This is a genomic window from Micromonospora sp. NPDC048871 (assembly GCF_043198155.1).
Taxonomy (GTDB): Bacteria; Actinomycetota; Actinomycetes; order Mycobacteriales; family Micromonosporaceae; genus Micromonospora.
In genome coordinates this window covers 1-57,017 of the sequence record NZ_JBICUM010000003.1, presented here as the reverse complement: position 1 = coordinate 57,017, position 57,017 = coordinate 1, and the positions used below count along the sequence as shown (strand labels likewise).

The 57,017-nt window shown below is 69.9% G+C and carries 52 protein-coding genes, 1 pseudogene and 1 riboswitch (1 of these 54 running past the window's edge); of the genes and pseudogenes, 41 read left to right on the top strand and 12 right to left on the bottom strand.

Annotation, left to right across the window (positions count from 1 at the left end):
- Together mqnP and ACGFIK_RS09135 are read left to right on the top strand one after the other, a co-directional pair.
- Nucleotides 1-929 carry the 3' portion of a menaquinone biosynthesis prenyltransferase MqnP gene (mqnP, locus tag ACGFIK_RS09140; protein ID WP_327023267.1) on the top strand. The gene continues 73 nt to the left of window position 1, outside the view, so only the last 929 of its 1,002 coding nucleotides appear in the window; its start codon lies beyond the left edge, outside the window; it ends in the stop codon at nucleotides 927-929.
- A gap of 72 nt (nucleotides 930-1,001) precedes the next feature.
- Entirely contained in the window at nucleotides 1,002-1,631 is a 630-nt protein-coding gene (locus ACGFIK_RS09135; protein WP_327023266.1) for a UbiX family flavin prenyltransferase, read from the top strand.
- 29 nt (nucleotides 1,632-1,660) lie between these two features.
- Here ACGFIK_RS09135 and ACGFIK_RS09130 read toward each other — a convergent pair whose 3' ends face one another.
- Nucleotides 1,661-1,927, bottom strand: coding sequence for a BldC family transcriptional regulator (locus ACGFIK_RS09130; RefSeq protein ID WP_327023265.1), 267 nt, complete (start codon nucleotides 1,925-1,927; stop codon nucleotides 1,661-1,663).
- A 268-nt stretch (nucleotides 1,928-2,195) separates the two neighbouring features.
- On the opposite strand from ACGFIK_RS09130, the gene ACGFIK_RS09125 reads away from it, so the two are divergent.
- Together ACGFIK_RS09125 and ACGFIK_RS09120 are read left to right on the top strand one after the other, a co-directional pair.
- On the top strand, nucleotides 2,196-2,651 hold the full coding sequence (locus ACGFIK_RS09125; protein WP_327023264.1) for an Lrp/AsnC family transcriptional regulator: 456 nt from the start codon (nucleotides 2,196-2,198) through the stop codon (nucleotides 2,649-2,651).
- 37 nt (nucleotides 2,652-2,688) lie between these two features.
- Nucleotides 2,689-3,780 (top strand): PLP-dependent cysteine synthase family protein, encoded by a 1,092-nt coding sequence (locus ACGFIK_RS09120; RefSeq protein WP_327023263.1) that lies wholly within the window; start codon nucleotides 2,689-2,691, stop codon nucleotides 3,778-3,780.
- Between the two features lie 10 nt (nucleotides 3,781-3,790).
- Here ACGFIK_RS09120 and ACGFIK_RS09115 read toward each other — a convergent pair whose 3' ends face one another.
- From ACGFIK_RS09115 to ACGFIK_RS09100, 4 genes are all read right to left on the bottom strand, one after another.
- The gene (locus ACGFIK_RS09115) at nucleotides 3,791-4,414 is read right to left on the bottom strand and encodes a putative glycolipid-binding domain-containing protein (RefSeq protein ID WP_327023262.1); all 624 of its coding nucleotides are present in this window, start codon (nucleotides 4,412-4,414) and stop codon (nucleotides 3,791-3,793) included.
- Nucleotides 4,415-4,599: 185 nt separating this feature from the next.
- On the bottom strand, nucleotides 4,600-6,297 hold the full coding sequence (locus tag ACGFIK_RS09110) for a DEAD/DEAH box helicase (RefSeq protein ID WP_393338618.1): 1,698 nt from the start codon (nucleotides 6,295-6,297) through the stop codon (nucleotides 4,600-4,602).
- A 200-nt stretch (nucleotides 6,298-6,497) separates the two neighbouring features.
- A complete protein-coding gene (locus tag ACGFIK_RS09105) occupies nucleotides 6,498-7,136 on the bottom strand; it encodes a hypothetical protein (RefSeq protein ID WP_327023261.1) in 639 nt (212 codons plus the stop codon).
- A gap of 901 nt (nucleotides 7,137-8,037) precedes the next feature.
- The gene (locus ACGFIK_RS09100; RefSeq protein WP_327023260.1) at nucleotides 8,038-9,621 is read right to left on the bottom strand and encodes an NlpC/P60 family protein; all 1,584 of its coding nucleotides are present in this window, start codon (nucleotides 9,619-9,621) and stop codon (nucleotides 8,038-8,040) included.
- Between the two features lie 264 nt (nucleotides 9,622-9,885).
- Between ACGFIK_RS09100 and mqnE the strand changes: the two genes are divergently transcribed.
- From mqnE to ACGFIK_RS09065, 7 genes are all read left to right on the top strand, one after another.
- Nucleotides 9,886-11,055 carry an aminofutalosine synthase MqnE gene (mqnE, locus tag ACGFIK_RS09095; RefSeq protein ID WP_327023259.1) on the top strand — a complete coding sequence of 390 codons (1,170 nt, stop codon included), beginning with the start codon at nucleotides 9,886-9,888 and terminating at the stop codon, nucleotides 11,053-11,055.
- Between the two features lie 86 nt (nucleotides 11,056-11,141).
- Nucleotides 11,142-11,564 (top strand): hypothetical protein, encoded by a 423-nt coding sequence (locus ACGFIK_RS09090; protein WP_327023258.1) that lies wholly within the window; start codon nucleotides 11,142-11,144, stop codon nucleotides 11,562-11,564.
- Between the two features lie 76 nt (nucleotides 11,565-11,640).
- Entirely contained in the window at nucleotides 11,641-11,961 is a 321-nt protein-coding gene (locus tag ACGFIK_RS09085; protein WP_327023257.1) for a DUF4229 domain-containing protein, read from the top strand.
- A 151-nt stretch (nucleotides 11,962-12,112) separates the two neighbouring features.
- Nucleotides 12,113-13,993 (top strand): M14 family zinc carboxypeptidase, encoded by a 1,881-nt coding sequence (locus ACGFIK_RS09080; protein ID WP_327023256.1) that lies wholly within the window; start codon nucleotides 12,113-12,115, stop codon nucleotides 13,991-13,993.
- Nucleotides 13,994-14,154: 161 nt separating this feature from the next.
- Nucleotides 14,155-14,217, top strand: a riboswitch (cobalamin riboswitch).
- Between the two features lie 112 nt (nucleotides 14,218-14,329).
- Nucleotides 14,330-15,265, top strand: coding sequence for an ABC transporter substrate-binding protein (locus tag ACGFIK_RS09075; RefSeq protein WP_327023255.1), 936 nt, complete (start codon nucleotides 14,330-14,332; stop codon nucleotides 15,263-15,265).
- A 32-nt stretch (nucleotides 15,266-15,297) separates the two neighbouring features.
- Entirely contained in the window at nucleotides 15,298-16,386 is a 1,089-nt protein-coding gene (locus ACGFIK_RS09070; protein ID WP_327023254.1) for an iron ABC transporter permease, read from the top strand.
- Nucleotides 16,383-17,216 (top strand): ABC transporter ATP-binding protein, encoded by an 834-nt coding sequence (locus ACGFIK_RS09065; protein WP_393338613.1) that lies wholly within the window; start codon nucleotides 16,383-16,385, stop codon nucleotides 17,214-17,216. Before ACGFIK_RS09070 ends, ACGFIK_RS09065 begins: the two co-directional genes overlap by 4 nt.
- Nucleotides 17,217-17,318: 102 nt before the next feature.
- Here the strand turns inward: ACGFIK_RS09065 and ACGFIK_RS09060 are convergent, their stop codons facing one another.
- From ACGFIK_RS09060 to ACGFIK_RS09045, 4 genes are all read right to left on the bottom strand, one after another.
- Nucleotides 17,319-18,089, bottom strand: a complete 771-nt coding sequence (locus ACGFIK_RS09060; RefSeq protein ID WP_327023252.1) for a VOC family protein — start codon at nucleotides 18,087-18,089, stop codon at nucleotides 17,319-17,321.
- Between the two features lie 101 nt (nucleotides 18,090-18,190).
- Entirely contained in the window at nucleotides 18,191-18,928 is a 738-nt protein-coding gene (locus ACGFIK_RS09055; protein WP_327023251.1) for an ABC transporter permease, read from the bottom strand.
- Between the two features lie 12 nt (nucleotides 18,929-18,940).
- Entirely contained in the window at nucleotides 18,941-19,846 is a 906-nt protein-coding gene (locus tag ACGFIK_RS09050) for an ABC transporter ATP-binding protein (RefSeq protein ID WP_327023250.1), read from the bottom strand.
- A gap of 33 nt (nucleotides 19,847-19,879) precedes the next feature.
- Nucleotides 19,880-21,994, bottom strand: a complete 2,115-nt coding sequence (locus ACGFIK_RS09045; protein ID WP_327023249.1) for an AAA family ATPase — start codon at nucleotides 21,992-21,994, stop codon at nucleotides 19,880-19,882.
- Between the two features lie 182 nt (nucleotides 21,995-22,176).
- Between ACGFIK_RS09045 and ACGFIK_RS09040 the strand changes: the two genes are divergently transcribed.
- The 3 genes from ACGFIK_RS09040 to ACGFIK_RS09030 are packed head-to-tail and all read left to right on the top strand — an operon-like array spanning nucleotide 22,177 to nucleotide 24,980.
- Nucleotides 22,177-22,758, top strand: a complete 582-nt coding sequence (locus ACGFIK_RS09040; RefSeq protein ID WP_327023248.1) for a helix-turn-helix domain-containing protein — start codon at nucleotides 22,177-22,179, stop codon at nucleotides 22,756-22,758.
- 41 nt (nucleotides 22,759-22,799) lie between these two features.
- Nucleotides 22,800-24,095: an MFS transporter gene (locus tag ACGFIK_RS09035; RefSeq protein ID WP_327023247.1), complete on the top strand. Its 1,296-nt coding sequence runs from the start codon at nucleotides 22,800-22,802 to the stop codon at nucleotides 24,093-24,095.
- Between the two features lie 33 nt (nucleotides 24,096-24,128).
- A complete protein-coding gene (locus ACGFIK_RS09030) occupies nucleotides 24,129-24,980 on the top strand; it encodes a menaquinone biosynthesis protein (RefSeq protein WP_327023246.1) in 852 nt (283 codons plus the stop codon).
- A 155-nt stretch (nucleotides 24,981-25,135) separates the two neighbouring features.
- On the opposite strand, the gene ACGFIK_RS09025 is transcribed toward ACGFIK_RS09030, so the two are convergent.
- Both ACGFIK_RS09025 and ACGFIK_RS09020 read right to left on the bottom strand, forming a co-directional pair.
- Nucleotides 25,136-26,080 carry a hypothetical protein gene (locus ACGFIK_RS09025; protein WP_327023245.1) on the bottom strand — a complete coding sequence of 315 codons (945 nt, stop codon included), beginning with the start codon at nucleotides 26,078-26,080 and terminating at the stop codon, nucleotides 25,136-25,138.
- The gene (locus ACGFIK_RS09020; protein WP_327023244.1) at nucleotides 26,080-27,057 is read right to left on the bottom strand and encodes a hypothetical protein; all 978 of its coding nucleotides are present in this window, start codon (nucleotides 27,055-27,057) and stop codon (nucleotides 26,080-26,082) included. Before ACGFIK_RS09020 ends, ACGFIK_RS09025 begins: the two co-directional genes overlap by 1 nt.
- A gap of 366 nt (nucleotides 27,058-27,423) precedes the next feature.
- Between ACGFIK_RS09020 and paaA the strand changes: the two genes are divergently transcribed.
- The 27 genes from paaA to nuoN all read left to right on the top strand — a co-directional run bounded on the left by paaA (nucleotide 27,424) and on the right by nuoN (nucleotide 56,126).
- On the top strand, nucleotides 27,424-28,479 hold the full coding sequence (paaA, locus tag ACGFIK_RS09015; protein ID WP_393338605.1) for a 1,2-phenylacetyl-CoA epoxidase subunit PaaA: 1,056 nt from the start codon (nucleotides 27,424-27,426) through the stop codon (nucleotides 28,477-28,479).
- Complete coding sequence (gene paaB, locus ACGFIK_RS09010) at nucleotides 28,476-28,763, top strand: 1,2-phenylacetyl-CoA epoxidase subunit PaaB (RefSeq protein WP_327023242.1); 288 nt, start codon at nucleotides 28,476-28,478, stop codon at nucleotides 28,761-28,763. The genes paaA and paaB overlap by 4 nt, the downstream gene beginning before the upstream one ends.
- A 56-nt stretch (nucleotides 28,764-28,819) precedes the next feature.
- Nucleotides 28,820-29,545 (top strand): 1,2-phenylacetyl-CoA epoxidase subunit PaaC, encoded by a 726-nt coding sequence (gene paaC, locus ACGFIK_RS09005; protein WP_327023241.1) that lies wholly within the window; start codon nucleotides 28,820-28,822, stop codon nucleotides 29,543-29,545.
- 25 nt (nucleotides 29,546-29,570) lie between these two features.
- Nucleotides 29,571-30,047, top strand: coding sequence for a 1,2-phenylacetyl-CoA epoxidase subunit PaaD (paaD, locus tag ACGFIK_RS09000; RefSeq protein ID WP_327023240.1), 477 nt, complete (start codon nucleotides 29,571-29,573; stop codon nucleotides 30,045-30,047).
- Nucleotides 30,044-31,156, top strand: a complete 1,113-nt coding sequence (gene paaE / locus ACGFIK_RS08995; protein ID WP_393338600.1) for a 1,2-phenylacetyl-CoA epoxidase subunit PaaE — start codon at nucleotides 30,044-30,046, stop codon at nucleotides 31,154-31,156. The genes paaD and paaE overlap by 4 nt, the downstream gene beginning before the upstream one ends.
- Before the next feature lie 290 nt (nucleotides 31,157-31,446).
- Nucleotides 31,447-32,781, top strand: coding sequence for a hypothetical protein (locus ACGFIK_RS08990; RefSeq protein WP_327023238.1), 1,335 nt, complete (start codon nucleotides 31,447-31,449; stop codon nucleotides 32,779-32,781).
- Complete coding sequence (locus ACGFIK_RS08985) at nucleotides 32,769-33,539, top strand: endonuclease/exonuclease/phosphatase family protein (RefSeq protein ID WP_327023237.1); 771 nt, start codon at nucleotides 32,769-32,771, stop codon at nucleotides 33,537-33,539. Before ACGFIK_RS08990 ends, ACGFIK_RS08985 begins: the two co-directional genes overlap by 13 nt.
- A 3-nt stretch (nucleotides 33,540-33,542) precedes the next feature.
- Entirely contained in the window at nucleotides 33,543-34,283 is a 741-nt protein-coding gene (locus ACGFIK_RS08980) for a hypothetical protein (RefSeq protein ID WP_327023236.1), read from the top strand.
- 136 nt (nucleotides 34,284-34,419) lie between these two features.
- Nucleotides 34,420-35,610: a cyclic dehypoxanthinyl futalosine synthase gene (mqnC, locus tag ACGFIK_RS08975; protein WP_327023235.1), complete on the top strand. Its 1,191-nt coding sequence runs from the start codon at nucleotides 34,420-34,422 to the stop codon at nucleotides 35,608-35,610.
- A gap of 295 nt (nucleotides 35,611-35,905) precedes the next feature.
- On the top strand, nucleotides 35,906-37,087 hold the full coding sequence (locus ACGFIK_RS08970; protein ID WP_393338595.1) for a hypothetical protein: 1,182 nt from the start codon (nucleotides 35,906-35,908) through the stop codon (nucleotides 37,085-37,087).
- A gap of 198 nt (nucleotides 37,088-37,285) precedes the next feature.
- Nucleotides 37,286-37,996, top strand: a complete 711-nt coding sequence (locus ACGFIK_RS08965) for a demethylmenaquinone methyltransferase (RefSeq protein ID WP_327023233.1) — start codon at nucleotides 37,286-37,288, stop codon at nucleotides 37,994-37,996.
- Nucleotides 37,997-38,046: 50 nt separating this feature from the next.
- Nucleotides 38,047-38,274 carry a hypothetical protein gene (locus ACGFIK_RS08960; protein WP_327023232.1) on the top strand — a complete coding sequence of 76 codons (228 nt, stop codon included), beginning with the start codon at nucleotides 38,047-38,049 and terminating at the stop codon, nucleotides 38,272-38,274.
- A gap of 170 nt (nucleotides 38,275-38,444) precedes the next feature.
- Entirely contained in the window at nucleotides 38,445-39,719 is a 1,275-nt protein-coding gene (locus ACGFIK_RS08955) for a geranylgeranyl reductase family protein (RefSeq protein WP_327023231.1), read from the top strand.
- A 97-nt stretch (nucleotides 39,720-39,816) separates the two neighbouring features.
- The gene (locus ACGFIK_RS08950) at nucleotides 39,817-40,182 is read left to right on the top strand and encodes an NADH-quinone oxidoreductase subunit A (protein ID WP_327023230.1); all 366 of its coding nucleotides are present in this window, start codon (nucleotides 39,817-39,819) and stop codon (nucleotides 40,180-40,182) included.
- A gap of 13 nt (nucleotides 40,183-40,195) precedes the next feature.
- Entirely contained in the window at nucleotides 40,196-40,873 is a 678-nt protein-coding gene (locus ACGFIK_RS08945) for an NADH-quinone oxidoreductase subunit B family protein (RefSeq protein ID WP_013731019.1), read from the top strand.
- Entirely contained in the window at nucleotides 40,870-41,601 is a 732-nt protein-coding gene (locus tag ACGFIK_RS08940; protein WP_327023229.1) for an NADH-quinone oxidoreductase subunit C, read from the top strand. Before ACGFIK_RS08945 ends, ACGFIK_RS08940 begins: the two co-directional genes overlap by 4 nt.
- Nucleotides 41,598-42,923 (top strand): NADH-quinone oxidoreductase subunit D, encoded by a 1,326-nt coding sequence (locus ACGFIK_RS08935; protein ID WP_393338589.1) that lies wholly within the window; start codon nucleotides 41,598-41,600, stop codon nucleotides 42,921-42,923. The genes ACGFIK_RS08940 and ACGFIK_RS08935 overlap by 4 nt, the downstream gene beginning before the upstream one ends.
- Nucleotides 42,920-43,957: an NADH-quinone oxidoreductase subunit NuoE gene (gene nuoE, locus ACGFIK_RS08930; protein ID WP_393338586.1), complete on the top strand. Its 1,038-nt coding sequence runs from the start codon at nucleotides 42,920-42,922 to the stop codon at nucleotides 43,955-43,957. The genes ACGFIK_RS08935 and nuoE overlap by 4 nt, the downstream gene beginning before the upstream one ends.
- Entirely contained in the window at nucleotides 43,954-45,270 is a 1,317-nt protein-coding gene (gene nuoF, locus ACGFIK_RS08925) for an NADH-quinone oxidoreductase subunit NuoF (protein WP_393338583.1), read from the top strand. The genes nuoE and nuoF overlap by 4 nt, the downstream gene beginning before the upstream one ends.
- A complete protein-coding gene (locus ACGFIK_RS08920) occupies nucleotides 45,270-47,765 on the top strand; it encodes an NADH-quinone oxidoreductase subunit G (RefSeq protein WP_393338581.1) in 2,496 nt (831 codons plus the stop codon). The genes nuoF and ACGFIK_RS08920 overlap by 1 nt, the downstream gene beginning before the upstream one ends.
- The gene (gene nuoH, locus ACGFIK_RS08915; protein WP_327023224.1) at nucleotides 47,762-49,108 is read left to right on the top strand and encodes an NADH-quinone oxidoreductase subunit NuoH; all 1,347 of its coding nucleotides are present in this window, start codon (nucleotides 47,762-47,764) and stop codon (nucleotides 49,106-49,108) included. The genes ACGFIK_RS08920 and nuoH overlap by 4 nt, the downstream gene beginning before the upstream one ends.
- 16 nt (nucleotides 49,109-49,124) lie before the next feature.
- Nucleotides 49,125-49,748, top strand: a complete 624-nt coding sequence (nuoI, locus tag ACGFIK_RS08910) for an NADH-quinone oxidoreductase subunit NuoI (RefSeq protein WP_327027315.1) — start codon at nucleotides 49,125-49,127, stop codon at nucleotides 49,746-49,748.
- Nucleotides 49,745-50,515: an NADH-quinone oxidoreductase subunit J gene (locus ACGFIK_RS08905; protein ID WP_327023223.1), complete on the top strand. Its 771-nt coding sequence runs from the start codon at nucleotides 49,745-49,747 to the stop codon at nucleotides 50,513-50,515. Before nuoI ends, ACGFIK_RS08905 begins: the two co-directional genes overlap by 4 nt.
- Nucleotides 50,512-50,829: an NADH-quinone oxidoreductase subunit NuoK gene (nuoK, locus tag ACGFIK_RS08900; protein WP_131307288.1), complete on the top strand. Its 318-nt coding sequence runs from the start codon at nucleotides 50,512-50,514 to the stop codon at nucleotides 50,827-50,829. The genes ACGFIK_RS08905 and nuoK overlap by 4 nt, the downstream gene beginning before the upstream one ends.
- 12 nt (nucleotides 50,830-50,841) lie before the next feature.
- Nucleotides 50,842-52,800 carry an NADH-quinone oxidoreductase subunit L gene (gene nuoL / locus ACGFIK_RS08895; protein ID WP_393338576.1) on the top strand — a complete coding sequence of 653 codons (1,959 nt, stop codon included), beginning with the start codon at nucleotides 50,842-50,844 and terminating at the stop codon, nucleotides 52,798-52,800.
- Between the two features lie 100 nt (nucleotides 52,801-52,900).
- Nucleotides 52,901-54,433, top strand: a complete 1,533-nt coding sequence (locus tag ACGFIK_RS08890; RefSeq protein ID WP_357529361.1) for an NADH-quinone oxidoreductase subunit M — start codon at nucleotides 52,901-52,903, stop codon at nucleotides 54,431-54,433.
- A 142-nt stretch (nucleotides 54,434-54,575) separates the two neighbouring features.
- Nucleotides 54,576-56,126, top strand: coding sequence for an NADH-quinone oxidoreductase subunit NuoN (gene nuoN, locus ACGFIK_RS08885; RefSeq protein WP_327023220.1), 1,551 nt, complete (start codon nucleotides 54,576-54,578; stop codon nucleotides 56,124-56,126).
- Nucleotides 56,127-56,255: 129 nt separating this feature from the next.
- On the opposite strand, the pseudogene ACGFIK_RS08880 reads toward nuoN, so the two are convergent.
- Nucleotides 56,256-57,017: pseudogene (locus ACGFIK_RS08880) on the bottom strand (hypothetical protein); the annotation flags it as partial.

Genomic DNA, 57,017 nt, shown 5'->3' with positions numbered 1-57,017 from the left:
ATTCGTCCGCTTCGGCCGGGTCTGTCCCGACGGAAAGTGCAAGATCGCGGGGGCGGGTGAAGGCGTTTCTGCGGCTTGTGGCGATCGAGCACTCGGTGTTCGCCTTGCCGTTCGCTTACCTGTCGGCGTTGACCGCTATGTCGGTTAACGGGGGGCGGGTGCGGTGGCTCGACCTTGGGTTGATCACTGTGGCCATGGTGGGGGCGCGGACCTTCGCCATGGCGGCCAACCGGATCCTGGATCGGCGGATCGACGCCCGGAATCCGCGTACCGCCAATCGGGAGCTGGTGACCGGGGCGGTCAGCCTGCGGACGGCCTGGACCGGGGCGGGCGTCGCCCTGGCGGTCTTCCTGGCCGCAGCCGCCCTGCTCAACCCCCTCTGCCTGGTGCTGGCCCCGCTGGCGGTGGTGCCGCTGATCGTCTACCCGTACGGCAAGCGGTTCACCAACTGGCCGCACGCCATCCTGGGCCTGGCCCAGATGGTCGGCCCGGTCGGCGCCTGGCTGGCGGTCACCGGCACCTTCGCCGGCTCCGGCCCGGCCTGGCTGCTCGGCGCCGCCGTCGGTTTGTGGATCGGCGGCTTCGACCTGATCTACGCCTGCCAGGACGCCGAGGTGGACCGGGAGATCGGGGTGCACAGCGTCCCGGCCCGGTACGGGCTGCGGTTCGCCCTGCACGCCTCCACGGTGTCGCACGTGGTGACATTCGTGCTGTTCGGCTGGTTCGGGGTGCTTGTCGGCTTCGGCTGGCTCTGGTGGATCGGGCTGGCGCTGACCGCGGTCGCCTTCGGCTACCAGCATCTGGTGGTCAAGCCGACCGACCTGAGCCGGGTCAACCGGGCATTCTTCACCGCCAACGGCTTCGTCGGCATCGCCCTGTTCCTCTTCGCCCTGCTCGACCTGGTGATCCGCCTGGGCCTGCGGCCCTGACCCCGGCCGGTTCCCTCCCCGTTCGGCGGGGTGCCGACCCGACGGCGGTGGCGACCAGGCAGGCTTGGGAACATGCGCGAACCATGGGTGATCGGGGTGTCCGGGGCGTCAGGTACGCCGTACGCGGCTGCGGTCCTTCGCGGACTGCTGGACGCCGGGCAGTCGGTGGACCTGATCGTCTCCCGGGCGGCCCGGTTGACCGTTCTGGACGAGACCGGGCGTCCGTTCCGCGACGCCCACTGGGCCGCGGACCTGGCCGCCTGGCTAGGTCGTGATCTCGACGACGCGGATGTGCGGCACTGGCCGGCCGGCGACCTGGCGGCCGGTCCCAGCAGCGGGTCCTATCCGGTACGCGGAATGGCCGTGGTGCCCGCGAGCACGGCGGCCTGTGCCGGTATCGCGATCGGGTTGTCCAAGGACCTGTTGCAGCGCTCCGCCGAGGTGAACCTCAAGGAACGCCGGCCGGTGGTCGTGGTGCCCCGGGAGACCCCGGTGACCCGCAGCCACCTGGAACACCTGATCGCCCTGCACGACGCCGGGGCGGTGGTGCTGCCCGCCAGCCCCGGTTTCTACGGTGCCGGAGCTGCCGCCTCCGCCGCCCAACTGGTGGATTTCGTGGCCGGCAAGGTGCTCGACGCCCTGGGGGTGCCGCACACCCTGTTCCGCAGATGGGCCGGAAAGGTGAACGCGGACCGGACCTGAGAGCCGGTCCGCGTTCGATCCGCACCACTTCAGTACATGCCGGCGTTGGCCGGGCCCGGTCCGGTCGGGGCGGCTGGGCCCGTACTGCGCGGTCTGCCCATGTCATCCGCCTCTTCCAGCATGCCCTCCCCTTCAAGCAGGGCCCGCACCTCGGATTCCCGAAACCGGCGATGCCCTCCTGGAGTCCGGATACTGCCGATCCGGCCCGCCGCCGCCCAGCGCGTCACGGTCTTCGGGTCAACCCGAAACAACGCGGCGACCTCACCCGGTGTCAGCAGGCGATCTCCAGTGTCCACAGCCCCCTCCTCGCGTCGACGAAGCCCCCGGCTGAACACACTGCCCCCGGCCGGTGCGAGCCCAGAGCCGTCATGAGGGACGTATGGCAATTACAGCACCGCCGACCTGGCGTGTCCGTCAAACGCGAAAAATGCACTGAGTGGGAAGTTAGTAATGGTACCGGCGCCCCGCCCTCAGGACCTTTGGTATGCGAACTGTAGCGCTAGGTAATTCACCCCGGATGCCGACGTCCTGGTGCCACCCGGCGACGACTAGGGTCTACAGTCCGTGGACGCCATCGACCTCGCCCTCGTGGATCTGCTGCGCGGCAACGCCCGCCTCTCGTACGCCGAACTCGCCCGCCAGGTCGGGCTCTCCGCGCCCGCAGTGCACGAACGCGTCGGCAAGCTGGAGGCCGGTGGGGTGATCCGCGCCTACCGTGCCGAAGTCGAGCCGGAGACCATCGGGCTGGCCGTGACCGCTCTGATCAGCATCGTCGAGGACTCCAACGCGGACACCGACGACGTGCTGGAGGCCTTCCGGGCCATCCCCGAGATCGAGTCCTGCTACTTCATGGCCGGGGTCGAGTCCTTCCTGCTCAAGGCTCGGGTGAGCACCATCGCCGAGCTGGAGCAGTTGATCGTGCGGCTGAACCGTACCCCCGGGGTGGCCTCGACCCGGACCAGCATCGCGCTGTCGACCAAGTGGGAGAACCGTCCACAGCCGGTCGGGCCCTCCTCCTGAAGGCCCAGCGCTCAGGCGCGCTTGCTAGGTTCCGAAGGTGACTCAACTCGACCGGTGTGACGAGGCGAGCCGACGGTGGGTGACCGAGGCGATCGCCGCTGTCGAAGCCGACGCGAACCGGTCCGCCGACACCCACCTGCTGCCGTTTCCGCTGCCCCGACAGTGGGGCATCGATCTCTACCTCAAGGACGAGTCGGTCCACCCGACCGGGTCGCTGAAGCATCGCCTGGCCCGTTCGCTGTTCCTCTACGGGCTCTGCAACGGCTGGATCGGCCCGGACACCACCATCGTGGAGGCATCCTCCGGCTCCACGGCCGTCTCCGAGGCGTACTTCGCCCGGATGCTGGGCCTGCCCTTCATCGCGGTGATGCCGGCCTCCACCTCGCCGGAGAAGATCGCCCAGATCGAGTTCCAGGGCGGTCGGTGTCACCTGGTCGAGGACCCGGCGAAGGTGGTCATCGAGGCCCGCTGGCTGGCCGAGGACTCCGGCGGGCACTACATGGACCAGTTCACCTACGCCGAGCGGGCCACCGACTGGCGGGGCAACAACAACATCGCCGAGTCGATCTACGCGCAGCTGGCCCTGGAGCGTCACCCCGTACCCGCCTGGGTGGTGGTCGGTGCCGGCACCGGCGGCACCAGCGCGACCATCGGCCGCTACGTCCGCTACCGGCGACTGCCCACCAAGCTCTGCGTGGTCGACCCGGAGAACTCCGCCTTCTATCCCGCCTGGCAGGCGGCGAACTGGTCGGTGTGCACCGGGCGAGGCTCCCGGATCGAGGGCATCGGCCGACCCACCGTCGAGGCCTCCTTCCTGCCCTCGGTGGTGGACCGGATGGTGCAGGTGCCCGACGCCGCCTCGCTGGCCGCCATGCGTTCCGGCTCGGCGGTGCTGGGCCGGCGGGTGGGAGGCTCTACCGGCACCAACCTGTGGGGGGCCTTCGGACTCATCGCCGAGATGCTGGCCGCCGGCCGGACCGGCTCGGTGGTCACCCTGATCTGCGACGCCGGTGACCGGTACGCCGACACCTACTACGCCGACGAGTGGGTGGCGGCGCAGGGCCTGGACCTGGCCCCGCACCTGGCCACGATCGAACGCTTCCTGACCGACGGCAGTTGGCCGGCCTGAGGACGCCGAGTCACCTGCCCCGGCGGGCCAGACCCGGGTAGTGCAGGACGAAGCCGTCGGGGTCCATGTCGATCTCGGCGCTGAAGCTGCCACTGGCGTACCGGAACCGGTCGCCGCCCAGCGCGGTGTAGACCTGCTCGGCGGGCAGCACCGTCAGGCTGGGCACCAGCACCCAGGCCACCCTGATCGGGAAGTTGGTGCCGGCGGGCTGATCGGCCAGCCGGAGCCGGCGCACCGGCAGGGTGTTGAACAGCGGCGAGCCGCCCAGATCGACATCCAGGGCGTCGGCCAGCCGGTCCGGATCCTCCACCCCCGGCAGCCCGGCCGGGGCGTGGCCGGTGGCGGTCAGGGCAGCGTCCAGATCACCCTGCTCGGCGGCCGTCACCCGCCATCGGTCGCTGGCCCGTTCCAGGCGTACGCTCCGCCGCCAGCCCGCTCCCTCGACCTCGACCTCCAGCCGAAGACTCACCCACTGGGGGTCGGTCAGCAGTTGATAACGACAGGTGTACGGGATCGGATCCGCAGCCACCTGTGTGCCGTGCGCCGCCAGTCCGTGGCTGTCGTCGGCCAGGGCGTGTTCGGCCCCGGCGGTGTCGATCCGGGTCCACAGCAACGACTTCGGCATGGTCGGCATGAACCGGACGTTACGCCACCCGGCCCTCGCCCGGCAGCGCCTTGCCCCGAAGGCCCGGTCGTACGAGGGGCCCGTCACCCCGAAAGCATGATCGCGCTCGATGTGGGATCGAGTGGCCAAGGCGAACCTTCAGACCACTCGATCCCTGATCGAGCGCGATCTTCTATCTCAGACAGGGACTCAGGTCAGTGGGTACGCACCCGGGGGCGCCCACCCGACCCACGCCACTCCTCGCGCGGCCGGTCCTGCGGGCCCCGAGCGTCCGAGCGGGGTCGGTCGCCGTACCGGCGCTCGCCACGACCCTGACCGCCGTAACCCCGCTCACTGCGGATCGGGTCGCGGTAACCGCCCTCGCCCCGGCTGTCGGTCCGGTAGCCACCCTCGCCCCGGCTGTCGGTGCCGTAACGGCGCTCGCCCCGGCTGTCGCTCCCGTAGCCGCGCTCGCTCCGGCTGTCGGTGCCGTAGCGGGCCGTGCTGCGGGTGTCGTCGCTGTAGCGGCGCTCGGTGGGCCGGTCACGGTAACGGCGCTCCGCGGTGGGTCCGTCGCCGAAGCGGCGCGGGCCACCCGGGCGGCTGCTGCGACGCGGGCCCTCCGGCTCCTCGCGTACGGGCACCCCACTCGGCTCCCGCGCCCCGGTCAGCTCGGTCAGCGCCGGGTCCCCGGCCCGTACCCGGGTCTCCGCCGGCTGCACCCCGGCCTTCTCCATCATCGCCAGGGTGGTGCGTCGCTGCTTGGGCAGCACCAGAGTGGCCACCGCACCGGTCTCCCCGGCGCGGGCGGTGCGGCCGGCCCGGTGCAGGTAGTCCTTGGGATCCTTCGGCGGGTCGACATGCAGCACCAGGGAGACCCCGTCGACGTGGATGCCCCGGGCCGCCACGTCCGTGGCGACCAGCACGGTGGTCCGTCCCTCGCGGAACTCGGCCAGGGTGCGGGTACGCATCCGCTGGGTCTTGCCGCCGTGCAGCCCGCCGGCCCGGACACCGACCGCCGCGAGTTGGCTGACGAGTCGGTCCACACCTAGCTGGGTGCGGGCGAAGACGATGGTCCGACCGGCCCGCGCCGCGATCGAGGCGGTCACCGGGAACTTGTCGCTCGGCGGGATCAGCAGCATGTGGTGATCCATGGTGGACACCGCAGCGGTGGCCGGGGCGGTCGAGTGGGTGACCGGGTCGGTCATGAAGCGCCGCACCAGCGAGTCCACATCATTGTCCAGAGTGGCCGAGAAGAGCAGCCGCTGGGCGTGCGCCGGAGTCTTCGACAGCAGTTCGGTGACATCGGGCAGGAAGCCCATGTCGGCCATCTGGTCCGCCTCGTCGAGCACGGTGATCTCGACGTCGTCGAGCTGGCAGACGCCACGCTCGATCAGGTCGCCGAGCCGACCGGGGGTGGCCACCATGACCTCCACGCCGCGCCGCAGGGCGTCGATCTGGCGGTCGTAGGGCACCCCGCCGACGGCGGTCTTGACGAACACCCCGACCGCGCGGCCCAGCGGCAGCAGGGCGTCGCTGACCTGCATGGCCAGCTCCCGGGTGGGCACCAGGACGAGGGCCCGGGGGCGCAACGGCCGGGCCCGGTGCCCATCGCCGATCCGGGCCAGCAGCGGCAGCCCGAAGGCCAGGGTCTTGCCGGAGCCGGTCTGACCCCGGCCGAGCACGTCCCGCCCGGCGAGGGCGTCGGGCACGGTGGCGCGCTGGATCTCGAACGGTTGGGTGATGCCCTGGCGGGAGAGCGTCCGAACCAGCGGCTCGGGTAGGCCCAGGGCCTCGAAGCTGACCGCCTCGGCGGAGGCGGCGGGCGAGGCGGTGCCGATGTCGGTCGGCTGGGCGGCCGGGTCGGCGTCGGGGGCGGACAGGGGCGTGCCGGAGACAGCAGAGGTGGTCAAGAAATGCCTTTCGAGCGGGGCGCACGTTTGCGATGTCCCGCTGCGGCACGACGCCGCCGGATCTTCACGAGAACGCCCAGGGGCGCGCACGGTAGCGCGCCGGGTCAGTGATCACCTACAAGTGTACGGCGGCGGACGTTCCGCCACCCGGGTAGGCGTGGGGTAGTGGGCGGATTCACCCGCCGATCCACCGACAGCCGTCACTCCAGCAGGCTGCTGAGGGCATTGTTAGCCACCAGTACGACCAGCACACTGATCGCCACCAGCAGGACCAGGGCTACCGCCATCACGATCAGCACCCGGGTGGTGCTGCTGGAGCGTTCCGTGGCGGTGTCCGCCCAGCCCTGAGCCAGGATGTGCCCGGTCAGCGATCCGGAGTTCTCCGCCTCTGCGGCCGGGAAGGCGATCGTGGCGGAACTCGTACCACCGGTGTAGTAGGCGCTCAGATCACCGTCACCGGTACGCGGCGCGGCCGGCGTGACGCCGGCTCCCGGGGACGCGGCTTCCGGTGCGGGAGCCGGTGGGGCGGTACCCGCTGCGGTTGCCGATCCGGCGGCTGCCAGCAGACCCGGGCGGGTCGACTGGCGGGGCGCCGCACCGGACGAGCCGGGGGCAGCCTCGTCCCGGCGCCCGGTGGCACTGACCGGTGGTGGCCAGGTCGGCAGCGCCGGGGCCGGTACGACCGGCGGGGCCCCGGCAGGTTCAGTCCCGGTGGTGCCGCCAGCCCGGTTCGTCGTTCCCGGCGCCGTGCCGACCACCCACCCGGCGGGCGGCGCAGCGGGCCTGGAGGCCGGGGCCATGCTGGTGGCGGGTGGGGGCGGGAAGGGCGGGGCGGGCATCGGGCCCGGCGGAGGCGGTGGTGCCGGTATCGGCGGGCCCGGCATCGGGGTCGGCGGACCCGGCAACGGCGGGGCAGGCCTGGGGGCGGGCGGCGGCGCGGGCACCGGCCCCGGCGGATAGGGCACCGGCGGGCCCGGAACCGGCGGTGCAGGTGCAGGTGACGGCGGTGCAGGCGCCGGTGGCGGTGGCGCCGGTACAGGCGCGGGTGGTGCCGGCGGCTGCGGCGCGGGTTCCGGTTCCGGCGTCGGAGGCGTCGGCGGTTGGGCCGGCTCCGGCGGCTGCGCGGGCTCCGGCGGCTCGGGGCTGACCGGAGTCGACCGGTACACCCCGGCGGCCCTGCTACCGGCCCCGGCGGCCTGCGCCTCGTCCACGCTCACCCGGCTCATCCCCGGCACCCGGACACTGGCGCGCACCGACCCCCCTGATCCGGTCGCGGCCGGTGCGGCTGTCGGCGCGGTTTCCCTGCCGTCCGACCCGGCGGACCCGGTCGGCTCATGCGACCCGGTGGGCCGCTGCGGCCCTGCCAGCCCCTGCGGCCCAGTGGGCCCGTGCAGCGCGCTGGACCCGTACGGTGCGGTCGGGCGGGGAACGCCCGCTCGCCCCACGGCCGGCTGGCTGGTCTGGGTGGCTGAACCGGTCGCGGCCTTCGGCGTGCCCGGGGCGGGCTCGGTGCTGGGGGCGGGAGTCGATCCAGGGTCGGCCGTCGCCGGAACCTTGTGCTCGGTCATCCTCGCCTCCGCGCCACGCTTGCACCCGGATCCTCAACGCGACCGGGCGTGCCCTGAGTGACACCGTGCCACATTCCGGCGGTACGGCACAGCCGGAGTGCCCACACTGTTCCGAGTGCGGCCGTACGGTGCCGGCCGGGTGGTCTGTTCAGTCAGGCGCGGCTCGCCCTCCTCAGCGGCCACCGGCCGCTGAGGGGGTGGTGGCCGCCGAGGGGGTGGCCGAGACGCTCTCCTGGGGAGCGAGGCTGCTCGCCGCCGTGGTCGGGCTGTTGTCGCCCTCGTCGTTCTCGGGCGGAGGCGTCGTAGTCCGGGTCGGGCTCGGCGTCGTGGTGCCCGGTGGGGTGACCGACGGAGGCGGGGTCTCCGAGGGGGTGGGCGCCGGGGTCGGCGAGGGGGTCGTCGGCGTCGGCTTCGGAGTGGTCGGGTCCGGCTTCGGGGTGGTCGGGTCGGGCTTCGGGGTGGTGGGCTTCGGCGCCGGGGTGGTCGGCGTCGGCTTCGAAGGGGTCGGCGTCGGCTTCGGGGCCGGCGGGGTGGGGGTGACCGCCGGGGCGGGCACCGCGCCGACCACCCGGGTCGCCGCGTACAGGCGGGACCAGCGCACCGTGGAGATCTTCACCACGTCACCGCTGGTCGGGGCGTGGATCATCTTGCCGTTGCCGACGTACATCCCCATGTGGTGGATGGTCCGCCAACTGCTGCCGCTGGCGAAGAAGACCAGGTCGCCGGGGAGCAGGGCGGACCGGGAGACCGTCCGGGACCTGGTCGCGTAGTACTGGTCCCGGGCGACCCGGGGCAGCTTGTAGTAGCCCGCCGACCGGTACGCCGACCAGACCAGCCCGGAGCAGTCGAAGGAGTTCGGACCGGTGGCCCCCCAGACGTAGGGGTCGCCCAGTTGCCGCCGCGCGTACGCCAGGGCCGCCAGGGCGGTGGGGTGCGCGACCAGCCCGTCCGCCGACTGGGTGGGGTAGTCGGCACCCAGTTGCTGCTCGGCGCGTTCCTGCTGGCGGGCCAGCTCGACCAACTGGGTGGCGTTCTGCTCGCGCAGCTTGACCAGCTTGGCCTCTTCGTCGCGCAGCGCCTTCTGGGTGGCGGTGTGCTGGTCCCGGACCCCGCGCAACCGGGACTCGGCCGCGGTGTGCGCCTGGGTGGCCACCTGTTCGTCGGACTGGGCGCGGCTCAGCTCACCGGCCGCCGGGGCGGTGTCGTGCTCGGCCCGCTCGCCGAGGTTGGCCCGCCGGAGCAGGTCCAGATCGAGCAGATCGGTGACGAAGCCGGCGGGTGGCAGGGCCGCGTGCAGCTTGATCGCCTGGGCGGCGGCCTGGTCGGCGCGCTGCTGTGCCTGTTGCAGCGCGGCCGTGGCGAACTCCAGATCACGCGCGGCGCTGGCCTGTTGGGTCTCGGCCTCGGTGAGCTGCTGTTGCAGATCGAGTAGTTGGGTGCCCAGCTCGCCGATCCGGGCCTCGGCGGCGTTGATCTGTTGCTCGAGGGCGCTGCCGCCGGGCGAGATGGTCGTGGGAATCACACCGGGGGCGGTGGTCGCCGGGGCTCCGCCGGGCAGATTCAGCGGGCCGGTGAGCACCGGGCGGGAACCGGTGTCGGGCACGGTCACCGGCACCCCTGGCTCGGCGTACGCCGGTGCCGAGAGGACCGCGGTGGCGACGGCGCTGAGCAGCGCGGACCAGAGCATCGGTCGTAGCACCGGCGAGACCACCGGATGTTGCCGCTGCCGCCGTCGCCCGTGCTCGCTGCCGACCATTGTGCTCCTCGTCCGGTGGTGCTGCTCCGCGTCGTGATGGGAACGCGGTGGGTCGGGGACGGTACCAGGGTGTGTCGTCCCCCACCCTGTCTTACCTCACCGGCACCACAGTGTCGATGTCCGAACGGGTCACAGAAGGCTGAGAGTCCGGTTTGCCGGGGATGGTCCGACGGAGGGCGCTGTGAGCTGCCCCGGTCTCCGACGTAGGCTCTGAGATTGTGGCCAGGCACGGTCGCGACCGCAGTAGGAGGGGACGGGCTTTCGATGGACGCCGGACTCAAGCGTGAGCTCGAAGCGAAGGTGTACGCGGGGGAGCGGCTGACCCGGGAGGACGGCATCGCCCTCTACGCCAGCGACGACCTGACCTGGCTGGGCCGGCTGGCCCACCACAAGCGCACCGAGCTCAACGGTGACCGGGTCATGTTCAACGTCAACCGGCACCTCAACCTGACCAACGTGTGCAGCGCCAGCTGTGCGTACTGCTCGTTCCAGCGCAAGCCGGGCGAGAAGGACGCGTACACGATGCGTATCGACGAGGCGGTCCGCAAGGCCAAGGAGATGGAGGACGAGCAGCTCACCGAGCTGCACATCGTCAACGGCCTGCACCCGACCCTGCCCTGGCGCTACTACCCCAAGGTGCTGCGTGAGCTGAAGGCGGCGCTGCCGAAGGTCAACCTCAAGGCCTTCACCGCCACCGAGGTGCAGTGGTTCGAGAAGATCAGCGGCCTGAGCGCCGACGAGATCCTGGACGAGCTGATGGACGCCGGCCTGGAGTCGCTGACCGGCGGTGGCGCGGAGATCTTCGACTGGGAGATCCGGCAGCACATCGTCGACCACGCCTGCCACTGGGAGGACTGGTCGCGGATCCACCGGCTGGCCCACAGCAAGGGCATGAAGACCCCCTCGACGATGCTCTACGGCCACATCGAGGAGCCTCGGCACCGGGTAGACCACGTGCTGCGGCTGCGCGAGTTGCAGGACGAGACCGGGGGCTTCCAGGTCTTCATCCCGCTGCGCTACCAGCACGATTTCGTGGACTCGGCGGACGGCAAGATCCGTAACCGGATCCAGGCCCGCACCACGATGGCCTCACCGGCCGAATCGTTGAAGACCTTCGCGGTCTCCCGGCTGCTGTTCGACAACGTCCCGCACGTCAAGTGCTTCTGGGTGATGCACGGGCTCTCGGTGGCCCAGCTGTCGCTCAACTTCGGGGTGGACGACCTGGACGGCTCCGTCGTGGAATACAAGATCACCCACGACGCGGACTCCTACGGCACGCCGAACACCATGCACCGCGACGACCTGCTGCACCTGATCTGGGACGCCGGCTTCCGCCCGATGGAGCGCAACACCCGCTACGAGGTGGTCCGCGAGTACGACCCCGCGCCGAGCCTGGCGCAGCGTCGCGCCGAGCCGCAGCAGGTCTGGGCCTAAGGACTCGATCCCTCGGACGCGCTGGCCGCCGTGGTGCTGGCCAGCGCGAAGAGGGCCGAGTGGCCTCGCGTACCCTCGTCAGGGAGATGAGCGAGCAACAGAGCGGCTTTCCACGGCGCGACGCCGAGGGACGCATTCAGACCCTGGGCGACCTGCTGGGCGTGGCGCTGGCCGGTGCGGTCATCGGGATGCTGGTGCTGGTGCTCTTCGACGCGGCCTTCGCCTGGTTCGGTGCCGGTGACTTCGGTCAGGCCAACGGCTGGCTCGCGGTGATCCTGCCCGCCTGGCTGTTCTGGGAGGACTTCCGGGCCTGGGAGTTCGGCGCCCCCCGGGTGGTGGCCGCGCTGGTGGCCGTCGCGGTGGCGGTGGTGTCCGGGCTGCTGGTGGCCGGGATCGCTACCGGTCTGCCGCCGCTGGCCTCCGGCGGGTTGGCCGCCGCGACCTTCACGGTGGTGTACGCGCTGGTCTGGTTCCCGGGCGTGCGCTGGCTGGCCAACCGGACGAGCTGACCTCGGGTACGCGGATCGGGCGCAGCGCCCGGTCGCAGAACACACATGGCGACGTGAACGAGCGGAGTGGATCAACGTGAGTGCGGCGGTCAAGTACACCCTCGGCCGGGTCGGGCTGTTCGCGGCCGTGGTGGCGGCCCTCTGGCCGGTCAACATCGACATCTTCCTGAAGCTGATCGTGGCGTTGCTGTTCTCCGCCGCCCTGTCCTTCTTCCTGCTCAAGGGCTGGCGGGACGAGATGGCCGAGGAGATGGCCGTCGCCGCCGAGCGGCGCCGTACCGAGAAGGAGCAGTTGCGCTCCGCCCTGGCCGGTGACGACAAGGCCGACACCGACGGCGATGCCCCCTCCGCCGAGCAGCCGGGCGGCTCCGATTCCCGGCCCGGCCCCTCGGCCTGAGCTGGGCACCCGACCCCCTCGCGGTCCATGCCGCCGACGTAGGGATCAGGTTGGGATGGAGTAAACAGCGAGCGATATTGATATGACCATGTGACCGGTGGTGGGCTGGCCGCTACCGAGCGGGAAACCCCGCGCCTCCAGGAGGTTGTCCATGGCCTTCCGATCCATCCCTGTCCGCCGGGCACTGGCGCTGATCATGGCTGCTGGTCTCGGGCTACTAGCCCTCTCCGCACCACCGGTCTCCGCCCGCCCCGCACCGGATCGGGACGAGCAGCCGGCTGCCGCCCCCTACCGGGTGCTGGGTCCGAGGACGGTGGCCGACCGCACCGCGGTCGCCCGTACCGGTGCCTCGATCGACTACTCCGAACACGGGGTGCTGCACATCTCGGCCACCCGTACGGAGGCCGCCGCCATCACCCGGCTCGGCTTCCAGTTGGAGCCGATCGCCGCGGCGCCGACCGACCGGGGTCATGACCACGGGGACATCGGCGTCACGGCCTTCCCGCCGGCCGACGCCAACTACCACGACTACGCCGAGATGGTCGCCGTGGTCAACCGGGTCGTCGCGGACCACCCGGCGATCGCCCGCAAGATCAGCATCGGCACCTCGTACGAGGGTCGGGACCTGGTGGCGATCAAGATCTCCGACAATGTCGCCACGGACGAGAACGAGCCGGAGATCCTGTTCAACTCACAGCAGCACGCCCGTGAGCACCTGACCGTCGAGATGGCCATCTACCTGATGAACCTCTTCACGGACAGCTACGGATCGGACTCCCGGATCACCAACCTGGTCAACAACCGGGAGATCTGGATCGTGCCCTCGGTCAACCCGGACGGCAGCGAGTACGACATCGCCACCGGCTCTTACCGGTCGTGGCGCAAGAACCGCCAACCCAACAGCGGATCGTCGAACGTCGGCACGGACCTCAACCGCAACTGGAGCTACAACTGGGGCTGCTGCGGCGGTTCCTCCGGCTCGACCTCCTCGGACACCTACCGGGGCCCCTCGGCCTTCTCCGCCCCGGAGACCCAGGCCCTGCGCAACTTCGTCAACAGCCGGGTGGTCGGTGGAGTCCAGCAGATCAAGGCCAACATCGACTTCCACACCTACTCCGAGCTGGTGCTCTGGCCGTACGGCTACACCTACAACGACACCGCCACCGGGATGAACGCCGACCAGTACAACACCTTCGCCACCATCGGTCGGCAGATGGCCGCGACCAACAACTTCACCCCCCAGCAGTCCAGTGACCTGTACATCACCGACGGCAGCAGCATCGACTGGATGTGGGCGGTGCACGGCATCTGGGCGTACACCTTCGAGCTTTACCCGCGCTCGGCCTCCGGCGGCGGCTTCTACCCGCCCGACGAGGTGATCCCGCAGCAGACCACGCGCAACCGTGAGGCCGTGCTCATCCTCGCCGAGTACGCCGACTGCCCGTACCGGGCGATCAACAAGCAGGCCCAGTACTGCGGCGGTGGCAGCGGCGGTACGACGGTCTGGTCGGACACCTTCGAGACCAACACCGGCTGGACGATCAACCCCAACGGTACGGACACCGCGACCTCGGGCCAGTGGGAGCGGGGTGCCGCCCAGGCCACCAACTCCAGCGGTGCCAAGCAGTTGACCCCGTACGCCGGCAGCAACGACCTGGTCACCGGCCGGCTGGCCGGATCCGGGGCTGGTGACTACGACCTGGACGGCGGGGTTACCAGCGCCCGCTCCCCGGCGATCACCCTGCCGTCCAGCGGCACCCTGACCCTGTCGTTGGCCTGGTACCTGGCCCACGGCTCGAACTCCTCCTCGGCCGACTACCTCCGGGTCAGCGTGGTGCACAACGGCGGCACCACGACCCTGCTCAGCCAGGCCGGGGCGGCCAGCAACCGCAACGGCGCCTGGACCACCTCCAACCTCAACCTCACCCCGTACGCCGGGCAGTCGATCCGGATTCTGGTGGAGGCCGCGGACGCCTCGACGGCCAGCCTGGTCGAGGCGGCTGTGGACAACGTCACCATCACCGCCTCCTGATCCGACGGGGCCCCGTCACACCCCCTCGCGCGGGGCCCCGTCTCCAGGAAGCGGCTGATCGGCCCGGCGCTGCCAGCGCCGGGCCGATCAGCGTGGTCACCCCGGTGCGGCGGGGTGCCGGCGGGGCGTGCGCTACGGTTCTACCGACCCGCCACAGCGAAGCCGGTGTGAAACCGGCGCTGTCCCGCAACTGTGATGCCCCCTTCCGTGGGGGACGAGCCAGGTCGCCTGTGGCGCGGGTCGCGAACCGCGCTCTCGAGGAAGGGCGCCTCGCCCACGGGTGCCCTCGGCTCCCTGTCGGCGAAGCACCGATCTCCTCGACCGACAGGAGGACCGATGTCCAGACGTACCCCCCGGCTGCTCGCCGCCACCCTGGCGCTGGCCGCGCTGACCCTCGGTGCCTGCGCCGAGAAGACCACCGAGACCCCGGCCGCCGGTGGCAGCCCGACCAGCGGTGCCTTTCCGGTCACCGTAGGGTCGCTGACCCTCCAGCAGCGCCCGGAGAAGATCGTCTCGCTGGCGCCGACGGCCACCGAGATGCTCTTCGCGGTCGGTGCCGGGCCGCAGGTCGTCGCCGTCGACGACCAGTCCAACTACCCGCCCGAGGCACCGAAGTCGGACCTGTCCGGCTACCAGCCCAACGCCGAGGCGATCGCCGCGAAGAACCCCGACCTGGTGGTGCTCAGCGACGACCGCAACAAGATCGTCGACCAGTTGGCCACGCTGAAGATCCCGGTCTACCAGACCTCGGCGGCGCAGACCCTCGACGACACCTACCGGCAGCTCACCGAGCTCGGCATCCTCACCGGCAACGCCGACACCGGGGCGGAGGTGGTGCGACGGATGAAGGAGGACATCGAGAAACTCGTCGCCCAGGTGCCGGACCGGATCCAGGCCCCCACCTACTTCCACGAGCTGGGACCGGAGCTGTACACCGCCACCAGCAAGACCTTCATCGGCACGATCTACGCCCTGGCCGGTCTGGAGAACATCGCCGACCCCTCCGACGCCGACGGCAGGAGCGCCGGGTACCCGCAGCTCTCCCAGGAGGTGATCGTCGCGGCCAATCCGGACTTCATCTTCCTGTCCGACGTCACCTGCTGCCAGCAGAGCGCCGCGACGGTCAAGGCGCGCAGCGGCTGGGCCGACATCAACGCCGTACGCAACGACCAGATCGTGGAACTCGACGACGACATCGCCTCCCGCTGGGGCCCTCGGGTGGTGGACCTGCTGCGCACCATCGTGGACGCCACCACCAAGGCCGCCGAGTGACGAACGGCAGAAGTTAACAAGGGGCCCTTCCTATGCTCCACACGGTAAAAAGGGGCCCTTCCTTAGCTGGATCCCGGCCGGCGGGCCTGCGGAAACGCTGGCTCGCCGCCGGTATCGGCGCGGTGCTGGTCGCCCTGGTGGCCGGGGTCTCCCTCGGCCCGGTCAGCCTGCCCCCGGGCAGTGTCGCCCTGGAACTGCTCAACCTGCTGCCCGGGGTGCAGTTCGACAGTGGACTGACCGAACGGGAAGTCGCCATCGTCACCGAGCTGCGGCTGCCCCGGGTGGTGCTGGGGCTGCTGGTCGGCGGGCTGCTGGCCCTGGCCGGCGGGGCCTACCAGGGGGTGTTCCGCAACCCGCTGGCCGATCCCTACCTGCTAGGGGTGGCCGCGGGGGCCGGGCTGGCGGTCACCCTGGTGCTGACGGTCGGTGGGGTCGGTGCGGGCGGGGCCCTGAGCGGGCTGCCGGTGACCATCCCCCTGGCCGCCTTCGTCGGCTCGCTCGGCGCGGTGATCATGACCTATCTGCTCGGTGCGGCCGGCGGACGCAGCCGCTCCCCGGCCGTGCTGATCCTGGCCGGGGTGGCCGTCTCCGCGTTCCTGTCCGCCGGGCAGACCTACCTGCTGCAACGGGACGCGGAGAGCATCCAGTCCGTCTACTCCTGGCTGCTGGGGCGGCTGGCCACGGCCGGTTGGCAGGACGTCCGGTTGGTGCTGCCGTACTTCCTGATCACCAGTGTGATCGTCCTGCTGCACCGGCGGGAACTGGACGTGCTCTCGGTCGGTGACGACGAGGCGGCCAGTCTCGGCCTGCATCCGCAACGGTCGCGGTACCTGCTGATCGCGGCCGCCTCGCTGGGCACCGCCGCTGCGGTCTCCGCCTCCGGCCTGATCGGCTTCGTCGGCATCATCGTGCCGCACACCGTACGGATGCTGGCCGGGTCCAGCTACCGGGTCATCCTTCCGCTGTCCCTGCTGTTCGGCGGGGCCTTCCTGGCCCTGACCGACGTGGTGGCCCGGACCGCCGCCGCGCCGCAGGAGATCCCGATCGGGGTGGTCACCGCCCTGCTCGGCGGGCCGTTCTTCGTCCTCGTGCTGCGTACCGCCCGAAGGGTGCTGACATGACCCCGCCGGACCCGCCCGCCGTCGAGGTGCGTGGTCTTCAGGTCAAGCTGGACGGGGTGCGCATCCTCGCCGGCGTCGACCTGACCGTGCGCTCGGGCGAGTGGGTAACCGTGATCGGGCCGAACGGGGCCGGCAAGTCCACCCTGCTGCGCGCCGTAGGGGGCCTGCTGCCGGTGCCGCACCCGGTCCGCCTGTTCGGTACCCCCCTGGGCGGCCTGCGTCGTCGGGACCGGGCCCGGGTGGTGGCCACGGTGGCCCAGTCCCCGGTCGTACCGCCCGGGATGGCGGTGCTCGACTACGTGCTGCTCGGCCGCACCCCGTACATCCCGCCGTTGGGTAGGGAGTCCGCTGCCGACCTGGCGGTCGTGCAGGGGGTGTTGGAGCGGCTGGATCTGACCGGCTTCCGGGACCGGGAGCTGGCGACCCTCTCCGGCGGGGAACGCCAACGGGTCTTTCTGGCGCGGGCCCTGGCCCAGGGCGCCACCCTGCTGCTGCTCGACGAGCCGACCAGCGCCCTGGACATCGGCCACCAGCAGGAGGTGCTGGAACTGGTCGACCAGTTGCGCCGGACCGAGGGCCTGACCGTACTGGCCACCATGCACGACCTGTCGATCGCCGGCGAGTACGCCGACCGCATGGTGCTGCTGGCCGACGGCCGGATTGCTGCCACCGGCACCCCCGCCGAGGTCCTCACCGAAGACCTGCTCTCCCACCACTACCGCGCCCACGTCAAGGTCATCCCCGGCCCCCACGGCCCCCTGGTCCTCCCCACCCGCCCCACCCACCCCACCCACCCCACCCACCCCACCCACCCACCCCACCCCCAGTGACTCCTGTCGATCATGAGGTTGGCGGCATCGTGGAGATCAACAACTGCCGCCAAGCTCATGATCAACGGGGTGGGGTGGGTGGGGTGGGGTGGGTGGGGTGGGTCAGGAGGGTGGGGTCAGGGCGATGAGGGAGAAGAGGGCGCCGTCGGGGTCGCGGAGGGCGGTGATGCGGCCGGCGGGGATGTCGCGGGGTGGGACGAGGATGGTGCCGCCGAGTTCGGCGGCGCGTGCCGCGGTGGCGTCGGCGTCGGCCACGGAGAAGTAGAGGGTCCAGTAGGCGGGGGAGTCGGGGGCGAAGGCCTCCTCGCGCGGGGGCATCATGCCGGCCACCATCCGATCGCCGAGCCGCCACCCGGTGTAGGCGACCTGCCCCATCGGCTCCTCCTCGGGCTGCCACCCGAAGACCAGCTCGTAGAAGATCCGGGCCCCATCGGGATCGGGGGTGACCAGCTCGGTCCAGCACATCGCCCCGGGCACGTCGAAGATCTCGGCCCCGGAGAAGGTCATCGGCTGCCAGACGCTGAAGGCGGCCCCGGCCGGGTCACTGAAGACCGCCATCCGACCCCGGTCGAAGACCTCGAACGGCGGTACGACCACCTGCCCGCCTGCTCGCTCCACCCGCCCGGTGACCAGGTCGGCGTCGTCCGTGGCGACATAGGTGGACCAGATCGGCACCTGGTCCGGTACGGCCGGTGGCCCCACCCCGGCGACCGCCCGGCCGCCTAGCTGGAAGATCGTGTACCCGCCCGCCTCCGGCGCGGGCTCCACCTGGCCGGTCCACCCGAACAGCTCCGGATAGAACTCCCGGGCCCGGTCCAGCCCTGGTGTGGCCAGATCGGCCCAGCACGGTGTGCCCGACGGGACGCTGGCCACGGCCACCCCTCTCAACCCCCGCAGTGGCCGCCGCCCGACCACCCCTCCTCGGGCATCGTGGCACCGCCGACGCGGCATCCGGGCCGGAAACCGAGAGAAGGTCAGCTGAACCGGCGACCCTCGTCCCGTCGGTAGGCCCAGCCGGCCAGGGTGGCCAGCACCACGACCCAGACCCCGAGCATGACCAGCGAGAGCAGGTTGATCGAGTAGTCCCCGACGGCTGCCCACATCAGCTCCACCGCACCCCGGGTGGGCAGGAAGGGCGCGATCGCCTCGATGAAGCCGGGCGCCTGGCCCGGGGCGGAGAGCAGGCCACCACCGAAGGCGAGCGGGAAGAAGACCAACTGGGCCACCACGATCGCCGCCTTGCTGGGCAGCGCGTACCCGATGGTCAACCCCAGCAGGGTGAACGGCACCGAGACCACGGCCACGGTCGCCAGGGCCAGCAGGAAGGCCCCCGGAGTGATCCGGGCCTTGGTCAGGGTCGCGGCGATCACCACCACGGGGACCAGGGAGAGGTAGGTGAGGACCATCCCGGCCAGGATCCGCCCGGCGAAGCGCGGCGCCGACCCGGCCGGCAGAGTCCGGGTGTACGGATTCCAGGGCTGGTCGCGGTCCTCGGCGACACCCACGCCGTACTGGAAGATGTTGGAGCTCATCACCGAGAAGGTGACCATCGCGGCGGTGGCGTAGGTGGCGCCCACCGGGTCCTTGCCGGCGAAGGGCACCACGAAGAAGAGCATCGCGGCGGCCGGAAAGAAGGTGCTGCCGAAGATCGCTACCGGGATGCGGACGGTCTCCAGCAGTTGGTAACGCGCGTGTACCAGGGCAAGTTGCACGTCGAGATCCCCTCAGGTGGCCACTGGCGCGGCGTCGGTGGCGGTGATGGCCAGGAACGCCTCCTCCAGCGAGGTCGGGCGCACCTCCAGATCCCGGAACTCGACCCCGCTGGCGACCAGGTCCCGCACCAGTTGGTCGGCGTCGGCGGTGAGCAGGTGGGTGCGGCCGTCGACGTGCTCGGTGCGTACCACCCCGGGCAGCGGCGGAAGCGTGTCGACGGTCAGGCTCACCCGGCGTACCCCGACCACGGCCCGGACCGCCTCGACGGTGTCGTCGGCGAGCACCCGACCCTGGCCGATCACCACCACCCGGCGGGCCAGGGCCTCCACCTCCTCCAGGTAGTGGCTGCTCAGCAGGACGGTGCCACCCTCGGCGTGGAAGGCCCGGATGGCCTCCCACAGGGTGTGTCGGGCCTCCACGTCCAGCCCGGTCGTGGGCTCGTCGAGCACCACCAGCCGGGGGCGGCCGAGGAAGGCCAGGGCCACCGCCAGTCGGCGTTTCTGCCCACCGGAGAGCCCGCCGCACTGCCGCCGCACCAGCTCGGCCAGGCCGAACCGGTCGAGCAACTCCTCTTGGGGCACCGGGTCCGGGTAGTGGGCGGAGACGAAGTCGACCACCTCGCCGACCCGCAGGGTGCCGGGCAGCCCGGTCTCCTGGGGGGTGACCCCGATCTGCCGTCGGCTGGCCGGGTCACGCGGATCAGCGCCGTTGAGTTCCACCCGACCCGAGGTGGGCTTCCGCAGGCCGACCAGCAGGCTGATCAGGGTGCTCTTGCCGGCACCGTTGGGCCCCAGCAGGCCGACCAGTTCACCCGCCCGTACCTCGAGGTCGACCCGGTCCAGGGCGAGCACCTCGCCGTACCGGCGGCTGACCTGTTCGGCGCGGGCGAGGATGTCTCTTTCCACGCGCTTGATCATTCTCGGTTCACCAGGTGGTGGCAATACCGCCGGTCAGCCCAAGGGCGTGGGCAGGGGCGCGCTGTGCAGCACCGACATCCGGGAGACCGCCCGGGTGAGCACCACGTAGAGCCGGTGCAGCCCGCGTGGCTCGGCCGCGACGATGGCGGCCGGCTCGACCACGATCACGTGGTCGTACTCCAGGCCCTTGACCGCGGTGGCGGGGAGGACGGTGACGCGCGGGCCGCCGCCCGGGTCGTCGGGGGTCGCGGTCTCGATCCCGGCCGTCGCCAGCACCGCGCCCAACCGGTCCACCGCGTCGTCGGCGGCGATCACCGCGACCGACCCCTCGTGGGCGAGCGCCGCACCCACCTCGGCCACCGTCGCCCCGAAAAGATCGGTCACAGTACGCACCGTGAGCACCCCGTCGCGGCGCAAGGACTCGGCCGGCGGTACGTCCACGGCGAGCGAGGGCAGCAACCGGTTCGCGAAGGCGAGCACGTCGGCCGGTACCCGGAAACCGACGGTCAACGGCACCACGGTCGCGTCCGGCTTACCTAGGTGGCCCAGGGTCACCCGCCAGTCGGTGGCGGCCCACGGCGCGGTCGCCTGGGCCAGGTCGCCGAGCAGGGTCAGCGAACCGTGCTCGCTGCGCCGGGCGAGCACCCGGCACTGCATGGCCGAAAGGTCCTGCGCCTCGTCGACCACCACATGCCCGTAGCTGCCCGGCCGCTCGATCAGCCCGGCCGCCTCGTCGATCAACACGGCGTCGGCGGCGCTCCACCGGGTGGCCTTCGGCGTACGCCCCAGCTTCGTACCGGACCGAGGGCTGCTGATCCCTGCTGTGGAGGTGCTGTCCTGGTCGGTCAGCAGGGCCTGCTCGGCGGGGGTCAGCAGGCCCTCGGCGGCTGCGGCCAGCCGGGCGGGCTCGGCGAGCAGCGCGTGCACCAGCCCGTCCGGGGTCAGCGCCGGCCAGACCGTGTCCAGGAAGGCCGTCACCGGCTTCGCCCGGCCCATCCGGCGCAGCCACGCCTCACTCGGGGACTCCGCCCGCCGGGCCTCCGCCTGCCGTTGCAGCAGCCCGACCACCCGGGCCCGGACCCGTTCCCGGCCTAGGGCGTACGGCAACCGCTCGGCCCGGGTCTCCTGGACCAGCCGGTGCAGCGGCTCCAGGCCGATCCGCCAGCGGAAGGAGCCGTCGGAGACGACGATCGGCTCGGTCGGCTCACCGAGGTACCCGTCTACCGCCCGACGCAGCACCTCGGCCATCCGGGCGTCGTGCTTGAGCACCGCCACGGCCGGTGGGTCCACCGCCCGCACCGCCACCCGGTCGACCAGGTCTTCGACGGTCGCCTGCTCGACCTCCACCTCGCCGAGGGCCGGCAGCACCGCCGCGATGTAGGCCAGGAAGGCCCGGTTAGGGCCCACGACCAGCACCTTCGACCGGCGCAGCCGCTCCCGGTGCAGATAGAGCAGGTACGCGGCCCGGTGCAGCCCGACCGCGGTCTTCCCGGTGCCCGGGGCACCCTGGACGCAGATCGACTCCGCCAGGTCGGCGCGGACCAACTCGTCCTGCTCGGGCTGGATGGTGGCGACGATGTCCCGCATCGGCCCCACCCGGGGCCGTTCGATCTCGGCGGTCAGGATCCGGCTGGCGGTGCCGAGTTCCTCGCCCCGGTCCAGGTGCTCGTCCTCGAAGCTGGTCAGCGCCCCGTTGTCGAATCCGAACCGACGCCGTACGGCCAGCCCCTGCGGGTCGCTTGCGCTGGCCCGGTAGAACGACCGGGACACCGGCGCCCGCCAGTCCAGCACCAGCGGTTCGCCCTGCTCGTCGGTGATGTGCCGGCGACCGACGTGGTAGCGCTGTCCGGCATGCTCGGCGGGGTTGTTGTGTCCGGCTTGGTCGGCGGGGGCGGCTTGGTCGGCGGGGGCGGCGCCGAAGTCGAGTCGGCCGAAGAACAGCGGCGTTCGTGGGTCGTCGGCCAGTTCGGCCACCCGCCGGGCGAGGTGCCGGCCGAGCTGTTCCGCGGTGTACGAGTCCCCGGCGACCTTGTCGCCGGTGGCGAAGAGCGCCTCGGCGCGTTCCCGCATCCGGCGTAACGCCGTGCGGGAGATGTCCAGGTGTTCGCGTTCGGCATTGAGATCGGCGTCGAGGTCGGATGCAGGCACGATGCGATTCCTCACGGAGATTCCGGTTGCTCGCTCGCGTGTCCGGGGGCGGATGGCCGGCGCCCGGCGCGGGGACGTCCGCTGCGGTGCGTGCTCACCGCGGCCGTCAGGCGAACGGAAATCCTACTCCGGCCAGCAACGCCGGCAATCGAATTCTCATCCTGGTCGGGGATCATGAGGGCATGACGGAGGCCCACCCCGAGCTGCCCCGGGTGACGATCAGCGACCCGCAGACGTTGCGTGCGCTCGCCCACCCGGCCCGGCTCGCGATCATGGAACATCTCGCGGCGACCGAGGGGGCGGTGACCGCCACCGAATGCGCCGAGGTGGCGGGGCTGTCCCCGAGCGCGACCAGCTACCACCTCCGGGCGCTGGCCCGGTTCGGGCTGGTCGAGGCGGCGCCGAGCCGGGGGGATGCCCGGGAACGGTTGTGGCGCAGCACGATGCGGTCCTGGGCGATCGACGCCGGTCGGGCCGCCGACCCGTCGACGCGTGAGGCCGAGCGGAGCCTCGTCGAGGTCTTTCTGACTCGGAATCTGGAGCGTAGCCGCGACTGGTTGCGTCGGGCGCCCGACGAGCCGGAGGAGTGGTACCGGAACGCGATGCTCAGCGACTCGCTGCTGTTGCTCACGGCCGAGGAGTTGGCGGAGGTGAATCGCGCGGTGCTGGAGGTGCTGCGGCCGTTCCGCAAGCGGAGCCGGCCCGATCCGCCGCCGGGTGCCCGCCGGGTGGCGATCCAGTACCAGGCGCTGCCGCTGGACTGAGGGTCTTGTGTCGATCAGATGTGAAGCACTATTTTCGAAGTATGTCTTTCACATCTGGCGACTCGCGCTGGTCGGACGTCGGGCTGGCCACTGCCGCCCGGGGCATCGCGACCTGCGGTGACTTCCTCGCCGCCGTCACGCTGACGCTGACCCTCCAGTCGGCGGGGGCCGGTGGCAGCGCAGTCGCCGGAGTGCTGCTGGCGGCCACCTTGCCGCTGGTGCTGCTCGCCCCGTTGACCGGGCGGCTCGCCGACCGGGTGGACAGCCGGACCCTGCTGATCGGTGCCGGCCTGGCGCAGTCGGTGATCTGCCTCAACCTGGCGTACGCCCGGCATCCGCTGCTGGTCGTCTGCCTGATCGCACTGCTCGCCACCGGTCTGGCGGTCACCCAGCCGGTGCTCTCCGCCCTGATCCCCGCGATGGTGCGTCCAGCCGACCTGCCCCGGGCGGTCGCGCTCAACCAGACCGCCGGCACTATGGGCATACTCGCCGGTCCGGCGCTGGCCGGCTTCCTGGTCGGGTGGTTCGGCAGTCGGGTGCCGCTGCTGGTGGGCGCGGCGAGCTACCTTGCGCTCGTCGTTGCCGGGTTGCTCATCCGCACCCGTCGAGGCGGCGCCCGGCCTTCGACGCCGTCGGCTGCCGGTGCCGCCGGGACGCCGGACGGTGCCACGGCGGACTGGCGACTGCGCCGGGACCCGTTGCTGGTGGCGATGGTGGCCACCCTGGCCGGGGTGATCGCGGCAGTCGGGGCGATCAATGTGATCGAGGTCTTCTACGTACGGGAAACTCTGGGGGCCTCCGCCGCTACCTACGGACTGGTGACCGGGGCGTGGACCCTCGGCGTGCTCTGCGGTGCCTGGATCTTCGCCCGGCTGGCCCGGCGGTTCGCCGACGACGCCGCTCTGGTCCAGGCAGGTCTGTTCCTGCTCGGCGGCTGCTGCCTCATGGTGCTGGTCTCGGTGACGGTGCCGGTGGCGCTGCTGCTGGTGCCGATCTGGCTGATCGGTGGCGTGTGCAACGGCGGCGACAACGTTTTCAACAACCTGCTGTTGGCTCGGCGGGTACCGGAGGCCGCCCGTGGGCGGGCCTTCGCTGCGATGGGCGCGGCGGTGCAGGGCGCTTCGATGGTCGGTTACCTGATCGGCGGACTGTTGCTGGAGGTGAGCGAACCCCGGCCGCTGATCGTCGGCTGCGGAGTGGCCGGGTTGCTGGTGCTGCTCGGCTTCGTCCGGCCGGTCCGGCGTGCGATCCGGGCCGAGCGGTCCCGCTGCGCTGCGATGGCCCCGCCTGCAGGGCCGCCGGGTGCGGGGTTTGCCACTTCGACGCCGGTCCGCTGAGCAGGTCACCGGTGGCGGGGATACGGTCGGGGCATGATCGAGCGCGTCGCCCGTCCCCGGGTCGGGCACATCCAGTTCCTCAACTGCCTACCGATCTACTGGGGCCTGATGCGCTCCGGCGCCCTGCTGGACGTCGATCTGTACAAGGACACCCCGGACCGGCTCAACGCCGCGCTCGTCGCCGGTGACCTGGACATCGGACCGATCTCCCTGGTGGAGTACCTGCGGCACGCGGACGAACTCCTGCTGCTGCCCGACCTGGCGGTCGGCAGCGACGGCCCGGTGCTGTCGGTCAACCTGGTCAGCACCCGTCCGCTCACCGAACTCGACGGGGCCCGGGTGGCGCTCGGCTCGACCTCGCGCACTGGTGTGCTGCTCGCCCAACTGCTGCTGCGCGAGCGGTACGGGGTGCAGCCCGAGTACTTCCGGTGCCCGCCCGATCTGACCCAGATGCTGCTGGAGGCGGACGCGGCGGTGCTGATCGGTGATGTGGCCCTGCGCGCCCTCTACGAGGCGCCGAGCCGGGGCCTGACGGTCACCGACCTGGGTCAGGCCTGGCGGGAGTGGACCGGCCTACCGATGGTCTTCGCCGTCTGGGCCGCCCGACGCGACTTCGCCGCCGCCCACCCCGGACTGGTCAAGGAGGTGCACGAGGCCTTCCTGCGCTCCCGTGACCTGTGCCTGGCCGAACTCGACCAGGTCGTCGAGTCCGCGGCCCGCTGGGAACCCTTCGACGCGGCCACCCTGGCCTCCTACTACCAGGCGCTGGACTTCTCCCTGGGCGATCGCCAGGTGGCCGGCCTCCGCGAGTTCGCCCGCCACGCCGCCGCCCTGGCCGAAGCCCCCGCCCTCCCCCCCACCGGCCCCACCTTCTTCACCCGCTAACCCCACCTCTCTCTCCCGCACCACCCCTCTCTCCTCCGCGATCTTGCACTTTTGGTCGCCGCATTCCGGACATAAGCTGTGAATCAGCGACCAAAAGTGCAAGATCGACGGGGAAAGGGGGTGCGGGCGCGGGAGGGTGGGGGCGGTGGGGTGGGTTAGAGGGTGGGGGTTTGGAGGGCCTTGGTGATTTTTTGGCAGTTGGCCATGCCGTATTCGTAGCCCTTGTCGATGTCGTAGCGGAGCATGACGCCCATCGTCCAGGTATCACCGATGGCCAGGCAGTTGACGTGGATTTCCTGCTCCTGCTCGCGGTCGACCCAACCGTTCTTGATGGCGATCTTCTTGGCCTCGGCGGTCGGGAACGCCTTGCGGATGCCGAAGTCCCCGGCACCGCGCACCAGTCGCATCTCGTTGAGCAGCCACTTGGTCCAGGTGGGGCCGGCGGCCCGGCCGTCGACGATGCAGTTGCCCAGCCGGGCCACGTCCCGGGGCGAGAGCTGGGTACGGCTCCACCCGCGGTCCTCGGAGACCTTGCTGTCGGTCAGGTCGCAGGTGGAGATCAGCCGCCGGATCGAGGCGGTGGTATCGATCTCTTCGTACACGGTCTGGGTGCGTACGTTGTCGCTGTCCCTGATGATCTTCGTGAGATCGGCCAGCTTCGCGTCGCTCGGGGTCTGCCCGGCGTCGGCGCTGAGGCGCAGGTAGTCGGCGACGATCCAGGACTTGATCAGGGACGCGGTGGTGCTGGTCTCGGCCATGTTGTCCGAGCCGATGATCTCGCCGGTGCGGCGGTCCAGCACGCTCCAGGCGTACCAGCCTTCGATCTTCAGGTTGAGGCTCTTCGCCTCGAAGGGCAGGGGCTCAGGCTCGGGGGAGGGGCTGGGAGACGGCGGGGCGGACCTGGTCTTGCGGTCGGTCAGATCCTTGCCCCGGTCCTCCGATGAGGCCGATCCCCACTCAGCGGCCGCAGTGGACTCGAAGGGCGAGCCGGGCAGCAGGCGCAGCGACACCAGGACCAGACCGATCAGGACGGCGGTGATGGCCGCGAGACGTAATCGCGTCGCCTCGCGGTGGCTGCGGCGACGGCTCCGGGGGGCCATCAGAGCTTGCCGATCGGCTGCTGGGGCACCTTGAGGGCGCCACCGGGCTGGGGGGTGACCAACTGCGCGGTCACGCTCGCGCAGACGTCGGAGCCGTAGTCGAGCCCTTGGCTGTGTGGGTAGCGAAGCATTACCGCGAGACTCCACTTCTCGGTGACTGCCAGGCAGTTGACGTGCCAGTTGCCGTCATAACTGAGCGGCGTCCAGCCGTTCTTGATGCTCAACGGGCCCTGGCTGAGGATGGACTCGGGGAGCCCATCGATAATTCCCCATCGGCCGCCGCCTGAACGTGCCCGCTGGTCCTTGTCGGCGGTGCTGCCGCGTACCTTGCTCATCTCGGCCATCAGCCACTCGGTCCACTTGGGTCCGGCGGCCTTGCCGTCGGCGATGCAGTCGCCGAGCCGGACGGCGTCCCGAGGGGACATCCGGGTGAAGCTCCACCAGCCCTCGTACCCGGGCACGTTGCCGCGCTTGGTGTCGGTGAGGCCGCAGATGCTGATCGCGCGCCTGACCACCGGGCCGGGCTTACCCCCGGCCGGCACCGCGTACGAGCCCCCGGCGGCCCGGTAGACGAGATTCGTAGCGTCGTCGTCGCTGTCCCGGATGGCCAGACTGGCCGCCTTCTTCAGGGCCGCCGTCGGCTCCTTGTCGCCCAGTTGGCGCAGGTAGTCGGCGACGATCCAGGCCTTGAGCATCGACTCGGTGGAACTGGTCGCGGCCAGGTTCTTGGAGCCGGAGATCTCGCCCGATTCACGATCCATCAGCGCCCAGGAGAAGAACTCGCCCTTGAAGTTCACCGAGACCTTGGCCGCCGCCAGGGTCGGGGGCGGCGGGGGCTCCGGGGTGGGCGCGGCGACGCTGGCCGGCGCCGACTCGCCGGTCCCGCCGGCGAGTCGGGCGTACGCGGTTGGTACCAACATGACGCCGCCGAGCAGCACTGCTGTGACGGCGAACACCATGGTCACGCGGGATCGCATGAGCGGGTGAACTCCAGATGTCAGGCCGGGGGGACCGGCTTGTTGCCAGGACTGATCGCGGTGGATCGCCTCCGGGCCGGGGGGACCTTGGCCCTGTTTCTGGTCGACGATCGCTGGAAGCCGATCGGTGTGACGTGCGAAGTCTACGTGCGGATCGGCGTCTTGCCAGGTTTTGACACCTGACAACGCGCTGTGCAGGCGGGATAACAAACCGTTGGAGGTCGGTTGCGAGGATTAATCGGCTAATTGTGAGTCAAGTCTCGTCTTCGGAGCGTCACCAATCCTGCTCATTGCGCTACGAGCGGCGGTTTCGCATTTCTATGACACCCTCTGGCGTCTTGAGCTGATAGCTGTAACACTTAGGGCATGTATGGCAATGACTTCCCGGGTGAGGACCCGCCCGGCGGCCTGCTCGGCGAGGTGGAGGCGGCGGAGGCGGACCTGCGGGCCGCCGCGGAGCGAGACCGGGGTGCCCCTGGTCAGGACGTCGACCTGGCCGCCTACTTCGCGGAGGTCATCGACGCCGACCAGAAGATCGAGCCGCGCGACTGGATGCCCGAGGCGTACCGGCGGACGTTGATCCGGCAGATCGCCCAGCACGCCCACTCCGAGATCATCGGGATGCAGCCCGAGGGCAACTGGATCAGCCGGGCCCCGTCGCTCAAGCGCAAGGCGATCCTGCTGGCCAAGGTCCAGGACGAGGCCGGCCACGGCCTGTACCTCTACGCCGCCGCGGAGACCCTGGGGATCAGTCGGGACGAGCTGGTCGACCTGCTGCTCGAAGGCCGGCAGAAGTACAGCTCGATCTTCAACTACCCCACCCTCACCTGGGCCGACGTCGGCGCCATCGGATGGCTGGTGGACGGCGCGGCGATCGTCAACCAGGTCCCGCTCTGCCGCTGCTCCTACGGCCCGTACGCCCGCGCCATGATCCGGGTCTGCAAGGAGGAGTCGTTCCACCAGCGCCAGGGCTACGAGATCCTGCACACCCTGGCCCACGGCACCCCGGCCCAGAAGGCGATGGCCCAGGACGCCCTGGACCGCTGGTGGTACCCCTCGCTGGCCATGTTCGGCCCGCCGGACGGCGACTCCACCCACTCCGCCCAGTCGATGGCCTGGAAGATCAAGCGCTTCTCCAACGACGAGCTGCGGCAGCGCTTCGTGGACATGTGCGTCGGCCAGGCCGAGGTGCTCGGGCTGACCATCCCCGACCCCGACCTGCGCTGGAACGAGGAACGCCAGGCGTACGACTTCACCCAGCCCGACTACGCCGAGCTGATGCGGGTCATCTCCGGCGACGGGCCGTGCAACCGGCAGCGGATGGAACACCGGCGTCGCGCCCACACCGAGGGCGCCTGGGTACGTGAGGCCGCCGCGGCGTACGCGGCCAAGCAGGCAAGCAAGGAGAAGGTCGCGGCATGAGCCAGCACATCACCCCCCTGTGGGAGGTCTTCGTACGGGCCCGGCGCGGGTTGGCGCACACCCACGTGGGCAGCCTGCACGCCCCCGACGCCGAGTTGGCCCTGCGCAACGCCCGTGATCTCTACACCCGCCGCCAGGAAGGGGTGTCCATCTGGGTGGTGCCGGCCGGCGCGATCACCGCCTCCAGCCCGGACGAGAAGGACGCCTTCTTCGACCCGGCGGCCGACAAGGTCTACCGCCACCCCACCTTCTACGAGGTGCCTGAAGGGGTGGCCCACCTGTGAGCGCGAGGAGTGAGCCGGTTCTGCGAGCCCCGCAGTCGCGAACGGAGGCGGGTGCTGTGAACGGTCCGTTCGATTTCACCCTCGCCCTCGGTGACGATGCGCTGATCGCGGCGCAGCGGCTGGCCGAGTGGACCACCCGGGCACCGGAGATGGAAGAGGACATCGCGCTGGCCAACATCGCCCTGGATCAGCTCGGTGCGGCCCGGCTGCTGCTGTCGTACGCGGGTGAGCTGGAGGGCGCCGGCCGGGACGAGGACGCCTTGGCGTACCTGCGCGACGACCGGGAGTTCCGCAACTGCCTGCTGGTCGAGCTGCCCAACGGCGACTTCGCGATGACCATGGCGAAGCTGCTCGTCCTGTCGGCGTACCAACTGCCGCTCTACACCGCTCTGGCGGGCTGCGCCGACGAGCGGTTGGCCGCCATCGGAGGCAAGGCCCGCAAGGAGTCCGCGTACCACCTGGACCACGCCGCCCTCTGGGTACGGCGACTGGGCGACGGCACCGAGGAGTCGCACCGGCGGATGCAGGCCGGCATCGACGAGGTCTGGCCGTACGTCCCGGAGTTGTTCGCCGCCCAGCCGCAGGCCCCGGTCGACCCGGCCACCCTGCGGGCCGAGTTCGACACGACGGTCTCGACCGTGCTCGCGGAGGCGACCCTCACCGCGCCGGAGCCCGGCTGGGCACCGGCCGGTGGACGCGAGGGCCTGCACACCGAGCACCTGTCGTACCTGCTTGCCGAGATGCAGGTGCTGCATCGGGCCCACCCCGGCGCCCGCTGGTGAAGGCCCGGGACCCCAGGTGGCGACGGTGAACTTCGCGTACGAGGCCGCGGCCGCGGTGGTGGACCCGGAGATCCGGGTGGTCACCATCGCCGACCTCGGCATCCTGCGCGCGGTGGAAGTGGCGCCGGATACCGGCCGGGTGGTGGTGACCATCACCCCGACCTACACCGGCTGTCCGGCGATGGACGTCATCCGCGCGGACATCCGCCGGGCCCTGGCCGCGGCCGGTCACCCCGATGCCGAGGTACGCACGGTGCACAGCCCCGCCTGGAGCACCGACTGGATCACCGACGCCGGGCGGGCCAAGCTGGCCGCCGCCGGCATCGCCCCACCGGCCCCGGTCCGCCGCGACGGGGTCGTCCCGTTGACCCTGGCCGTGCGCTGCCCGCGTTGCGGGTCCCTGGAGACCGAGCAGCTAAGCCGGTTCGGCTCCACCGCCTGCAAGTCACTCTGGCGCTGCCGCGCCTGCTCCGAACCGTTCGACCATGTGAAGGCACTGTGACTGTCACCATCACCCGCCCGGTCCGCCGTCGCCCGGTGTTCCACCCGCTGCCCGTCATCGCCGTGGACCGGCTCACCGCCGACGCCGTCGCGGTCACCTTCGAGGTGCCGCAGGAGCTGCGCGAGACCTTCGCCTTCCGCGCCGGTCAGCACCTGACGGTACGCCTACCTGGTGCGTTGCCCGACGGCGAGGAGGTGCGCCGCTCGTACTCGATCTGCTCCACTCCGCAGGAGTTGGCCCGGCACGGGCGGCTGCGCATCGGGGTGCGGGAGATCCCCGGCGGGGCCTTCTCGTCGTACGCCTGCGGGGTTCTGCGCAGCGGCGACACCGTGGAGGTGCTGCCCCCGCTGGGCCACTTCACCACGGCCTTCGCGCCGGACCGGGTGCGTCGCTACGGCGCGGTGGTCGCCGGCTCCGGCATCACCCCGGTGCTGTCGCTGATCGCCACGGCCCTGGCCGTCGAGGCGGCCAGCACCTTCACCCTGGTGTACGGCAACCGGACGGCCAACAGCGTGATGTTCGCCGAGGAGTTGGCCGACCTCAAGGACCGCTACCCGACCCGACTGCACCTGGTGCATGTGCTCTCCCGGGAGCAGGGCGAGTCCGCGCTGCTGTCCGGGCGGGTGGACGCCGAGCGGCTGGGTCGCCTGCTGGACACCATCGTCCCCGGGGACCTGATCGAGGAATGGTTCCTCTGCGGCCCGTACGGCCTGGTGGTGGACGCTCGTGAGGTGCTGGCCGGGCGGGGTGTGCCGGAGTCGGCAGTGCACACCGAGCTGTTCCATGTCGACGCCGCACCCGAGCCCCTGCGCCGACCCGAGGACTCCTCCGGCGGCACGGAGGTGACCATCATGCTCGACGGCCGTTCGTCGAGCTTCACCATGCGCCGCGACGAGCGGGTGCTGGACGCCGCGCTGAAGGTCCGCGGCGAACTGCCGTACGCCTGCAAGGGTGGGGTCTGCTCGACCTGCCGGGCGAAGGTGGTCTCCGGCGAGGTGGAGATGGCCCGCAACTACGCCCTGGAGCCCGACGAGGTGGCCGCCGGGTACGTGCTGACCTGCCAGTCCAGCCCACGCACGGACACCCTGACCGTCGACTACGACTCCTAGATCACCAGCCGCCAACTGAACCGGGGGCAATAACGCCCTACCAAGAAGTCGACCGGCGGACGATGTCGGATACCCGACTCGCCCATGGTCGAGATATGAAATCCCAGGTGAGAGCGCCGACATTCATGTCGGCGCTCTTCGTTGTCTGCAAAGTCTGACGGTATGGCTGCCGGCTATGAGACCAGCGCCTGATACCTGGCATCGATGCCTCTGGCTATCCTCTGCAGTCAACCATAGTTGCCGCGCCTTTGAACCAGAAACCCCAAATCTTCGTAGTGATTGAGGTGGCCGTGACCCTCAGCGAGAAGGCGGTCAGCAGAGAGGCCGGTCGACTAGCGCCGCGCGACGGAGACCGAGGGCCACGACCGACAACCTTCCGCCTGCGCAGCCTTGGCCGCCACCTCGCCGCACTCGGCCCGTTTGCTCTGTTCTTCGGCACGTACAGTCTGCTCCTCGATCATTTGCCGGATCACTGGTTCGAAGCGGAGTGGTTGCGCATTCTGTTCGCCGTCCTGACTGGCCTCTGCGTCGGGATGGCGTTGCGCTGGTTCGTCCAGACCCCCTTCATGTCACGGGTCCTGACGCCGCCGAACGCGGTGACAGCCACGGCGCCTGCTCTGCGTCGGCAGAAATCAGGTGCGGTGCCCTCGGCCAGGCAGATCTTCGACGGGACCCGCGACCGACTGCTCTCCGATCTTCGGACCAGCGCCGGCAGCGAGGGGCGGGAGCTGTACGGCTGGTCGCAGTTCATCGGGGACAAGGTCCCGCCGAGTGCGATCGGCACCTCCTATGGCCTGCGAATTGCTCTCACCCTCGACATTCAGGACGCTCGGCTTGATCGACGGAAGCTGGTGGAGAATATCGTCGCTCTCCAGCGTCCCGCAGGTGGCTGGGTGGCGCGCTCTCAGCGCGACGTAGCCCGGCCGGAGGTTACGTCGTGGGTCTTGACTGCTCTCGTGCGAGCCGGCCTCGACCCGGCCTTCCGGACCGAAATCGTCGGTCAACTGGAACGGATGATGTCGGCCGACGTGGACCCAGTCGGCTGGGAAAGCGTCTCGGTGCTGTCCTCGGCCATCGCGGCGCTCGCCGAGGTGCAGCCGCAGTCAGCCAAGCTGGGCGAACTCGTCTCCCATCTGCTGGACGGGGCGATGCCGCAGGATGCGGGGAACGGATCGGTTCGGCTGGGTTGGGGCCGTACCGTCAGACGGGGAGAGTGGCTCTCCGTGCCGCACACCGCTCGTGCCGTTGTGGCCCTGCACAAGGCCTCTCAGGTCCTGAAACAAGGGGTCGGCCAACTCAACGACGCGGTCGACGCCGGCATCGAGTGTCTCAGCCATAACCCGGACCTGAGTCTCGGGGATGAACAGTTGCGCAGGCGGGTCGGAGACGCGTCGGACACCATCATGATCGGCCATTTCACTCCGGCCTGGGTGGCCCGTGCACTCATGTGCCGGAACACACCAGCCCGGCTGCCGCAGCTCCGCCAGGCGGTGCGCGAGGTGCTAGCCCATCAGGAGAATGGAGTGTGGAAGTGGAAAGATCGCATGGAGCCTACCTGGATGACGTATCAAGGGGTCCTGGTCATACGGGATTACTCGATGCTGAACCACCCTTGGCCCGCCTGAGTGGGCAGATCAGGATCGGAAGCTGGAACGTTCGAGAGGGATTGCCGTATCCGTCGGAAGATCCGGCCACCCGCCCACAGGCACTCGACGAACTTGTCGGTTTGATCAGGGAAAAATCGATCGATGTCTTGGCGCTGCAGGAAGTCGATTTCTCATTCGATGGTGAATCGGCGGTTTTGGCAGCGATTCTCGGCCGGACCGAATTGCAGTACGCCGCGACGCTTCCGCTCTCCGACTCCTCCTTCGAGGCTGGTCGCCAGGCAGGAGTAGCCGTGGTCAGTCGTTACCCGATGGCTGGCATAGAAAGCTTCCTGCTCCCTAATCCTGGACTGTGGACGGAGCGTGGAGCGCGCCGACTAAGTTTACACGACAAGGGGGCGGTGGTCTGCAGCATCGACTTCGGCCTGACCGAACTCAAGGTCGCCTCCCTGCATTCGTTTCCTTTCCATCGGTTCGGCCGGGATGCAAGAGATCCCGCATTTGCCGATGTTTGGAACACTATTTCCTCGAAGCTGCCCCGGTGGCCGGGAAGCCAATTGATTATCTGCGGCGATTTCAACACGGAGGAGCGTGCGTTGTTGCTCGATGCTTTCTCTTCGTCAATGGTGAGAGCATTTGATGGGCGTCCGACGCACTTCGGCAAGGAAATCGACGACATAGTCTTCTCCGCAAGCCTTGGAGTCGCGGCTAGCCCTCGGCTGGTTTCCAACTTCTCCGATCACGACCTGTGTCTGGTGGACTTGCATTCGAGGTGGTGAGGTGTGGTTTCGCTCGGCGCTGCGCATGACCTGATGTCGGAAGTTGAGCACACGTTCCATGCTGCTCTGCTCGACGAGTCGGATGCGCCCGGTCATGAGGAGACCGAACGTCTGCTGCGCGAACTCGGTCGCCCTGAACCACTTCGTGCTTTCCTGGTGAGCTTGACCCGTGAGCGGATGGTGTCCGCTGAGTTCGCCTGGTCCGCCCACCGGCATGCCCTCGGGTTCGACAAGTTCGTGCTCTTGGACTTCGGCTCACTGGGTCAGCTGCGGATGCACGTGTGGTGGCCTGGTCAGGGGCGCGTACGCGAACACGTCCATAACCACCGCTTCCACTTCTCCTCCGTGGTGGTCGGGGGCAGCCTGCGATGTCGCTACTACCGCTCGGTGCCGGGTGGGCGGCGCTACGCCCATCTGCGGGAATGCAGTCGACCCCACGACGCGGGCTGGAGCTTTCAGCGACAGGGGGTTGTTGAGGTCGCCGAGACCCTCTCCGTCGACTTCGCCGCGGGCTCCTCCTACTCGATGCCGGCTGATCTGTGGCATCGAGTAGACGCAAGCACCATGATGACGGTCACCCTGATGCTGCAACGGCAGTGTGTGCGGGACTGGTCATCGGTGCTCATTGGTGATGACGAGGTGGCACCGACCCAGTTGCCGCGCCGGATGTTCACCGCTGCCGAGATGCAGGAGCGCATGAGCACTCTCATCGACTATCTGGGTGGGCAGGGCGGAGTGCCCTGACGGCGAAGCGGGGCCGGAAAGTGGTCGAAGGGCGGCAGCTTTGGTGATCATTCTGGCCGCCCGGCTGGCTGTGGGACTCGCCGCACGCGCACCCCGTCGTGCCCGTCTCGCGTAGGGGAGACGTACGCTCGAAGGCGTGATGGAGAGCCGGGAGATCGACGACATCCTGCAGCGTGGCGCGGACGGCGGGCGGATCACGCCCGAGGAGGCCCTGCTGCTCTACACCGATGCGCCCTTCCACGCCCTCGGTGAGGCGGCGGACGCGGTTCGGCGGCGGCGTTACCCGGACAACATCGTCACGTACCTGATCGACCGCAACATCAACTACACGAACGTCTGCGTGACGGCGTGCAAGTTCTGTGCCTTCTACCGGGCTCCGAAGCACAAGGAAGGGTGGACCCACCCGACCGAGGAGATCCTGCGGCGCTGCGGCGAGGCGGTCGAGCTGGGCGCCACCCAGGTCATGCTCCAGGGCGGTCACCACCCGGACTACGGGGTGGAGTACTACGAGGAGTTGTTCTCCTCGGTCAAGAAGGCGTACCCGCAGCTGGCCATCCACTCGATCGGGCCGAGCGAGATTCTGCACATGGCCAAGGTGTCCGGGGTGAGCCTGGATGAGGCCATCGCCCGGATCAAGGCGGCCGGGTTGGACTCCATCGCCGGGGCCGGCGCCGAGATGCTGCCCGCGCGGCCCCGCAAGGCGATCGCCCCGCTGAAGGAGTCGGGCGAGCGCTGGCTGGAGGTCATGGAGCTGGCCCACCGGCAGGGGGTCGAGTCGACCGCGACGATGATGATGGGCACCGGCGAGACCGCCGCGGAGCGGATCGAGCACCTGCGGATGATCCGCGACGTGCAGGACCGCACCCAGGGCTTCCGGGCCTTCATCCCGTGGACGTACCAGCCGGAGAACAACCACCTGAAGGGTCGTACCCAGGCCACCACCCTGGAGTATCTGCGCCTGGTGGCGGTGGCCCGGCTGTTCTTCGAGACCGTGCCGCACCTGCAGGCCTCCTGGCTGACCACCGGCAAGGATGTCGGCCAGCTCGCCCTGCACATGGGGGTGGACGACCTCGGGTCGATCATGCTGGAGGAGAACGTCATCTCCTCGGCGGGGGCCCGGCACCGGTCCAACCTGCATGAGCTGATCGGGATGATCCGTTCCGCCGATCGGATTCCGGCCCAGCGGGACACCCTCTACAACCGGCTGGCCGTGCACCGGACGCCGGCGGACGATCCGACCGATGAGCGGGTGGTGTCCCACTTCTCCTCGATCGCGTTGCCGGGGGGCGGGGCCGGTCGTTCGCTGCCGCTGGTCGAGGCGAACTGACCCCTGCGCCCCAGGCAACCGTGACGGTCCGTGATGCGGCCGGCCAGCGGAACAGCGTGATGCGGCCTGATCGGCCGAACAGCCCAGTCGCATCGGCTGTCCGGCTGGTCGCCTGCTGCCGGGACGGACGGGCTGCGGATACCGTCGGGCGAGCACGGTCATCAATTCGGTCGACCCTTAAATAAAGATTAGTTGACCAGTTCCGCTGTGGTGGCGTTGCGGGGTGGCGCGGGTGATCGAGGACCGCTAACGTCCCCGCCCGTACATTCCCATACCTCACTGGGGAGACCAGTTGATGATCTTCCGTGCCCGCCGCGCCGCGAGTCTCGCTGCGGCCGCATTGCTCGCCGCTGGTGCTGTCACCGCGTTCGGTGTGCCGGCCCACGCGGCCGGCACCGAGACGGATCTGGCGGTCACCGCCGCCGGCACCCGGATGACCGAGGGCGTCGAGGGCAAGTACGGCTGGATCAAGATCGCAAACCAGGGCGAGGGCACCCCGGGCAAGGTGCTCGTCAAGGTCGACGTGTCCAAGATGGACGACGAGAAGATGATGCTGGTTCCGCTCTCCTTTGGTGAGTGCGAGGTCATCGGCGAGTCGAAGCCCGAACTGTTCACCTGCGAGCTGGCCAAGGAAGAGATTCCCGGTCCGGGTGAGACCTCCGAGGTGTCGATCGTCCTGTTCAAGATGGACGAGAAGGTCACCGGGCCGCTGACCGCGCCGGTGACGATCAGCATCGAGTCCGATGACGACACCGATGACAGCAACAACAGCATCGACGTCGATGTCGAGTTGACCCCGGAAAGCGGCGTCGACCTCGGGGTGTTCGTGCCGGATGTGAAGACCCGCTTCGACTTCGACAGTGGCAAGGAGAAGGGTCCGCTGCGCCCCGGCGACACGGCCCTGGTCTACAGCCAGGTCATCAACCAGGGTGACCGGGTCGCCGAGGGTCTCAAGCTGACCTTCCAGTTGCCGAAGGGCGCGAAGTTCGAGCCGATCGAGGGCTGCGAGATCGGCGACGACAGGCGCACCGTGATCTGCCAGGACAAGAACTTCCTGCTCGAACCCAACCTGCTCATCGAGGCTGAGCTGGCGATCACGGTGGATGGGGACCTTGAGGCACCGATCACCCTGAAGGGCGGCTCGCTGGAGGCCACCGCGTTCGGTGCGCTGCCGGTCGACTCGCCGGCGATCCACCGGAAGGCCGCCAAGCCGGCCTTCGCCAAGGCCAAGGTGCGGCAGGCCGAGGAGTCCGACTTCGCCGACCTGGACCCGTCCGACAACACCGACGACTTCGCGGTGATCCTCGCCGCGCCGAACGGTGGCGGCGGCGGTGGCCTGCCGGTCACCGGTGTGCAGGCCGGTCTGATCGGTGGTGTCGGTGCGGCCGTGGTGGTCGCCGGTGCCGTGCTGTTCCTGTTGGCTCGCCGTCGCCGGGTGGTCCTGGTGACCCCGGGTGACGAGAAGACGACCGCCTGAGGTTCGTCCTCTATCGGCCCGTACGGGCCGTTCACATAACGCAAGGCAGTCAGGGCGAGATGGGTGACCATCTCGCCCTGACTGTGTCCGCAGGACGGTCGGCCGGGCCGTCCGGACGGCTGCCGGGTGGTGAAGATCGCCCCGGGGCAGGCGACCCTGCCCGCGCTCAGGCACCGGTCGGGCTGGCAGAGTGGAGGGGTGAGTCGTACCCCGCAGGGCCAGCGAGCCAGCCTGGACAAGCAGCCGCACGAGGTCGCCGCGATGTTCGACGGCGTGGCGGCCCGCTATGACCTGACCAACACCGTCCTCTCCTTCGGGCAGGACCGGTTCTGGCGGCGGGCCACCCGGTCCGCGCTGGAACTGCGCCCCGGTGACCGGGTGCTGGACGTGGGCGCGGGCACCGGGGTGTCCACGGAGGAACTGGCCCACTCCGGGGCGTACGCCGTCGGCGCCGACCTGTCGCTCGGCATGCTGTACGCCGGCAAGCGCACCCGACCCCAGGTGCCGCTGCTGGCCGGAGACGCGCTGCGGTTGCCGTTCGCGGACGCCAGTTTCGATGCGGTGACCATCTCCTTCGCCCTGCGCAACGTCAACGACACCGACGCTGCGCTCCGCGAACTGGCGCGGGTCACCCGGCCGGGTGGCCGGCTGGTGGTCTGCGAGTTCAGCACCCCGGTCAACCCGGCCTTCCGGACGGTCTACCTGTCGTACCTGATGCGTTCCCTGCCCGCGGTGGCCCGGACGGTCTCCAGCAACCCGGACGCGTACGTCTACCTGGCCGAGTCGATCCGGGCCTGGCCGGATCAGGCGGCCCTGGCGGCCCGGGTGCAGGCGGCCGGCTGGGGTCGGGTGGCCTGGCGCAACCTGACCGGGGGTGTGGTGGCCCTGCACCGGGGAATCCGCCAGTAATTGCCGACATTCGGGAGAAACCAGTTGATTTACCGCATATCCTGGCGGGCATGACCGATCCGAGGGATGCGGCCGACGGCGATGCCGCCGAACTGGTCGCGCAGCTGCGGGATCTGGCTGGTGCGGATCCGGCGGACGTGCGTCAGGTGGTGTCCGAGGTGCTGGCGGCCCTGGACCGGGCCGCCGGGGGTGCCCTGCGTGAGCATCTGCCGGAGACCATCCGGGCCGGTCTGGATGCGGCCGGTCCGGCGCGGCTGGCCCCCGGGTCGAAGGGCTAGGTCGGCCTGGTCGAACCGGTCGAATCGACGAAAAGGCATGGCACGCAGCCGTGACGGACTCGTTTCCACCAGGTTAGGTTGCCCTAACAACGCGAGCGTACGGCCACGGTCATAGACTCGTCTCGGCAGGCTTGTGAAGCATTTCACGAGCGCGCGGGGAGGAGGCGCAAATGACCGCGGTGGAGAACGACGCCGACGTGATCGTCGTGGGCGCCGGTCCCGGTGGTTCGGCGACCGCATACCACCTGGCTCGGCACGGCGTACGCGTGCTGCTGCTGGAGAAGACCGAGTTCCCTCGGGAGAAGGTCTGCGGTGACGGGCTGACCCCCCGCGCGGTGCGTCAACTGATCCGCATGGGTGTGGACACCTCGCCCGAGGCCGGCTGGTTGCACAACCGGGGCCTGCGGGTGATCGGTGGCGGCGTCCGGCTGGAACTGGACTGGCCGGATCTGGCCAGCTTCCCGAACTACGGCCTGGTGCGTACCCGCCTGGACTTCGACGACCTGCTCGCCAAGCGGGCGGTCTCCGCCGGTGCCGACCTGCGCACCAGCGTGAACGTCATCGGCCCGGTGCTGGACGGCAACGGCCGGGTGATCGGCGTCGAGGCCGAGACCGGCCCGGACAAGGCCCCGGCCACCTTCCACGCGCCCCTGGTGGTCGCCGCCGACGGAGTCTCCGGCCGGTTCCCCCTGGCCCTGGGACTGGCCAAGCGGGAGGACCGCCCGATCGGGGTGGCCGTGCGCCGCTACTACCGCTCCGAGGTCCGGCACGACGACGACTACCTGGAGTCGTGGCTGGAACTGCGGGCCAAGGGCACCGGGGAGCTGCTGCCCGGGTACGGCTGGATCTTCGGCCTGGGTGACGGCCGGGTCAACGTCGGGCTGGGCATCCTGAACTCCTCCTCGGCCTTCGGCAAGACCAACTACCGGCGGCTGCTCACCGACTGGCTGGCCAACACCCCGCCGGAGTGGGGGATGACCGACGAGGCCAACGCCGAAGGGTCGACCCTCGGCGCGGCGCTGCCGATGGGCTTCAACCGGGTGCCGCACTACACCCGCGGAGTCATGCTGGTAGGGGACTCCGGCGGCATGGTCAACCCCTTCAACGGCGAAGGCATCGCGTACGCGATGGAGTCCGGCGAACTGGCCGCGGAGGTCGCCGCCCAGGCCCTGGCCCGGCCGGCCGGTGCCGAGCGGGAGCGGGCCCTGATGGCGTACCCGCAGGAGCTGAAGACGCGCTTCGGCGGTTACTACCGGCTGGGTGGGATCTTCGTGAAGCTGATCGGCCGGCCCGAGATCATGCGGGTGGCGACGAAGCACGGAATGCCGCACCCGACGTTGATGCGCTTCGTGCTCAAGCTGCTGGCCAACCTCACCGACCCCCGTGGCGGTGACGCGATGGACCGGGTGATCAATGCGATGACCCGGGTAGCGCCAGCGGTATAGGGCGCGAGGCCACCCCGCCGAAGGTCGTCGGGTGGGTTGTGAATAGTGTGAATTTTGCCAACGAACGAGGGCAGGGAAGGACGAGCAGGAGAAGAATATGTCGCTCTCGCCTTACGTACCCATCATCGGGCTGTTCGCCCTCGCCGCGGCCTTCGCGCTGTTCTCGATAGCCGCCACCCGGTTCACCGGGCCCCGCCGCTACAACAAGGCCAAGCTCGAAGCCTACGAGTGTGGGATCGAGCCCAGCCCGCAGCCGGTCGGCGGTAGCCGGTTCCCGGTCAAGTTCTATCTGACGGCGATGCTTTTCATCGTCTTCGACGTGGAAATGATCTTCCTTTACCCGTGGGCGGTCTCGTTCGACGCCCTACCGGTGTTCGGGCTCGTGGCCATGTTCGTGTTCATCGGTGCGGTCTTCGTCGCGTACGCCTACGAGTGGCGTCGCGGCGGCCTGGACTGGGACTGAGGGAGGAACCCAGATGGGTATCGAGGAGAAACTTCCCGCCGGTGTCCTGCTCACCTCGGTGGAGAAGCTGGTCAACTGGTCGCGCAAGTCCTCGGTCTGGGGCGCCACGTTCGGCCTGGCCTGCTGCGCGATCGAGATGATGGCCGCCGGTGGGCCCCACTACGACATGGGTCGCTGGGGCATGGAGGTCTTCCGGGCCTCGCCCCGACAGGCCGACCTGATGATCGTCGCGGGCCGGGTCAGCCAGAAGATGGCCCCGGTGCTGCGCCAGATCTACGACCAGATGGCCGAGCCCCGGTGGGTGCTCTCCATGGGCGTCTGCGCCAGCAGCGGCGGCATGTTCAACAACTACGCCATCGTGCAGGGCGTCGACCACGTCGTACCGGTCGACATGTACCTGCCCGGCTGCCCGCCCCGGCCGGAGATGCTCATCGACGCGATCCTCAAGCTGCGCGAGAAGATCGGCCACGAGCCGCTCGGGGCTAACGGACGCAAGATGCTGGCCGCCCGCGAGGCACGCGGTGACGTGCCGGTGGTGCCCTACGGCTCGATGCCGTCGTCGTACCGCAGCGACAAGGCCCGGCGGGCCGAGTGGACGAAGGCTGTCCGCGAGGGCCGCGAGGAGCAGCTGCGGATCGAGAACTGGATGAAGGCCCAGAACCACCTCCAGCCGTACCGGGGGATCAAGTGACTGACTCCAAGCCGAGCACCGGCGGCGTACCGGTTCCGGTGACGCCGGCCGGGGCCACCAGCGGTGCTCCCGCCGAGCTTCCTCCGGCCGCACCGGCCGGGCGGGGCATGTTCGGCAACCAGGGCACCGGCGACGTCTCCGGGTTCGGTGGTCTGGTCCGACCGCACCGCCCGATCGAGAGCTCACCCCGGCCGTACGGTGGCTACTTCGACGAGGTGCACGACGCCCTGGAGGAGGCCTACCCGGCCTTCGGCGAGGCGATCGAGCAGGTCGTGGTCGACCGTGGCGAGCTGACCCTGCACATCCGGCCGGAGCGCATCGCCGAGGTCTGCCAGGTGCTGCGGGACGACCCGGCGCTGCGCTTCGAGCTGTGCTCCTCGGTCTCCGGGGTGGACTACCTCGGCGCCGACGCCCGGCGGCTGCACGTGGTCTACCTGCTGACCTCGATGACCTACCGGCGACGGGTCCGGCTGGAGGTCGCGGTCTCCGCCGAGGAGCCGCACCTGCCGAGTGTCACCGCCGTCTACCCGACGGCCGACTGGCAGGAGCGGGAGGCGTACGACATGTTCGGCGTCATCTTCGACGGTCACCCGGCGCTGACCCGGATCCTCATGCCGGACGACTGGGAGGGTCACCCGCAGCGTAAGGACTACCCCCTCGGCGGCGTGCCCGTGGAGTACAAGGGCGCCGAGATTCCGCCGCCCGACAAGCGGAGGTCGTACCAATGAGTGCGTCGAACTACGCCACCGAGCGCGAGACCACCGAGGGTCGCGTCTTCAACGTCACCGGCGGGGACTGGGACGACGTGGTCTCGGGGGTCGACCCGATCAACGAGGGTCGGATCGTCGTCAACATGGGCCCGCAGCACCCCTCCACCCACGGGGTGCTCCGACTGGTCCTGGAGCTGGAGGGCGAGACGGTCCGCGAGGCCCGCTCGGTCGTCGGCTACCTGCACACCGGCATCGAGAAGAACCTGGAGTACCGCAACTGGGTCCAGGGTTCGACCTTCGTGACCCGGATGGACTACCTCTCGCCGATCTTCAACGAGACGGCGTACTCCCTGGCGGTGGAGAAGCTGCTCGGCATCACCGACGAGGTGACCGAGCGGGCCAACACCATCCGGGTGCTCATGATGGAGCTGAACCGGATCTCCTCGCACCTGGTCTGGGTGGCCACCACGGCCATGGAGCTGGGCGCGATCAACATGATGCTCTACGGCTTCCGGGACCGTGAGTACGTCCTGGAGATCTTCGAGCTGATCACCGGCCTGCGGATGAACCACGCGTACGTCCGGCCGGGCGGTGTCGCCCAGGACGTGCCGGACGAGGCGATCGTCAAGATCCGCGAGTTCCTCAAGCTGCTGCCGAAGCGGCTCAAGGAGTACGAGGACCTGCTCTCCGGTCAGCCGATCTGGTTGGAGCGGACCCGCAACATCGCCGTGCTCGACGTCACCGGCTGTGTGGCTCTCGGCGTCACCGGCCCGGTGCTGCGCTCCGCGGGCCTGGCCTGGGACCTGCGCAAGACCATGCCGTACTGCGGCTACGAGACGTACGAGTTCGACGTGCCGACCCACGCCGACGGCGACGTCTGGGGCCGCTACCTGGTCCGGATGGCCGAGATGCGGGAGTCCCTCAAGATCATTGAGCAGGCGGTCGACCGGCTCAAGCCCGGCCCGGTGATGGTGGCCGACAAGAAGATCGCCTGGCCGGCCCAGCTGGCCATCGGGGTCGACGGCATGGGCAACTCCCTGGAGCACGTCGCCAAGATCATGGGGCAGTCGATGGAGTCCCTGATCCACCACTTCAAGCTGGTGACGGAGGGCTTCCGGGTGCCGCCGGGCCAGGTGTACGTGGCCGTCGAGTCGCCTCGCGGCGAGCTGGGCGTGCACGCGGTCTCCGACGGTGGTACCCGGCCGTACCGGGTGCACTACCGGGAACCCAGCTTCGTCAACCTCCAGGCCCTGCCGGCGATGGCCGAGGGCGGCCTGATCGCCGACGTGATCGCCGGCGGCGCTTCGCTGGACCCCGTGATGGGAGGTTGTGACCGGTGACTACGGTCTTCACCGACGAGACCCGGGCCCGGGCGCGGGAGATCATCGCCCGTTACCCGGCCGACCGGTCGCGCTCGGCCCTGTTGCCCCTGCTGCACCTGGTGCAGTCCGAGGAGGGCTACGTCTCTCCCGCCGGCGTGGCGTTCTGCGCCGAGGTCCTCGGCCTGAACAAGGCCCAGGTCGGCGCGGTCGCCAGCTTCTACACCATGTACAAGCGCCGGCCCACCGGTGACTACCTGGTCAGCGTCTGCACGAACACCATGTGCAACGTGCTGGGTGGCCAGGAGGTCTACGACACCCTCACCGAGCACCTCGGTGTCGGGCACGACGAGACCACCGAAGACGGCAAGATCACCCTGGAGCACGCCGAGTGCCTGGCGGCCTGCGACTACGGCCCGGTGATGACGGTCAACTACGACTTCTTCGACGGAGTCGACCCGCAGACCGCGGTGGGCCTGGTCGACGAGCTGCGGGCCGGTGGCCGGCCCACCCCGAGTCGGGGTGCCCGCCTCTGCACCCTCAAGGAGATGTCGGTCCAGCTCGCCGGGTTCGCCGACGAGCGCGAGGGTGCGGTCGCCGACGGCGTGCCGGGTGAGCCCTCCCTGCGGGGTCTGCTGCTGGCCCAGCAGCACGGCGTCTCCGCTCCGGGCTTCGACCCGAACACCCCGATCCGCAGCGGCAAGGCGGAGGAGAAGCCGGCCCCGGCCACCCCGGCCAAGGCGGCACCGACCGGCAGCACCGCCCCGGACGTGGCGGCGCCGGACCGCAAGTCGCCGCAGGTGCGTACCGCCGAGACCCGCCAGCCGGACGCGAAGACCGCCGTGCCGGACGCCCCCGGCACCAAGGTCCCGACCGACGGTGCGGCGCCCACGTCGCCTGACGCCCAGGCGGCGGAGGCGGCCGGAGTGGCGGCCAACAAGCCGGCCGCCGACGCCAAGCCCGCCGGCGACGACGCCGAGGCGCAGGAGCGCAACCTCAGCGAAGCGGAGTCCGCCACCGGCGACGCCGCGAACGACAAGGGGGCTCAGAAGTGACCACGCCTCGGCCCGAGACCCTGGCCAAGCTGACGCCGGTGCTGACCAAGCGCTGGCTGTCGCCGGACGCCTGGCGGATCGGCACCTACGAGAAGCTCGACGGGTACGCGGCGCTGCGCAAGGCGCTGAAGGCCCACCCGGACGACCTGATCCAGCTGGTGAAGGACTCCGGCCTGCGGGGCCGGGGTGGCGCCGGCTTCCCGACCGGCCTCAAGTGGGGCTTCATCCCGCAGGGTGACGGCAAGCCGCACTACCTCGTGGTGAACGCCGACGAGGGCGAGCCGGGCACCTGCAAGGACCTGCCGCTGATGACCCACGACCCGCACTCGCTGGTCGAGGGCGTGATCATCGCCTCGTACGCGATCCGGGCCAACCGCGCCTACATCTACATCCGGGGCGAGGCGGTGCACGCCGCGCGTCGGCTGCGCAACGCCGTGCAGGAGGCCAAGGCCAAGGGCTACCTGGGCAGGAACATCCTGGGCAGCGGCTTCGACCTCGAACTGGTGGTGCACTCCGGCGCCGGGGCGTACATCTGCGGCGAGGAGACCGCCCTGCTGGACTCCCTGGAGGGCTTCCGGGGGCAGCCCCGGCTGCGTCCGCCGTTCCCGGCCACCCACGGCCTGTACGCCAGCCCCACCGTGGTCAACAACGTCGGCACCATCGCCAGCGTGCCGTACATCGTCCTCGGTGGCGCGGACTGGTGGAAGTCCATGGGTACGGAGAAGTCCGCCGGCCCGATGATCTACTCCCTCTCCGGCCGGATCGCCAACCCCGGCCAGTACGAGTGCGGCCTCGGCATCACCCTGCGCGAGCTGATCGAGCTGGCCGGCGGGATGCAGCCCGGGCACAACCTGAAGTTCTGGACCCCGGGTGGCTCCTCGACCCCGCTGCTCACCGCGGAGCACCTGGATGTGCCGATGGACTTCGAGGGGGTAGCCGCGGCCGGCTCGATCCTCGGCACCACGGCCACCCAGATCTTCTCCGACCAGGACTGCCCGGTCTACGCGACCTACCGGTGGCTGGAGTTCTACCACCACGAGTCGTGCGGCAAGTGCACCCCCTGCCGGGAGGGCAACTACTGGATGGTGCGGGTCTACCGGCGCATCCTGGCCGGTCAGGGCACCCACGACGACCTGGACACCCTGCTCGACACCTGCGACAACATCCTCGGTCGTTCGTTCTGTGGCCTGGGTGACGGCGCCACGAGTTCGGTGACCTCCTCCCTGAAGTACTTCAAGCAGGACTACCTCGACTACATCGAGGGCCGGACTGCGCCGAAGTTGTCCGACAAGCAGTTGGTGGGAGCCCACTAATGACGGACGTAGCGAAGTCGACCGAGACGGTCACCCTCACCATCGACGGTGTCGAGGTCACCGCCCCCAAGGGGGCGCTGCTGATCCGGGTGGCCGAGCAGATCGGCACCGAGATCCCCCGGTTCTGCGACCACCCGCTGCTGGCCCCGGCCGGTGCCTGCCGGCAGTGCCTGGTGGAGGTGGAGGGGCAGCGCAAGCCCGTCGCCTCCTGCACCCAGACGGTGGCCGAGGGCATGGTGGTCCGTACCCAGCTCACCTCTCCGGTCGCCAAGAAGGCGCAGGAGGGGATCATGGAGCTGCTGCTGGTCAACCACCCCCTCGACTGCCCGATGTGCGACAAGGGCGGCGAGTGCCCCCTGCAGAACCAGGCCATGTCGACCGGGCGTACGGACTCCCGGTTCCACGAGCACAAGCGGGAGTACCCCAAGCCCCTGCCGATCAGCACCCAGGTGCTGCTCGACCGGGAGCGGTGCGTGCTCTGCCAGCGCTGCACCCGGTTCTCCGAGGAGATCGCGGGCGACAAGTTCATCGACCTGATGAACCGCTCCTCCGCCGAGGAGATCAACATCTACCGGGACGAGGCGTACGGCGAGGAGGGCGACGAGGGGGACGTTCCGTTCAACTCGTACTTCTCCGGCAACACCGTGCAGATCTGCCCGGTCGGCGCCCTGACCGGCACCCAGTACCGGTTCCGGGCCCGCCCCTTCGACCTGGTCTCCACCCCCAGCGTCTGCGAGCACTGCTCGGCCGGCTGCGCCCAGCGCACCGACTGGCGTCGGGGCAAGGTGCTGCGCCGGCTGGCCGGCGACGACCCGCAGGTCAACGAGGAGTGGAACTGCGACAAGGGCCGCTGGGGCTTCCAGTACGCCCGCGCCGCCGACCGGCTCACCGTCCCCCTGGTCCGCGACCAGAGCACCGGTGAGCTGCGGGAGGCCTCCTGGAGCGAGGCCCTTCAGGTCGCCGCCGAGGGCCTGCGGGCCGCCCGGGACGGCGGCCAGGGGACCGGGGTGCTCACCGGTGGCCGGCTGACCGTCGAGGACGCCTACGCGTACGCGAAGTTCGCCCGGGTCGCGCTGAACACCAACGACATCGACTTCCGGGCCCGGCCGGTCTCCCGCGAGGAGGCCGACTTCCTGGCCAGCACGGTCGCCGGCAGCACCGAGGTCACCTACGCCGACGTCGAGAAGGCCCCGGCGGTGGTGCTGGTCGGCCTGGAGCCGGAGGAGGAGTGCCCGATCCTCTTCCTGCGCCTGCGCAAGGCGTACCTGAAGAACAAGCTCAAGGTGTACGCGATCGCCCCCTTCGCCACCCGCGGCCTGGAGAAGCTCGGGGCCAAGCTGGCCCGGGTGGTGCCGGGCGAGGAGGCCGGGGTGCTCGCCGAGCACGCCACGGTCGCCGAGGCGCTCAGCGCCGAGGGTGCGATCCTGATCGTCGGCGAGCGCCTGGCCACCGTGCCGGGTGGGCTCTCCGCCGCCGCCGAGGTCGCCGCGCGTACCGGTGCGAAGCTGGCCTGGGTGCCGCGGCGCGCCGGTGACCGGGGTGCGGTCGACACCGGTTGTCTGCCGAACCTGCTGCCCGGTGGGCGTCTGGTCACCGAGCCGACCGCCCGTGCCGAGCTGGGTGAGGCCTGGGACATCCCGGCCGGGGTGATCCCGAGCCAGGCCGGTAGGGACACCGACGGCATCCTCGCCGCCGCTGCCGCCGGTCAGCTCGGTGCGCTCGTGGTGGCCGGGGTCGACCCGGCCGACCTGGCCGACCCCCGGCTGGCCGAGCAGGCCCTGGAGGCGGTGCCCTTCCTGGTCAGCCTGGAGCTGCGGGCCACTGCGGTGACCCGCCGGGCGGATGTCGTCCTGCCGGTCGCCGCGGTGGCCGAGAAGGCCGGCAGCTTCCTGGACTGGGAGGGCCGGCTGCGTCCCTTCGAGGCCGTGCTGACCACCGCCGCGATGACGGACGGCCGGGTGCTCGACGCGCTGGCCGCGCAACTGGACGTGCGGCTGGGCACCGGGGACGTGCTGAGCGTCCGTCGCGAGCTGGGCGGACTGCCGGTGACCCGGATGACCCGGCCGGCGGCCCCCTCGGTCGCGGCCAGTCCGGTGCCGCAGCCGGGTGCCGGCGAAGCGGTCCTGTCGACCTGGCACCAGCTGATCGACCTGGGCAGCCTCACCGACGGTGACGAGTACCTGGGTGGCACCGCCCGTCCGCCGGTGGTCCGGCTGGGCAAGGGCACCGCCGAAACCCTCGGTGTCGCCGACGGCGACCCGGTGACGGTGGGCACCGACCGGGGGGCGCTGACCCTCCCGGCGGCGATCACCGAGATGCCGGACGGCGTGGTCTGGCTGCCCACCAACTCGCCCGGCGCGACCGTGCGACGCAGCCTGGGCGCGACCTCCGGCGCGGTGGTGCGGATCTCCGCCCCCGGCACGACCGGGTCGGTGGCCGCCGACGCGGCCGGCCGTCCGGGCCCGCTTCTCAACTCCTCCGGGGGTGTCGCATGAACCCGCTAGCTCAGGCCCCGTCGCTGACGGACTTCGGCCACGACCCGTGGTGGCTGATCCTCGGCAAGGTGCTCTTCGCCTTCGTCGTCGCTCTGCTCGGCACCCTGCTCGGTGTCTGGTTCGAGCGGCGGGTCGTGGGGCGGATGGCGGTCCGGCCGGGCCCGAACCAGCTGGGCCCCTTCGGTCTGCTCCAGACCCTCGCCGACGGCCTCAAGATGGCCTTCAAGGAGGACATCCTCCCGAAGGCGGCGGACAAGGTCATCTACTTCTTCGCCCCGGCCATCTCGATGATCTGCGCGGTCACCATGCTGGCGGTGATCCCGTTCGGCCCGATGGTGAGCATCTTCGGCCACCAGACCCCGTTGCAGGTCACGGACGTGTCGGTGTCGGTGCTGGTGGTGCTGGCCCTGTCCTCGATGGCGGTGTACGGCATCGTGCTGGCCGGTTGGGCCTCCGGCTCGACCTACCCGCTGCTCGGTGGTCTGCGCTCGACCGCCCAGCTGATCTCGTACGAGGTGTCGCTGGGTCTGTCCATCGTGGCGGTGTTCATGCTCGCCGGCACGATGTCCACCAGCGAGATCGTGGCCGCCCAGGGCCAGGGTGTGACCCTGAACCTGTTCGGCGCGGAGCTTCCCGGCCCGGGCTGGTACGCGCTGCTGCTCTTCCCGAGCTTCGTGGTCTTCTTCATCTCCATCGTCGGTGAGACCAACCGGCCGCCCTTCGACATGCCCGAGGCGGAGTCGGAGCTGGTCGCGGGCTTCATGACGGAGTACAGCTCGCTGAAGTTCGCCCTGATCATGCTCAGCGAGTACGTCGCGATGGTCGCCATGTCGGCGTTCACCGTGACCCTCTTCCTCGGCGGCTGGTACGCGCCGTGGCCGATCAGCATCTGGTCGGGCGCCAACTCCGGCTGGTGGCCGATGCTCTGGTTCTTCGCCAAGGTCATCCTGCTGGTCTTCGTCTTCGTCTGGCTGCGCGGCACCCTGCCCCGGCTGCGCTACGACCAGCTCATGCGCCTGGGCTGGAAGGTGCTCATCCCGGTCAGCCTGGTCTGGATCGTCTTCCTGGCGACCTGGCTCAAGGTGCAGGACTGGGAGCGCAACGACCGGCTGGTGGTGTTCGGCGTACTCGGTGGTCTCGGACTGATCGCCGCGCTGTTCTGGCCCAACCGTAAGCCGGAGCAGAAGCCGAGCCTGGCCGAGCAGATCGAGAACCGGCCGCAGGGCAGCTTCCCGCTGCCCCCGCTGGACCTTCAGGTACCACCGAGCCCGCGTACCCGGCGCATGGTCGCCGAGCGGGAGCCGGCCAACGCCCCCGCCGGCCAGGACTCTGAGGAGGTGTGACGTGGCGATCACCGGAATGTTCAAGGGCTTCGGGGTCACCTTCTCGCACATGTTCAAGAAGGTCGTCACCACGGACTACCCGTTCACCCCGCCGACCCCGGCCCCCCGCTACCACGGGCGGCACATTCTCAACCGTCACCCGGACGGTCTGGAGAAGTGCATCGGGTGTGAGCTGTGTGCCTGGGCCTGCCCGGCGGACGCGATCTACGTCGAGGGTGGCGACAACACCGACGAGCAGCGGTTCTCGCCGGGCGAGCGGTACGCCAGCGTCTACCAGATCAACTACGCACGGTGCATCTTCTGCGGACTGTGCATCGAGGCCTGCCCGACCCGCTCGTTGACCATGAGCAACGAGTACGAGCTGGCCCGGGACAACCGGCAGGATCTGATCTTCACCAAGGAGCAGCTGCTCGCGCCCCTGCTGGAAGGGATGGAGCAGCCGCCGCACCCGATGCGTCTCGGTGACAGCGAGAAGGACTACTACGTCGGCAGCCTGACCAACCCGGGCACCTCGGCCGGGGCCGAGCGCTCGCCGATGGGGCCGGGCCGCTACCAGGTGGACGAGCACCCGGGGGTCACCTTCCCCGGTGCCGAGCAGGCCGCCCAGCGGGCTGCGGCGGAAAAGGGAGAGACGGCATGACCACGTCGACGGTGCTCGCCGCCGCGGGGGCGGTCTCCGGCGGGGAGGCGGTGACCTTCTGGATCCTCGCCCCGCTGGCGCTGGTCGGTGCGATCGGCATGATCGCGGCGCGGAACGCGGTGCACTCGGCGCTCTGGCTGGTGCTGACCATGCTCAGCCTGGGCGTGTTCTACGTGCTCCAGGCGGGGCCCTTCATCGGCATGGTGCAGATCATCGTCTACACCGGCGCGATCATGATGCTCTTCCTGTTCGTCCTGATGCTCGTCGGCCGGGACGCCTCCGACTCGCTGATCGAGGTGCTGCGCGGGCAGCGGATCGCCGCGATCGGGCTCGGGGTGGGCTTCGCCGGCCTGCTCGGCAGCGGTGTCTACCGGGCCACCCAGGACACCGTCCCGGTCGGCCTGGAGCAGGCCAACGCGGGCGGCAACGTGCAGGGCATCGCCCGGCTGCTGTTCACCGACTACGTCTTCGCGTTCGAGTTGACCGCGGCGCTGCTGATCACCGCCACCATCGGCGGCATGATCCTGGCGCACGTCGAGCGGCGCAAGGAGGACCGGCGCGACCAGGTGGCCACCATGAAGGCCCGCTTCGTGCCCGGCAACTACCCCGGCCCGAAGCCCGGCCCGGGTGTCTTCGCCACCTCCTCCTCGGTCGCCACCCCGGCCCGCCTGCCGGACGGCCGGTTGAGCGACCGGAGCACGCCGGACATCCTCCCGGTGCGCGAGCTGACCGCCGAGGAGACCACCCTGAAGGGCACTGAGAAATGAGTGACTTCTTCTCGGTCGAGCCGAACTACTACCTCGTCCTCGCCGCGGTGCTGTTCACCATCGGCGCGGCCGGGGTGCTGATCCGGCGCAACGCGATCGTGCTGTTCATGTGTGTCGAGCTGATGCTCAACGCGGCCAACCTGGCGTTGGTCACCTTCAGCCGGATGAACGGTGACCTCAACGGCCAGATCATGGCGTTCTTCGTGATGGTGGTGGCGGCGGCCGAGGTCGTGGTCGGGTTGGCCATCATCATGGCGATCTTCCGCACCCGGCGCTCCGCCAGCGTCGACGACGCCAACCTGCTGAAGTACTAGAGGGGCCCACCGGTGGACGAAATTCTGACGTACGCCCAGGCTGCTCCGGCCGAGACGGTCTCGTACGCGACGGCCGACGGCCTGCTGAGCAGCGTCTGGCTGCTGGTGGCGATCCCGCTGATCAGCGCGACGGTGCTGCTGCTGCTCGGACGGCGGGCCGACCGTTGGGGGCACTGGCTCGGCGTCGCCTCCGTCGGCGCGGCGTTCGTGCTCGGGTTGACCTACTTCCTCGGCCTGCGGGGCCTGGAGAACAAGTCGGTTCAACTGAGCCTGTGGGACTTCATCGCGGTCGGTGGCCTGCACGTCGACTTCGGCCTGCTGTTCGACCCGCTGGCCGGGGTCTTCGTCCTGCTGATCACCGGGGTGGGTTTCCTGATCCACCTGTACGCGGTCGAGTACATGGCGCACGACCCGGGTCGTCGGCGGTTCTTCGCCTACTTCAACCTGTTCGTCGCGGCCATGCTGCTGCTGGTCCTCGGCAACAACTACGTGATGCTGTACTTCGGCTGGGAGGGCGTCGGTCTGGCGTCGTACCTGCTGATCAGCTTCTGGAACACCAGGCCGGCCGCGGCCACCGCCGGTAAGAAGGCCTTCCTGATGAACCGGGTCGGCGACGCCGGTCTGGCCATCGCGATCTTCATCATGTTCGCCACCCTGGGCACCACCCAGTACGACGAGGTCTTCAACGGCGTCGGCGCACTGGCCGGCGGTACCGTGCTGGTGCTCGGCCTGCTGCTGCTGCTCGGTGCGGCCGGTAAGTCCGGTCAGTTCCCGCTCCAGGCCTGGTTGCCGGACGCCATGGAGGGCCCGACCCCGGTGTCGGCGCTCATCCACGCCGCGACGATGGTCACCGCGGGTGTCTACCTGATCGCCCGGTCCAACATCATCTTCTCGGCGAACACCACCCTGCAACTGGTGGTGGTGAGCGTCGGCGCGCTGACCCTGGTGATGGGCGCGATCATCGGCTGCGCCAAGGACGACATCAAGCGGGTGTTGGCCTGGTCGACCGTCAGCCAGATCGGCTACATGTTCCTCGGTGTCGGCCTGGGCGGCGCGGCGTACGGGCTGGCCATCGTGCACCTGCTGGCGCACGGCTTCTTCAAGGCCAACATGTTCCTCGGTGCCGGCTCGGTGATGCACGGCATGAAGGATCAGGTGGACATCCGCCGCTTCGGTGGCCTCTCCAAGTACATGAAGATCACCTGGTTGACCTTCGGTGCGGGCTGGCTGGCCATCATCGGCATGATCCCGTTCTCCGGGTACTTCTCCAAGGAGCCGATCATCGCCGCCGCCTTCGAGCGGGAGGGCTGGACGGCCTGGCTGTTCGGTGGGGCCGCGGTGTTCGGTGCCGCGCTGACCGCCTTCTACATGACCCGGTTGTTCATCCTGACCTTCCACGGGCCGAAGCGGTGGACCACGGACATCGAGCACCCGCACGAGTCCCCGCCGCTGATGACCATCCCGCTGATCCTGCTCGGCATCGGCTCCCTCGGCGCCGGTTGGCTGCTGGCCACCTCGGTGCCGGACTGGCTGACCGCCACGGCCGGTCTGGGTGCGACCGAGGCGCACCACGACGCAGTGCTGCCGCACTGGGCGATCGTGGCGCTGTCGCTGGGTGTCACCGCGCTCGGTGCGCTGCTGGCCTGGGTCATGTTCCGTGGCGGTACGGCGATCGAGCCGCAGCCGGCCGGGGTGCTGGTCACCGCCGCCCGCAAGAACCTCTACACCGACACGGTCAACGAGGCGGTCTTCGAGAAGCCGGGCATCTTCCTCACCCGGGCGCTGGTCTACCTGGACAACCGGGGCATCGACGGACTGGTCAACGGTCTCGCCGCCGGTGTCGGCGGTGGCTCCAGCCGCCTGCGGCGGATGCAGACCGGCTTCGTCCGGTCGTACGCCACCTCGATCCTGACCGGCGCGCTGCTGGTGGTGGCCGCCTTCCTGGCCGTGCAGGCGGGGTGGTTCGCGTGATCCACCTTCCGGGGTCGGGGAACCGCGCGGCTTTCCCGACACTCTCCCAGGCGGCCGTCACCGGCGGACCGCGCTTCGACGACGGAGGTAAGGCCGCATAATGTCCGACTTCCCGTTCCTCTCGGTGCTCACCGTGGCGCCGCTGGTCGGCGCAGTGGTGGTCGCCCTCCTCCCGCGCAGTCGGCCGACGCTGGCCAAGCAGGTCGCGCTCGGCTGGTCTCTGCTGGTACTCGCCCTGTCCGTGGTCATGTGGGTGACCTGGCAGGTCGACGGCGAGCGCTTCCAGTTCCACGAGTCGTACCCGTGGATCCCCAACTGGGGGGTCAACTTCACCTTCGCCGCCGACGGCATCGCGCTTGTCATGCTGATGCTGATCGCGGTGCTGGTGCCCCTGGTGATCCTGGCCTCCTGGCACGACGCGGAGTCCTCGAAGCGCTCGGTGCCGGCCTACTTCGCACTGCTGCTGGTCCTCGAATGCACGATGCTCGGTGTCTTCGCCGCCGCCGACATCTTCCTGTTCTACGTGTTCTTCGAGGTCATGCTGGTGCCGATGTACTTCCTGATCGGCAGCTACGGCGGCCACCAGCGGCAGTACGCGGCGGTCAAGTTCTTCCTCTACTCCCTGGTCGGCGGTCTGTTCATGCTGGCCGCGGTGATCGGCCTATGGGTGGTCGGCGGCAAGACCTTCGACTGGGTGGCGCTGTCCCAGGTGGACATCTCCACCGGGGCGGAGCGCTGGCTGTTCCTCGGGTTCTTCATCGCCTTTGCGATCAAGGCGCCGTTCTTCCCGTTCCACACCTGGCTGCCGGACGCCGGTGGCGCGGCGCCGGCCGGAGCCGCCGCCCTGCTCGTCGGGGTGCTGGACAAGGTGGGCACCTTCGGCATCCTGCGCTACTGCCTGCCGCTGTTCCCGGACGCGGCGCAGTGGTTCGCGCCCTGGGCGCTGGCCATCGCGGTGATCGGCATCATCTACGCCGCCCTGCTGGCGGTGGGGCAGAACGACCTGAAGCGGCTGGTGGCGTACACCTCGATCGCCCACTTCGGGTTCATCGGGGTCGGCATCTTCGCCTTCACCACCCAGGCCGGTACGGGTGCGGTGCTCTACATGGTCAACCACGGCCTCGCCACCGGGCTGCTGTTCCTGGTGGTCGGCATGCTGGTCACCCGTCGGGGTTCGGCGCTGATCAGCGACTTCGGTGGTGCCGGCAAGTTGGTGCCGGTGCTGGCCGGGGTGCTCTTCTTCGCCGGTCTGGCCTCCCTGGCCCTGCCCGGTACCGCGCCGTTCGTCTCCGAGTTCCTGGTGCTGATCGGCACCTTCACGGTTAACAAGCCGGTCGCGGTGATCGCCACCCTGGGCATCATCCTGGCCGCCGCGTACGTGCTCTGGATGGTGCAGCGCACCACGCAGGGCACCCTCAACCCGGAGCTCACCAAGATCGACGGGATGAAGCGGGACCTGAACCTCCGCGAGAAGTTCGTGGTCGCGCCGCTGATCGCCCTGATCGTGCTGCTCGGCTTCTACCCCAAGCCGGTCACGGACGTGATCAACCCCGCCATCCAGGCGACCATGGAGGATGTCGGCCGCACCGACCCGGCTCCGACGGCAGAGACCGTGCAGGAGGCCGCCCGGTGAGTGCGCGCAGTGAGCTTGCTGGTCCGGTGAGCGCGGGGAACGCAGCGCAGCGGATTACCGCAGTCGCGAACGAAAGGTTTGGTCTGGTGAGCGCGAGGAGTGAGCTTGCGAGCCCCGCAGTCGCGAACGGAGGGTGGGTTCAGTGAACGAGTTTGAACTGCCGCCGATCGACTACGCGGCACTCGCGCCGATCCTGATCATGATGGGCGCGGCGGTGGTCGGGGTGCTGGTCGAGGCGTTCGTGCCTCGCCGCCTGCGGCACCCCATCCAGTTGCCGCTGGCGCTGCTGGCGGTGCTCGCCGCCCTGACCATGGTGGTGTTCAACGCCGACAAGCGGCTGATCACCATCGGGGTGATCGCCATCGACGGGCCCACCCTGTTCCTCCAGGGCGGGATCCTGGTCCTGTCGGCGGTGGCGTTGCTGCTGATCGGTGAGCGGGCCATCGAGCGGGGTGGCGCGTTCGTCGCCCAGGCCGCCATCACCGCCGACTCCCCTGACGACCGGCGGCAGATGGAGCGCGCCGGCGGCGCCGGCGAGGTCTACCCGCTGGTCACCTTCGCGGTCGGTGGCATGTTGGTCTTCGTCTCGGCGAACGACCTGCTGACCATGTTCATCGCCCTCGAGGTCTTCTCGCTGCCGCTGTACCTGCTCTGTGCGCTGGCGCGTCGTCGGCGGATCCTGAGCCAGGAAGCCGCGATGAAGTACTTCCTGCTCGGCGCGTACGCCTCGGCCTTCTTCCTGTTCGGTCTGGCCCTGCTCTACGGGTTCACCGCCGGGCTGGGCGACCGCCCGGCCGGGGTCGACTTCGCCACCCTGCACGCGGCGGTGGCCAACTCGACGCAGAGCCCGGTGCTGCTGTTCGCCGGTATGGCCCTGGTGGCGATCGGTCTGCTGTTCAAGGCCGCTGCGGCCCCCTTCCACGTCTGGACCCCGGACGTGTACCAGGGTGCGCCTACCCCGGTGACCGGTTTCATGGCCGCCTGCACGAAGGTGGCCGCCTTCGGTGCCCTGCTGCGGGTGTTCCATGTCGCCTTCGAGGGTGCCCGCTGGGACTTCACCCCGGTGCTCGGTGTGGTGGCGGTGCTCACCATGCTGGTCGGCGCGGTGTTCGCGGTGACCCAGACCGACATCAAGCGGCTGCTGGCGTACTCCTCCATCGCCAACGCCGGGTACCTGCTGGTCGGTGTGCTGGCTCCGGGCGCGGACGGGCTCTCCGGCACGATGTTCTACCTCGTCGCGTACGGCTTCGCGGTGCTGGCGGCCTTCGCGGTGGTGACCCTGGTGCGGGACGCCGACGGCGAGGCCACCCACCTGTCCCGCTGGGCGGGGCTGGGTCGGCGTTCCCCGCTGTACGCGGCCGTGTTCACCTTCATCCTGCTGGCCTTCGCCGGTATCCCGCTGACCAGCGGGTTCACCAGCAAGTTCGCGGTCTTCGGGCCGGCCCTGGAGGGCGGGCAGGTCTGGTTGGTGATCGCGGGTGTGCTGACCAGCATGGTGCTGGCCTTCCCGTACCTGCGGGTCGTGGTGATGATGTGGCTGTCCGAGCCGGGTGAGTCGACCCCAACGGTCACCGTGCCCGGTGGGCTGACCTCGGCGGCCCTGGTGATCGGTGTGCTCGCCACCCTGGTCCTCGGCGTGGCACCGGCACCACTGCTGGACCTGGCCTCCAACGCGGCCGAGTTCGTGCGGTAGCGGTAGACCCTGCTGACGAGGGCCGGCCCACGACTGTGGGCCGGCCCTCCTCGTGTTTTGACCGTTGTGTGGGCAGGGTGGTCTGGCGATGTGGTGTGGGTGTGTTCGTGGTGGTGTGGGGGTGGGGTGTTATTTGCCCTTGTGGATGGCGTTCTTGCGGATGACGGGGTAGCGGGTGCGGCGTTTGCGGCGTTTTCCGGCGGGGCGGCCGGGTCCGGGGTGGCCGGGTTTCGGGTGGCCTGGTGGTTGCCAGGCGTTGCGTAGAGCGGGCGAAACCTGTCGGCGGGTCTGGCCGGGAGTCGGGGTGGTGGTGGCGGGTTCCCAGGGCAGCCGGTGGTGGGTGAGGTGGGTGCGGGTGCAGAACAGGTGTAGGTAGGCGTAGGCGTGTAGGCGGAGCCAGGTGGTCAGGGTGTCGGGTTGGCGGGGGTGGAAGTCCGGGGCGTGGGCGGTGGTCTTCAGGTAGCGGAAGTAGTGCTCGATGTCGTAGCGGGTCAGGTAGGTCATGACGAGGGTGAGCAGGTCGTGGCGGGTGCCGGAGTACCAGAGTGCGAGGTCGCCGGCGCGGCGGCTGGGGCGTAGGTGCTGGACTCGGGCGAGGAGCACGGTGCCTTCGACGATCGGGAGGGTGGTCTGGTCGGTGAAGCCGCGGCTGGTCCGGGTGAGTTTGGGGTGGACGTGGTGCCAGGCCCGGACGGTGACGGTGCCGTAGATGCCGACCGGGCCGCTGACACCGGCGTCCGGGTGTAGGTCGGGTTCGCGCAGGGTCAGCCGGAATCCGTGTCGGCGGGGCCGGCCTCCGAGGGGGTGCGCGGCCCGGCGTTCGGGTCTGGTCCACATGGTCTGCGAGGTCGCGAGCCTGACCAGGACGTCCGCGGGAATCCTGCGTTCGCG

Excerpts from the sequence above, each read along its gene's own strand:
- ACGFIK_RS09030 (WP_327023246.1), top strand. The coding sequence starts at position 24,129 with ATGATCGAGCGCGTCGCCCGTCCCCGGGTCGGGCACATCCAGTTCCTC.
- ACGFIK_RS08955 (WP_327023231.1), top strand. The coding sequence starts at position 38,445 with ATGACCGCGGTGGAGAACGACGCCGACGTGATCGTCGTGGGCGCCGGT.
- ACGFIK_RS09050 (WP_327023250.1), bottom strand. The coding sequence starts at position 19,846 with ATGATCAAGCGCGTGGAAAGAGACATCCTCGCCCGCGCCGAACAGGTC.
- nuoH (WP_327023224.1), top strand. The coding sequence starts at position 47,762 with ATGAACCCGCTAGCTCAGGCCCCGTCGCTGACGGACTTCGGCCACGAC.
- ACGFIK_RS09075 (WP_327023255.1), top strand. The coding sequence starts at position 14,330 with ATGTCCAGACGTACCCCCCGGCTGCTCGCCGCCACCCTGGCGCTGGCC.
- ACGFIK_RS08950 (WP_327023230.1), top strand. The coding sequence starts at position 39,817 with ATGTCGCTCTCGCCTTACGTACCCATCATCGGGCTGTTCGCCCTCGCC.
- mqnE (WP_327023259.1), top strand. The coding sequence starts at position 9,886 with ATGGACGCCGGACTCAAGCGTGAGCTCGAAGCGAAGGTGTACGCGGGG.
- ACGFIK_RS08935 (WP_393338589.1), top strand. The coding sequence starts at position 41,598 with ATGAGTGCGTCGAACTACGCCACCGAGCGCGAGACCACCGAGGGTCGC.
- ACGFIK_RS09040 (WP_327023248.1), top strand. The coding sequence starts at position 22,177 with ATGACGGAGGCCCACCCCGAGCTGCCCCGGGTGACGATCAGCGACCCG.
- ACGFIK_RS09020 (WP_327023244.1), bottom strand. The coding sequence starts at position 27,057 with ATGCGATCCCGCGTGACCATGGTGTTCGCCGTCACAGCAGTGCTGCTC.
- ACGFIK_RS09115 (WP_327023262.1), bottom strand. The coding sequence starts at position 4,414 with ATGCCGACCATGCCGAAGTCGTTGCTGTGGACCCGGATCGACACCGCC.
- ACGFIK_RS09135 (WP_327023266.1), top strand. The coding sequence starts at position 1,002 with ATGCGCGAACCATGGGTGATCGGGGTGTCCGGGGCGTCAGGTACGCCG.
- ACGFIK_RS09080 (WP_327023256.1), top strand. The coding sequence starts at position 12,113 with ATGGCCTTCCGATCCATCCCTGTCCGCCGGGCACTGGCGCTGATCATG.
- ACGFIK_RS08945 (WP_013731019.1), top strand. The coding sequence starts at position 40,196 with ATGGGTATCGAGGAGAAACTTCCCGCCGGTGTCCTGCTCACCTCGGTG.
- ACGFIK_RS08970 (WP_393338595.1), top strand. The coding sequence starts at position 35,906 with ATGATCTTCCGTGCCCGCCGCGCCGCGAGTCTCGCTGCGGCCGCATTG.
- ACGFIK_RS09070 (WP_327023254.1), top strand. The coding sequence starts at position 15,298 with ATGCTCCACACGGTAAAAAGGGGCCCTTCCTTAGCTGGATCCCGGCCG.
- ACGFIK_RS08905 (WP_327023223.1), top strand. The coding sequence starts at position 49,745 with ATGACCACGTCGACGGTGCTCGCCGCCGCGGGGGCGGTCTCCGGCGGG.
- nuoI (WP_327027315.1), top strand. The coding sequence starts at position 49,125 with ATGTTCAAGGGCTTCGGGGTCACCTTCTCGCACATGTTCAAGAAGGTC.
- ACGFIK_RS09105 (WP_327023261.1), bottom strand. The coding sequence starts at position 7,136 with ATGCCCGCCCCGCCCTTCCCGCCCCCACCCGCCACCAGCATGGCCCCG.
- ACGFIK_RS09090 (WP_327023258.1), top strand. The coding sequence starts at position 11,142 with ATGAGCGAGCAACAGAGCGGCTTTCCACGGCGCGACGCCGAGGGACGC.
- ACGFIK_RS08920 (WP_393338581.1), top strand. The coding sequence starts at position 45,270 with ATGACGGACGTAGCGAAGTCGACCGAGACGGTCACCCTCACCATCGAC.
- nuoK (WP_131307288.1), top strand. The coding sequence starts at position 50,512 with ATGAGTGACTTCTTCTCGGTCGAGCCGAACTACTACCTCGTCCTCGCC.
- ACGFIK_RS08960 (WP_327023232.1), top strand. The coding sequence starts at position 38,047 with ATGACCGATCCGAGGGATGCGGCCGACGGCGATGCCGCCGAACTGGTC.
- ACGFIK_RS09035 (WP_327023247.1), top strand. The coding sequence starts at position 22,800 with ATGTCTTTCACATCTGGCGACTCGCGCTGGTCGGACGTCGGGCTGGCC.
- ACGFIK_RS09065 (WP_393338613.1), top strand. The coding sequence starts at position 16,383 with ATGACCCCGCCGGACCCGCCCGCCGTCGAGGTGCGTGGTCTTCAGGTC.
- ACGFIK_RS08890 (WP_357529361.1), top strand. The coding sequence starts at position 52,901 with ATGTCCGACTTCCCGTTCCTCTCGGTGCTCACCGTGGCGCCGCTGGTC.
- paaA (WP_393338605.1), top strand. The coding sequence starts at position 27,424 with ATGTATGGCAATGACTTCCCGGGTGAGGACCCGCCCGGCGGCCTGCTC.
- ACGFIK_RS09100 (WP_327023260.1), bottom strand. The coding sequence starts at position 9,621 with ATGGTCGGCAGCGAGCACGGGCGACGGCGGCAGCGGCAACATCCGGTG.
- ACGFIK_RS09025 (WP_327023245.1), bottom strand. The coding sequence starts at position 26,080 with ATGGCCCCCCGGAGCCGTCGCCGCAGCCACCGCGAGGCGACGCGATTA.
- paaB (WP_327023242.1), top strand. The coding sequence starts at position 28,476 with ATGAGCCAGCACATCACCCCCCTGTGGGAGGTCTTCGTACGGGCCCGG.